Origin of the sequence: Streptomyces araujoniae (assembly GCF_050871195.1) — a bacterium.
In the GTDB taxonomy this organism is placed as follows: Bacteria; Actinomycetota; Actinomycetes; order Streptomycetales; family Streptomycetaceae; genus Streptomyces; species Streptomyces bacillaris.
Genome location: NZ_CP194070.1, coordinates 623149 through 680819, shown reverse-complemented (window position 1 = coordinate 680819; position 57671 = coordinate 623149). Strand labels below are relative to the sequence as shown.

38 protein-coding genes (2 of these 38 only partly in view) are annotated in these 57671 nt (G+C 68.9%); 17 read left to right on the top strand and 21 right to left on the bottom strand.

What is annotated here, in order from left to right; translation table 11 throughout:
• The 6 genes from ACQ9ZG_RS02765 to ACQ9ZG_RS02740 form a co-directional block, all read right to left on the bottom strand.
• A protein-coding gene (locus ACQ9ZG_RS02765; protein WP_258312117.1) for an MGMT family protein crosses the window boundary here: on the bottom strand, positions 1–996 show its 5' portion. The gene continues 819 nt to the left of window position 1, outside the view; the window shows 996 of its 1815 coding nt (coding positions 1–996); its start codon is at positions 994–996; the stop codon falls past the left edge of the window.
• A gap of 255 nt (positions 997–1251) precedes the next feature.
• Positions 1252–3126 (bottom strand): hypothetical protein, encoded by a 1875-nt coding sequence (locus ACQ9ZG_RS02760; protein WP_146225665.1) that lies wholly within the window; start codon positions 3124–3126, stop codon positions 1252–1254.
• Positions 3127–3358: 232 nt separating this feature from the next.
• Complete coding sequence (locus ACQ9ZG_RS02755) at positions 3359–4639, bottom strand: TIGR02679 family protein (RefSeq protein ID WP_109915090.1); 1281 nt, start codon at positions 4637–4639, stop codon at positions 3359–3361.
• On the bottom strand, positions 4636–8892 hold the full coding sequence (locus ACQ9ZG_RS02750; RefSeq protein ID WP_109915089.1) for a TIGR02680 family protein: 4257 nt from the start codon (positions 8890–8892) through the stop codon (positions 4636–4638). The genes ACQ9ZG_RS02755 and ACQ9ZG_RS02750 overlap by 4 nt, the downstream gene beginning before the upstream one ends.
• On the bottom strand, positions 8889–10214 hold the full coding sequence (locus tag ACQ9ZG_RS02745) for a TIGR02678 family protein (RefSeq protein ID WP_109915088.1): 1326 nt from the start codon (positions 10212–10214) through the stop codon (positions 8889–8891). Before ACQ9ZG_RS02745 ends, ACQ9ZG_RS02750 begins: the two co-directional genes overlap by 4 nt.
• The gene (locus ACQ9ZG_RS02740; RefSeq protein ID WP_109915087.1) at positions 10211–11839 is read right to left on the bottom strand and encodes a TIGR02677 family protein; all 1629 of its coding nucleotides are present in this window, start codon (positions 11837–11839) and stop codon (positions 10211–10213) included. The genes ACQ9ZG_RS02745 and ACQ9ZG_RS02740 overlap by 4 nt, the downstream gene beginning before the upstream one ends.
• A gap of 702 nt (positions 11840–12541) precedes the next feature.
• Between ACQ9ZG_RS02740 and ACQ9ZG_RS02735 the strand changes: the two genes are divergently transcribed.
• Positions 12542–13537, top strand: a complete 996-nt coding sequence (locus ACQ9ZG_RS02735) for a hypothetical protein (RefSeq protein WP_109915085.1) — start codon at positions 12542–12544, stop codon at positions 13535–13537.
• Positions 13538–13831: 294 nt separating this feature from the next.
• On the opposite strand, the gene ACQ9ZG_RS02730 is transcribed toward ACQ9ZG_RS02735, so the two are convergent.
• From ACQ9ZG_RS02730 to ACQ9ZG_RS02695, 8 genes are all read right to left on the bottom strand, one after another.
• On the bottom strand, positions 13832–14848 hold the full coding sequence (locus ACQ9ZG_RS02730; RefSeq protein WP_499279806.1) for a hypothetical protein: 1017 nt from the start codon (positions 14846–14848) through the stop codon (positions 13832–13834).
• 496 nt (positions 14849–15344) lie between these two features.
• Complete coding sequence (locus tag ACQ9ZG_RS02725; RefSeq protein WP_109915083.1) at positions 15345–17276, bottom strand: DUF2357 domain-containing protein; 1932 nt, start codon at positions 17274–17276, stop codon at positions 15345–15347.
• Positions 17273–19639, bottom strand: coding sequence for a hypothetical protein (locus ACQ9ZG_RS02720; RefSeq protein ID WP_146225663.1), 2367 nt, complete (start codon positions 19637–19639; stop codon positions 17273–17275). The genes ACQ9ZG_RS02725 and ACQ9ZG_RS02720 overlap by 4 nt, the downstream gene beginning before the upstream one ends.
• 9 nt (positions 19640–19648) lie before the next feature.
• A complete protein-coding gene (locus tag ACQ9ZG_RS02715; protein WP_109915081.1) occupies positions 19649–21091 on the bottom strand; it encodes a hypothetical protein in 1443 nt (480 codons plus the stop codon).
• Positions 21075–24488 (bottom strand): DEAD/DEAH box helicase, encoded by a 3414-nt coding sequence (locus tag ACQ9ZG_RS02710; protein ID WP_109915080.1) that lies wholly within the window; start codon positions 24486–24488, stop codon positions 21075–21077. The genes ACQ9ZG_RS02715 and ACQ9ZG_RS02710 overlap by 17 nt, the downstream gene beginning before the upstream one ends.
• Positions 24485–25882, bottom strand: coding sequence for a protein kinase domain-containing protein (locus ACQ9ZG_RS02705; protein WP_109915079.1), 1398 nt, complete (start codon positions 25880–25882; stop codon positions 24485–24487). Before ACQ9ZG_RS02705 ends, ACQ9ZG_RS02710 begins: the two co-directional genes overlap by 4 nt.
• Positions 25883–25914: 32 nt before the next feature.
• Entirely contained in the window at positions 25915–26568 is a 654-nt protein-coding gene (locus ACQ9ZG_RS02700; protein ID WP_109915078.1) for a vWA domain-containing protein, read from the bottom strand.
• A gap of 549 nt (positions 26569–27117) precedes the next feature.
• Positions 27118–27477 (bottom strand): hypothetical protein, encoded by a 360-nt coding sequence (locus tag ACQ9ZG_RS02695; RefSeq protein ID WP_109915077.1) that lies wholly within the window; start codon positions 27475–27477, stop codon positions 27118–27120.
• Between the two features lie 85 nt (positions 27478–27562).
• Here ACQ9ZG_RS02695 and ACQ9ZG_RS02690 point away from each other — a divergent pair, with 85 nt between their 5' ends.
• Complete coding sequence (locus ACQ9ZG_RS02690) at positions 27563–27730, top strand: hypothetical protein (protein ID WP_181398200.1); 168 nt, start codon at positions 27563–27565, stop codon at positions 27728–27730.
• A gap of 549 nt (positions 27731–28279) precedes the next feature.
• Here ACQ9ZG_RS02690 and ACQ9ZG_RS02685 read toward each other — a convergent pair.
• Positions 28280–28636, bottom strand: coding sequence for a hypothetical protein (locus tag ACQ9ZG_RS02685; protein WP_258312116.1), 357 nt, complete (start codon positions 28634–28636; stop codon positions 28280–28282).
• A 48-nt stretch (positions 28637–28684) separates the two neighbouring features.
• Here ACQ9ZG_RS02685 and ACQ9ZG_RS02680 point away from each other — a divergent pair, with 48 nt between their 5' ends.
• From ACQ9ZG_RS02680 to ACQ9ZG_RS02655, 6 genes are all read left to right on the top strand, one after another.
• Positions 28685–28939, top strand: coding sequence for an SDR family NAD(P)-dependent oxidoreductase (locus tag ACQ9ZG_RS02680; RefSeq protein ID WP_258312115.1), 255 nt, complete (start codon positions 28685–28687; stop codon positions 28937–28939).
• Between the two features lie 11 nt (positions 28940–28950).
• The gene (locus ACQ9ZG_RS02675) at positions 28951–29091 is read left to right on the top strand and encodes a hypothetical protein (protein WP_499279801.1); all 141 of its coding nucleotides are present in this window, start codon (positions 28951–28953) and stop codon (positions 29089–29091) included.
• A gap of 35 nt (positions 29092–29126) precedes the next feature.
• Entirely contained in the window at positions 29127–29588 is a 462-nt protein-coding gene (locus tag ACQ9ZG_RS02670) for an SDR family oxidoreductase (RefSeq protein ID WP_258312119.1), read from the top strand.
• Positions 29589–29755: 167 nt separating this feature from the next.
• A complete protein-coding gene (locus ACQ9ZG_RS02665) occupies positions 29756–30112 on the top strand; it encodes an iron chaperone (protein ID WP_181398196.1) in 357 nt (118 codons plus the stop codon).
• A 1016-nt stretch (positions 30113–31128) separates the two neighbouring features.
• Complete coding sequence (locus tag ACQ9ZG_RS02660; protein ID WP_181398195.1) at positions 31129–33348, top strand: pectate lyase-like domain-containing protein; 2220 nt, start codon at positions 31129–31131, stop codon at positions 33346–33348.
• Between the two features lie 153 nt (positions 33349–33501).
• The gene (locus ACQ9ZG_RS02655) at positions 33502–35685 is read left to right on the top strand and encodes a discoidin domain-containing protein (protein WP_181398194.1); all 2184 of its coding nucleotides are present in this window, start codon (positions 33502–33504) and stop codon (positions 35683–35685) included.
• Positions 35686–36121: 436 nt separating this feature from the next.
• On the opposite strand, the gene ACQ9ZG_RS02650 is transcribed toward ACQ9ZG_RS02655, so the two are convergent.
• Entirely contained in the window at positions 36122–38047 is a 1926-nt protein-coding gene (locus tag ACQ9ZG_RS02650) for a GmrSD restriction endonuclease domain-containing protein (RefSeq protein WP_109915075.1), read from the bottom strand.
• A gap of 205 nt (positions 38048–38252) precedes the next feature.
• Here ACQ9ZG_RS02650 and ACQ9ZG_RS02645 point away from each other — a divergent pair, with 205 nt between their 5' ends.
• Entirely contained in the window at positions 38253–38558 is a 306-nt protein-coding gene (locus ACQ9ZG_RS02645; RefSeq protein WP_109915074.1) for a hypothetical protein, read from the top strand.
• Positions 38559–39389: 831 nt separating this feature from the next.
• Here the strand turns inward: ACQ9ZG_RS02645 and ACQ9ZG_RS02640 are convergent.
• Positions 39390–40364: a hypothetical protein gene (locus ACQ9ZG_RS02640; protein ID WP_258312113.1), complete on the bottom strand. Its 975-nt coding sequence runs from the start codon at positions 40362–40364 to the stop codon at positions 39390–39392.
• Positions 40365–40684: 320 nt separating this feature from the next.
• Between ACQ9ZG_RS02640 and ACQ9ZG_RS02635 the strand changes: the two genes are divergently transcribed.
• A complete protein-coding gene (locus ACQ9ZG_RS02635; protein WP_109915073.1) occupies positions 40685–41200 on the top strand; it encodes an RICIN domain-containing protein in 516 nt (171 codons plus the stop codon).
• A 362-nt stretch (positions 41201–41562) separates the two neighbouring features.
• Here the strand turns inward: ACQ9ZG_RS02635 and ACQ9ZG_RS02630 are convergent, their stop codons facing one another.
• Positions 41563–41820, bottom strand: coding sequence for a hypothetical protein (locus tag ACQ9ZG_RS02630; RefSeq protein ID WP_499279797.1), 258 nt, complete (start codon positions 41818–41820; stop codon positions 41563–41565).
• 258 nt (positions 41821–42078) lie between these two features.
• Here ACQ9ZG_RS02630 and ACQ9ZG_RS02625 point away from each other — a divergent pair, with 258 nt between their 5' ends.
• The 5 genes from ACQ9ZG_RS02625 (at position 42079) to ACQ9ZG_RS02605 (ending at position 51400) form a co-directional block, all read left to right on the top strand.
• A complete protein-coding gene (locus tag ACQ9ZG_RS02625; RefSeq protein ID WP_109915071.1) occupies positions 42079–43083 on the top strand; it encodes a hypothetical protein in 1005 nt (334 codons plus the stop codon).
• A gap of 23 nt (positions 43084–43106) precedes the next feature.
• Positions 43107–45131 (top strand): vWA-MoxR associated conflict system protein, encoded by a 2025-nt coding sequence (locus ACQ9ZG_RS02620; RefSeq protein ID WP_258312112.1) that lies wholly within the window; start codon positions 43107–43109, stop codon positions 45129–45131.
• Positions 45128–46108, top strand: a complete 981-nt coding sequence (locus ACQ9ZG_RS02615; RefSeq protein WP_109915069.1) for an AAA family ATPase — start codon at positions 45128–45130, stop codon at positions 46106–46108. Before ACQ9ZG_RS02620 ends, ACQ9ZG_RS02615 begins: the two co-directional genes overlap by 4 nt.
• Positions 46101–50618: a TIR-like protein FxsC gene (locus ACQ9ZG_RS02610; protein WP_258312111.1), complete on the top strand. Its 4518-nt coding sequence runs from the start codon at positions 46101–46103 to the stop codon at positions 50616–50618. Before ACQ9ZG_RS02615 ends, ACQ9ZG_RS02610 begins: the two co-directional genes overlap by 8 nt.
• A gap of 377 nt (positions 50619–50995) precedes the next feature.
• Positions 50996–51400, top strand: a complete 405-nt coding sequence (locus tag ACQ9ZG_RS02605) for an FKBP-type peptidyl-prolyl cis-trans isomerase (RefSeq protein WP_109915068.1) — start codon at positions 50996–50998, stop codon at positions 51398–51400.
• Positions 51401–51698: 298 nt separating this feature from the next.
• Here the strand turns inward: ACQ9ZG_RS02605 and katG are convergent, their stop codons facing one another.
• Positions 51699–53954: a catalase/peroxidase HPI gene (gene katG, locus ACQ9ZG_RS02600; protein ID WP_109917014.1), complete on the bottom strand. Its 2256-nt coding sequence runs from the start codon at positions 53952–53954 to the stop codon at positions 51699–51701.
• Between the two features lie 397 nt (positions 53955–54351).
• Between katG and ACQ9ZG_RS02595 the strand changes: the two genes are divergently transcribed.
• Entirely contained in the window at positions 54352–54762 is a 411-nt protein-coding gene (locus tag ACQ9ZG_RS02595; protein WP_028418877.1) for a Fur family transcriptional regulator, read from the top strand.
• Between the two features lie 62 nt (positions 54763–54824).
• Here ACQ9ZG_RS02595 and ACQ9ZG_RS02590 read toward each other — a convergent pair whose 3' ends face one another.
• Both ACQ9ZG_RS02590 and ACQ9ZG_RS02585 read right to left on the bottom strand, forming a co-directional pair.
• Entirely contained in the window at positions 54825–56015 is a 1191-nt protein-coding gene (locus ACQ9ZG_RS02590; protein WP_415738134.1) for an amino acid deaminase/aldolase, read from the bottom strand.
• Positions 56012–57358, bottom strand: coding sequence for a D-arabinono-1,4-lactone oxidase (locus ACQ9ZG_RS02585; RefSeq protein WP_109917379.1), 1347 nt, complete (start codon positions 57356–57358; stop codon positions 56012–56014). Before ACQ9ZG_RS02585 ends, ACQ9ZG_RS02590 begins: the two co-directional genes overlap by 4 nt.
• A 279-nt stretch (positions 57359–57637) precedes the next feature.
• Here ACQ9ZG_RS02585 and ACQ9ZG_RS02580 point away from each other — a divergent pair, with 279 nt between their 5' ends.
• Positions 57638–57671, top strand: the start of a protein-coding gene (locus tag ACQ9ZG_RS02580; protein WP_499279794.1) for a LysR family transcriptional regulator. The gene runs 881 nt beyond the window's last position; 34 of the gene's 915 nt are visible here — the first part of the coding sequence; it begins with the start codon at positions 57638–57640; its stop codon lies off the right edge, out of view.

The window sequence follows — 57671 nt, the reverse complement described above, 5'->3', positions numbered from 1 at the left end:
GACGACGTGACCCTCCACCTTCCACAGCCCCACCTGAATGAGGTCGATGTCGAGGCTCATTTCCGACAGCCAGACCACGGAGTGGGTGACCTGCTTGGGGAAGTCAGCGGCGATGATCACCTGTCGGGGGCGCTGGAGCAGCTCCGGGCTCCACTCCCCGTCCACATGATCGAGCAGGCGCTGCCTGCATGCATCGAGGTCGAGGTTCTGTCCCCTGCGCGACAGGAAGTCGCGGTGCGCTTGGGCCAGGGTGCTGAGGTCGAACCGGGACACCAGGGCGGCGTAGGTGATCGCCTGGAGGTGCACGTCCCGATCAGCCGTTCCGCGCTTCAGCTCGACCACGACGAGGCGCCCTGTTGCGTCCAGTCCCAGGACGTCCAGCCGGTCGCGCGCCAGCACGCCGTCTGTGTCGGCCCACCGGTCGTACTCCGCGGTAACGACGAGCACCGACTCCCCGAGCACCTGCGGGTGGGCGATCACCCACTCCTGCAAGTGCTGCCTCTCAAGGAGGCCTTCCGCAGCCAACCCGGTGCGCGCGATCGGTGTGGCCGCCTCGCCCATGACGGTGAAGAGGTGATCCACGATGGCCTCCTGGTGCAACCGGCAGCGCGACGCTCGACGTTCAGAGCTTACGTGGGCCGAAACCGGCGGGCCGGCCTTGACGGTCTTCCCGCGGCCCCGGTGCTTGCGGAACGTGCTCCACCAGCGGTTGTCGCGGCTGATCTTCCAGGCGGTTCGCTCGGTCATCGGCTCACCGGCCGCGCGGGCCTCGTCGGCCAGGAAACGGTGGCCGAACTCCGGGTCGTCGCGATGCGCGTCGAACAGGGCGTTCGCCCTGTACGCCGCGGCGAGTTCGGTGTCGGTGACCGGTGCGGCCAGCCACCGGTAGTAGGGCTGGCGGGCCATCTTGAGTACCCAGCACGTCACCGCCGCTGGCACCCTGTGAGGGGCAGCGGCCAGTTCGCGGACGAGCGAGTACTCATTTTGCTTGGGCACTGCAACATCCTTCCGGGTCGCCGCTTAGCAAGCCAGGTCAAGGTGTCACCCGATCATGCAACAGTCGCTTCTTCCTGTTCAGAGCGTCGGGTTGTCGCGGGCGCGGGTGGTTTCGAAGGGGCCTGGGAAGCGGGTTGGCTCCCCGATGGCTCCCAGGGATCGAACCGCCCGCACCCTGCCATTGACGCCTCTCCGTACGTGGCGCGGCGATCGGGTGTAGGTCCACGAGGCTGAGGCTGATCGACACGGAGGCCGTCAGCGTCCTGGCGGAGGTGCCGGCCACGCTACTCCGTCGACCGCCGCGCCGAGGAGGTCGCCCAGCCGATGCCAGGCGCCCGGGCCGGCGTGCGACATGGGGCTTGCTGCGAACCGCTGCCAAGCCGCATCACTGTCGCCGAGCACCTCGGAGACGTAGGCCGCGACTGCAGGATGAGTGGTGTCGTAGCGCGGGCCGCGTGCTTTGACTGCTGACCAGGCAGGCAGGAGGCGGAGCAGCTCTGGAGGGCACTCGGGCCGGGCCAGCATGATCTCGGCCCAGCTTCCGCGCAGTTCGGGTCCGCCGCCCAGGCGCCTGCGCAGGTGCAGGGTGAGGTCGAGCAGAGTCTGCTCCGGGGCGGAGTGGCGGGCCAGTACGTCGTCGAAGGTGAGGGACTTTCGGTAGGGGCGGGCGGCGAAGGAGAGGAGGGCCTCCTCGACGAGCGCGTCGTTCCCCGCGTGTCGGTCCAGGTACGCGACGAGAACAGCCTCGTCGGCGTCGGCGAGCTGTCTGAACCGGATGCTTTGAGGGTCGCCGAGGGAGGCCGTGCGTCGGCCCGGCAGGGCAGGGACGGGATCCGTGACGAGCGGCAGGATGGTGGCCATCAGCTTCTCGGCCCGTTGGTTCTCTTCCCACGCGGAATGGCTGGAGGGGTGGCCGTATGTGCTGGATCGGGTAGCCAGGGACCGCTTGGTGTCCTCAACTACAAGACGCGCCCTCTGCCGCGTCTCCTCCGTGACTTCGGGGAGATGGACGAGGAGGGCGTGCAACCAGCCGAGGTCGCGCACGACCCGATAGCGCGAGGCGGGTTCCGGTTCCCAGAGGGTCAGAGCGGAAAGGCAGATCGATGCGAACCGCGTGGCGAGGGCGGCGACGAGCTCCTGGGACGCCAGCCATTCTCGGGGTCGGCCGTAACGCCGGGCCTCGCCGGGGTTGAGGAGGAACCGCCAGGTCTGGCTTCCTGCCCGCTCCACCCAGCCGACGGCGAGGCGGCAGAGAACGGTCTGGATGGACTCGGACTGCATCTCCTCGTCGAGGAATCGTTCCACGTAGTCGCGCTCCTCCTGGGACGCGGCCGCCAACGCGTCGGCGTAGCGCTCCCGAGCCTGCGTGGGCGTCAGCCCGTCCCTGCAGGACCGGGAAACCCGGGTGACGAGAACCGCACGCTCGAAGGACTCCAGGTCGTGTGCCGCGACTTCCTCCAACAAGGCTGGTTCTACGTGCCAAGGTATGGATCCGAGCAGGTGCTCACGCACCACGCGATCGGCGGCGGGGTGCGTTGCGGACCATTCCAGCAGGCGGCGGTGATGCTCGGTCTGGGCCCGGAGGACGCCGTCCCACATGCTTTCCCATGCGTCGGTTGCAGCACGGTGGCGATCCATCCACGTATCGACGTCTTCTTCGCCGTCATGCCTGTCCGGCCCGATCGGGAGGCAGTCGAGGGCTGCGACGAACACGTCCTCGTGCAGGCCGTGTTCACCAAGAACGACCTGGGCGGGCGTCGGATCCTTTAGCAGCTCGGGGGCGATGGGCAGGCGCGATGTCGACCGTCGGCGGAGCTCAGTGACGACGGCGTGGATGAGCGCTGCGCCACCCTCTCTCCGGCCAAGGGCACCGAGTCGCGCCTCAGGGCACTTCTGCAGGACCTGCGCCCTGTATGCCTCCGGGCAGGCTTGGTGCGACAGAGCGACGCGGGACAGGTCCATGCGCTCGGTCGTCACGTGCGGGCGCGGTTCGCGACTGAGATCGCTCTCCACTGCCATGGCCAACAGCCACTCGGGCGCGGACTTTGCGAGCGGTCCTGTAAGCAGGGACATGGCCAGGCCGTCCCGATCCGTGCCCGGGGGCGCCGCGCGAATCGCCTCGACAGCCATGCGGGTAGGCGGGGAATCGTCGGACGCCCGCGCGATGACCGTACGCAGGAAGTCGTGAGGAAGAGACAGGTGTGGTTCCGCCGCGGCCATCGGACTCCAATCGTCGGCACCGCCCCGCGACGTGATCCTCTGGTCAGCGCCACCCGGGCACGGTGTCGTATCAGGTGTGAGCGTCATTGATGCCGAAAGGGACTGACAATCCAGTTGAGTTCGGCATGATGCTGACGTCGCTCTACACCTGGCATGACAGGTCTGCCACCAACAGATCGAGGGTGGCCTCCTCGTGGAGTGCGACTCCGAGGGCGGTCATGGCGGGGGCGAGGTCTGGGTCCCAGTCTGCGTCGACCGGCCCACCGTCGAGAGCCAGTTGAGGGATGGCCTCGGATTGACTGCGAGCGGCCAGGCGCTCGTAGTCCGCAGTGTCCATGCGCCACGGCAGGGCTTCGTAGCGGCGGATCACCCGGTTGGCCAGCGCGATCCCCGGCCAGTCGAAGTCGCCGTGGTACGCGAAGCGGCAACCCGTGGCGGCGAGGGCGTCGAGAAGCGTGAAGACCACGGTGGCGGCACTGCCGGAGGTGCACACGATGGGCCGGACGCAGGCGGCGTCCGCCGCGGCTTCCACAACACGCGGATTCTCACAGATGTGGATGAGCGTTGCGGCGGGGAGCTGCAGCCGGAAGTCACGGAGGTCGCGTGGTGTGACATGAACTTCGCAGTGATGGTCGGCACGCTCCCGCAGAGCACGCTCCCGCCAGCCCTCACCGACGGGGCGCAGCCCGTAGGTGAGGACCGTGCTGGAGACCTCGTCCGGCGTGACGGACACCAGCCGCCACAGAGCGCGTCGGCCGGCGGCGTCGTCGGGGAACTCGGTGCCATGGGCGAGGGCGACGCCGCGTTGGACGACGCGTGCGAGCCAGGTGCCGTCGTCAAGGCCGTGGGCGGAGCCGGTCGTCATGGCTGCGAGTTCTCCTCGGCCGCGTGTGCCGTTGCGTTCAGCCCCTTCGGGGCCGAGGAGAGCGGTGAGGACTTGGACCGCCTGCTGGAGTGTCCATATCGCCGCTTCAGGTGTCACTCCTTTCGGAACACCGGTACGGCGCAGCAGGTCGTACCACTGCTGAGGCCATTCCTGGTCAGCGAGCGGGGAGGCGTCCAGTGACGAAGAAAGGGACGACCACACCCGCTCCCGCCGCGCCGCCACGTCCGCGCGGGCGGCACGGCGGTCGGTGAGCGGCGGTCCGAGTTCTTCCAGAGTCCGTCTGAGTCCGAGTCCGGCGGCTGAAGCGCGTAGCCGTGCGTCGAGCACGTCGAGCCGTATGGTCGCAGCGGCACCTGTGAGGGGTTTGCCCAGTAGGAGGGACAGATCGTTGCGTTCCTGGGCGTTCATTGCGGTCAGCCGGAGCGAACCCGTGGCCTGTACGCCGTTGCTCTCCAGGCGTTTACGTGCCCCCTGCCAGAGCCGGGCGAGTCCGGGTCCCTTCAGCCAGTCGCGCGTTGCGGCGGGCAGCCCGCTCATACGGACACCAGACGCCGGTGCCGACCGTTCCAGGTGTAGTGCAGGGTGGCCACCCCGCGTACGTGGGGATCACGAAGGCACTCGTAGATGTGCAGGGACGGAACCTCGGGCCAGTTGCCCATGAGCCGCTCGCTGGTGAGGACGAAGTCGAGATCGAGGTCGACGAGGATACGGCCCAGTCGGCCGTGGGTGGGTTCATCGACCTTGGCGAAGGCGTCGTCCAGGAGGATCAGGCGTGGTACGTGAGGTGCCGATTCGGCGAGGCTGCTGAAGTGGGCGGCTGCTGCGGCGAAGAGCACGAGGTAGGAAAGCACGCGTTGTTCGCCCTGGCTGAGCCCCGTCCGGCCGGTCAGTTTCCTACGGCGGCCCGGGGCCGCGTCCTCGACCACGAAAGTGTGGAAGCGGAACCAGTCGCGGTAGTCCAGCGCGGTCCGCAGATGGGCGGCGTAACCGGCCGATGGGTCGGCACGGCGGGCGTCCTCGATCCGGCGTTGCAGCACCTCGCGCAGCTGCTCGGTCTGCTCGCGCGTCCTGAGGCTCGACGGACTGCGCAGCAGCTCGACGGCCGCGCGTACATCCGCGTCCACATCCTCGTCCAGCTTCCACAGCAGCTCGACGCCGAGGCCGTGGGAGGTGCGCACGGTCCGCAAGGTGTCGTTGAGAGCCGCGACCAGGTTCGCAGCGGTGATGACCTGCGCCGAGAGGTGGTCGCCTAGCTCGCCGGTCAGGAACCGCTGGAAGACCTCACGTTCGCGCTCGGTGAGCCGCCCTCGGGCCTCCGTGGCCTGAACCGCGATCCGCTCGCCCACAGCCGCGACGTCATGAGACCCGTGGTCGTCGACCAGCCGGCACACTTTGATCCCGTCGCGCTCCTCCAGCTGCGCGTCGAACCCACCGGCCAGTTGATCGCGAAGATCGGTGTGACGGTTGAGCAGGGTGCTGTCCGACACCTCGCCCTTCGGGCGGCCGAGGGCTTGCTCCACGGCGTCGGCGAGGGCCCGCAGCGCTCGCAGACGGCTGCGTACGTCCGCGCCGGGATCGTCCGACACGTACTCGGGCAGCGAGGACCGGTCGAGGCCGGCGCCGAGCACCACCTCCGGTCGGCCGAGAGCAGTGCGAAGAGCGCTGCCGGCGTCGATGACCGTCGTTTCCTGGTCCGCCAGGGTTCCGCGCAGGCGCTTCTCGTCCTCTTCCGCGCGCACGCGCTGGTCGTGGAGGTCGTCGCGGGCCTTCTGCGCCCCGGGCAGGGCGCGGTCGGCGTTCGCGATGCGCTGTTTGGCCTCCTGCTCGCGGGTGAGGATCTCCTCCTCGGACGATCCGATGGCCTCTTCGCGGGTACGCAGGTCCTGCTCAGCGGTGCGCAGTCCGGCGAGGTGGAGCCGGTAGCTCTCGTCCGCGGCCTGGCGATCCCCTTGGGCTCGTCCGTACCGGTCGGCATCGGCCTGGTTGGTACCGAGCCGCCCACCAGTGCCGCTGACGGCCCTGCGCAGATGCCCGATACCGCCGAGCAGGCCGGTGAGTGCGGTGCGCACCCTGTCTAGGGCGGCCGGGTCGCGGGGCAGGTCGTGGGCGGTCGCAGTGGAATCCGCCTCGGTCCGCGCCGATACCGCGAGAGCGCGTGTCTCCTCGGCCAGCCGCGCCGCGCGGGTCGCCTTGGCGGTCAGGCCGCGCAGGGTCCGTTCTGCTGACTCGGTTCTGCTCCATGCGTCCGCGAGGTTCCGTGCCCTGGGGAAATCCCGTTCTGCGAGCGTGAGAGCCCGACGCGTGGCATCGGCTACGGCGAGCGCTCCGCGAACGTCGGCCAGCCGCTGTTCCGTCTGCGTGGTTCGCTCCTCCAACTCGGCGAGGATGCGACGCCGAGTCTCGGCCCGTACGGCGGCCCCCACGTACTCGGTGTCGCCCTTGTCGTAGCGACCGTTGAGTACGCCCAGACGCCAACTGCCGTCGAAAAAAACCGCATTGTGTGCGGAAGTCTCTTGTGCCGATGCGAGTGCAATGCTGGCCAGCAGACCCTCAACCTGCTCGGTTGTGATGCCGCAATCCGGTTCAGGGGCTGGGCGCAAGGCCGAGGCGAGAGTCGGTCCGTCGGACAGCACGGGGCCCTGCTGGAGAAGGGTGTCCCGGATGCGTGAATCGAGCAGGACGCCGTCCGTACTCACCCACGCGTCCAGGATGCCACTCGCCTCCAGCGCCCCTTCCAGACCAGCTCGGTCGGCAGGCGCCAGCTCGTCCACGAAGTCCACGAGCCGGTAGAAAGGAGCTCCACTGCCCGGCTTCCTCGCGGCGGCACGATGGTGTGGGGCCGGCGGCTCGGGGTCGGTACGTCGTTCCCAGTCCCGCTTCTGCTCCGCCAGACGGTCGAGTTCCTCGCCGAGTCGGCCGACGTCGAGCGCCAATGTGTCCCGGCGTCCGGTGAGTTCCTCGCCGTACGGCTCCAACGCGGCCTGAGCGGTCCGCCACGCCTGGCTGTCGATGTCGGGCGGCAGTGTGCGGTCTACGAACGGCGCGTCAGTAGAGGTCTCGTGGCCGACAGTGGCGTGGACGGCGTCCAGCGACGGCAGGTCGGGACCCAGTGCAGTCCGAGTGCGCACCGCCCACTCGGCGACTTGACGGGAGTAGGCCCCGCTCTCCTCGGCGACCTTCTGACGGCTGCCGTCGAGGTGGCCGGCGGCCTCTTCCGCCTCGTCCTCCAGCCGTTCCCGCTCGGCATCGGCCTGAGCTGCCGCGCCCCGGGCCTCGTCCGCCCGTGCGATGAGGCGGGTCACCTCCTGAACCATCCGGGCCCGATTTCTCGCGACCGTCTCGGCGGCCTGCAACTGGTTCTGCCAGGACCGCAGCCCTTCCTGAGCCGTGACCGTGTCCACGCGCGCCGCCGACCGGTGCCGCACGGCGCGCGTCTCCCCGTCCGGAGTCGTCAACGCGGTTTCGGTGGCCTGGGCGAGAACCGTTCGCGGCAGGGCCACCGCCTCGCCGAGATGGCCGGTGGGAAGCCCGGCCTTTTCCGCCTGCGCCAGCAGCTCCCGATGTTCGCTTCCCAGCTCGGCCAGCCGGCTTCCGAGGTGTTCGACGCCTTCGGCCAGTCGCTCGGCCGAGCCCTCCTCCGTATCGTGCGCGTTGCTCAAGGTCGTGAACGCAGCCGCGGCGGCGGTGTGCAGCGCCTCCACCGTGCTGCGGCGCTCCGATAGTTCGCGCAGGCTGCGGTAGGCGTGACTGGCGTGCAGGGCGGCCAGGTCGGTCCGGGCGTTCTGCTCTTCGTCGCGCAGGGTCTCCAGTCGGCCCTCCGACTCCTCCTCCTGCATCCTCAGGTCGCTCGTCCGCTGAGCGGCGTCTCCGGCCGCCCGGCGCCGCTGTGCGAGGACGCCCAGCTCATGGCTCACTTTCTGGGCGGAAGTGCGCAGGACCCCGGCCAGGTAGCCACGGTAACTGGTGAGAAATGTGCGCAAGGCCGCGTCGGTGCGTTCCAGGCGGCCGAGTTCGTCCCGTACGGCGTCGAGGTCGTGGAGGTTGCGCGCTACCTTCTCGACCACGTCCTCGTCGAGCCCTGGCAGGGTCTCGCTCAGCAGGGAGACCAGGCCCCCGTGTTCGATCCGGTCGCCGACCGTCGGGCGCCGCAGCCGATGGAGGAGCTGTGTGAGGTTGCGGTAGCGCGTCGCGTCGGTGATGCCGAACAGTTCCCGGGCCACTCGTGAGCGGTGCTGGACCGCACGGTCGGTCGCGTTGTCGGAGCCGACGATCTCCTTGAGCCTGTCGACCGGTAGCGGTTTGCCCGCCTCGACCAGATGCAGGTCCTCACCGATCCGCAGCGGGGTGACGAAGAATGTCGGCAGCGCCTTCTGCGTCGACTTCGAGGCGCGGATGGCGGCGCCGAGCGTCAGGTGGTGGTGACCGCCGTCCTCGGCTGTGCCCCGGAACTCCACCCACAGATACCCGAGACGGTTGGTCTGCTCGAACCCGTCCAGCATCAGCCACGCGAGCGTGGTGCGACCGGTGCCTGTCGCGTCCAGTGCCCGGGAGTCGCCGTCCAGAAGGTACGGAAGCAGCATCTCCAGGGCCTTGGACTTGCCCGCACCGTTCTTGCCACGCAGCAGCAGCCGTCCGTCGCCGAAGGAGAACTCCTGCTCGTCGTACTGCCAGACGTTCTGGATGCCCGCCCGGTGCAGCCGGAAGCGGGTGCCGCCGTCTCTTGTGGGGCCGACGGTTGTCGCAGCTCCGGAACGCGGCAGCGGAACGAGGCCACGCGCGTCGGTGGTCATAACGGCAACTCCTCCTGAACGGCTGTGTCCTTGCCGACTGAGGTGGCCGGGCGCACGGTGATTTGGGTGGCGTAGCGGGCTGCTGCTGCCAGCAGCACCCAGCCTTCGCCGCTGGGCCGCGCGCCACGGACATCGGTCACCGTGCGTCCTTCGAGAGCCTCGTCGACGTATCCCTCCGGCAGCCCTTCGCCCTCGGCGCGCAGCCGGCCCGCGCGGGCCATCAGCCGCATGCGGACCAACAGGTCCAGTACGGCCTCTCGCAAGGAGGGGAGGTCCTCCAGGTAGCCGCGCTGCCAGTTGCTGCGCTGCCCGTACTCGGCGACCAGCCCGGCGAGCACCTCGTCCACCAAGCCGTCCGGGGCAGCCACTCCGATGACGAGCGTCCCGCCGGTAGCCGGATGCCCCGGTTCCTGCGGCCGAAGCCGCTCCACGAGCCGTTCCGCCAGCAGCAGCGCGGCCTGTGCGATGGTCCCGGTGCCCGGCAGGTGCAGATCAGTGAGCTCTTCCTCGGGGTCTGCCAGCGCCACGCCCTCCGCACGGATCTCCATCTCCAGGCCCAGGAGTTCGGAGAAAGCCTGGGCTTCTCGGCGCTGCCGGGTGCGCAGCCAGTCACGCTCGGAGTCGGTCAGCTCGTCGAGGTGAACGACAGGCGTCTCGACGAGCATCCGGCGCACGTAGGTGCGTGGTCCGCCGAAGCCCGGGTCCGCTGCCCGCCGGACCAGGTCGGCGCCGTCCCGTGCCTGGGAGAGCGGGCCGGCGACGACCACGCGCGCCAGCTCCCGGTCTATCGTGATCAGGGCTTCTCCGCTCGTCTCCTGCGCGAGTGCGGCCACCTGGCCCTCGGTCTCGATGAGCACGCCCCAGTCGACGAGCTGGCGCAGTGCCGCGACCAGGGTCCGCTTCCCAGCCGCCCGGCCCGTTCCCTCCAGCTCGATCCCGGCGTCGGCCGAGGCGGCCCTGATGTCGGCGACCAAGTGGGACAGCAGCATCTGCTCGGGCGCGGTCACCAGCACGGACAGGGCCAGCGCGAGGCAGGCGTACGTGTGTGGGGTGAACGGGGTGCCGGTGGAGCGCTCCAGCCGATGACCCGAACCCGCCCCCAGCCCCGCCTTGAACAGCCGGGCGTAGGAGCTGTCGACCAGCAGGCGGTAGCCAAGCACCTGCTGGAACCGTTTGCCCAGCCAGTCGGCGTGCCGGCGGATCAGCGGGAAGAGGTCGGCGTGGGGGCCGTCCGACGCGACCAGCGGGTGAGCGAGCAGCAAGCGGGCGGCGGTGCGGCGCTCGGCTGCCAGGGCTACGTCGTGAGTCGAGGGGAGGGTCATGACACGCTCGCCTCCGCTTCGCCGTCGACCGCGGCGGAGGTGCGGCCGATGTCCAGCTCCAGGTCGTCGAGCAGCAGGTCGCCGTCGGCCGAGTACAGCATCGTTCGCGTGCCTGCCGTCCGGCGCACGGTGAGGCGGATACGCAGTTCGGCGTCTTCACTGCTGGCCGAGTCGAGGTCGAACCCCGCCGTCCTCTCCCCGCCCGTGCTGACGGACCTGCTCAGCTGTGCGTTTCCGAGCGCTGTGGCCAGCAGCTCCAGGAGCAGCCCGAGCGCCGCCGAGGTGAGTCGTACGTCGGCGAACCGGCCGGACGCACTGCGCAGTTCGTCGGCTGCCGCTGCTCTGGCCGCTGCCCGCTGACGGGCTGCCTCCCTAAGCAGCCGCTTCTGCGCGGAGTGGTCCTCTACCGCTGAGGCCCGGCCCCGTGGGGCGCGGCTGCCTCTTTCACGCAGGGCCACCGGTACCTCGACCACGGGACCGGTCCACCAGCTTGTGTAGGCGGGCACCACCTCGTCGGTGGCCGGAGGTATGCCCAGATGGCGGGCGCCATACAGCCCGAAGGCGGCGACGGCGATGTCGTGTGCGTCCTGCGGCGCCGCTTCGTCGAACCAGCGGGCCAGCCGCAGCAGATCCTTGCGCCGGGACATCCCCCCGGTGGCCGACCGCAGCATTCGCTTGGCGTTGGCGAGCAGCGACTGCAACGCGCGCAGAGTGGCATCGCGTAGCTGGTCGACCTGGCTGCCCTGGCCGTCGGTGTTGCTGAACCAGCCGCGCAGGCCCTCCCAGTCCGCGAATTCGCGGCCCCGGCTGCGCTGGATCCGGACGTCCGGTCGGCTTTCGCCCTGCGCCTGCGTCGAGAGCCCGGTGAGCCCCTGGGCGTGGGAGTCCAGCCGGCCCAGCAGAGCCGGGATGTGCGGCCACAGGGTGTCCAACGCCGCCGAGATCCGAGGCGCTCGGAACGCCACGTCCTCCGTGATCGCCTCGACGTAGTCCAGGAGCAGCTCCTTGAAGCCCTGGTACTCGGCGCTGTCCAGGTCGTAGCGGGACAGCACCTGGCCGAGGTAGGCGTAGAAGTCGCGTATGGAGTCCGCGAATTCGCTGAACTGCACGAACAGCGTGCTGATCCGCTCAAGTCCGTCCTGCGGCTCGACGCCGCCCGGCGCGGTCACGAGGTCGGCCAGCTCCCGTAGTCCGCGCTCGACCAGGGCCAGCAGTTCGTTGCTCACCTCGCGGGCGGCGTCGGCCTCGGCCAGGACCCCGTCGGCGTCCCGCTGGATACGTTCGCCCAGTTTCGACAGCTGGTAGCGCGAGCGGGAACGCTGGTACTCGCTGATGCTGGACGCGTTCACCGTGTGGCTGCTGCGCAGCAGGTTTCCCCAGGCGACCAGCTGTTCCAGCCGGACTGTGAGGGTGTCGGCGTCGAGCCCCGCGGCGAAAGTTCCGACCTGGCGCAGTTTCACCATGATGTCCGGGACGGCGAGATCCGCCAGCAGCGTTCCACAGAAGACCCGCATGATCGCGACGTGCTCCAGCCGCTCGGGCGCGCTGAGGTACGTGTACGCGTTCAGCCGCCGCCGTGCCTCGTCGTCGGAGTCCTGGCCCGGACCGGATTCTGATGCCCCCATGCCGGTGAGGTTACGCGGAGCAGCCGGAGGCCGTCGTTGAGTGGCCGAAAATGCCGCGGACGTGTGCCAGGCTCGATTGTTGCGGAGTCCGGCTGTATCAACTGGATGTGACGGGCAACCCGCCCCCAGCCAGCTCTCTCACGAGCTGGTAGATCCATTTCCGGCAGATGCGCTTGCGATAGATAGGCCGCAGTCCCCCGCAGGATCTCGTTCTCCTGCTCCTGCAGTTTGATCCGCCGCCGTGCTTCCTGAAGTTCCGCATTCTCCTGACTGGCCGTTCCGGGCTTGGTCCCGTCGTCGATGTCCATCCGACGCATCCACTTCCAAAGCGTCATCGGGTGGACTCCAAAGGCGGTGGACACCCGTTCGACCGTCAGGCCCGCGCCGCGGTTCCTTGCGACCCGCACGACGTCTTGGCGGAACTCCTCCGGATGAGGCTTGGGCACAGCGAAATCCGCCCCACAAGGCAAACCAGTTCGGATGTCACCCGATTCGTGTGGCAGACCCGCTGAATATCTGCTTGCGAAGCGCGGGGTATGCGCTACCCTTCGGGCAGGAATGGAGCCTGGGACGGTACCTGGGCCACCTCCGATCGTCTTGAGGTACGGAGCGTCGGAAAGCGCCCTCGCCACCACCTCCTAACCGTTTCCTGCCCATCTGTTCTGTCCGGCCGTCGTGTGCCGGACGGCCGAAAGGCGTTCCGTGACCATCTACTCTCAGCACGCCACCCGTGGAAAGACGCAGATCCTGGCGACCTACGAGGGTCCGGACGGCGTTGTATCCAAGGCTGTGACGAGTCTTGCCGAGCCTCGCCTCGGGGGCCTGGTTGTTGACGCCCTCAATCGAATTTCCGCCTTCGCTACCGTCCCTGTCAGCATCCACGACTGCCGGGAACGGCGTGTGGGCTATTACCCGCGTACGCAGCTTGCCGCGCTCACAGACCCTGCCACCCGCACCGCTCTTCTCGATGGTTCCCACAGTCTGTGGTTCGAGTACGTCTGCCTACGGCTCCATCAGGCGCTCGTCGACCTGGAAAGTGCCATGGCGGCTCTCCCCGACACGGTCAGCAGAGCGATCCGGGCCGAACTGGAGGCAGAGAAGCACGGATTGCAGGCAGGACTCGCGGACTTCTCGGGAACTTCCTCGGAGGAGGATCCGGGGACCGAGCGCTGCTGGGAATTCGGCCACCCCCTCGTGAAGTACGACGACGGGCTGGACACGCTGAGCGACAAGACGCGCGAGCAGCTCGACCGACGCGAGTCGGTATACACCTCGGAGGAACGGGATAAGGCCATCGCCGCCCTCCGGGTGCTGGTCACCGCGCACGCCCAGGGCGGCGACGTGGGGGCTTCACTCGACGACCCCAGCTGTCGCCTCTTCGTGGAGCCGTTCGACTCCGACGGCTTCTACCTCACGATCGAAGCGCCGGAGCCAGACGACGACGAGACTTCGTGGGAGATCGAGGTCGGCCGATGGGTGCCGGACGATCCCGAGGAGGAGCCCGGGAACCACACCAGCGCGACAGGCCACGACATGGTCGGCTGTGCCCTTCCGGTCGCGCCGACCGCCGAGGAGATCGCTCATCTGCTGAAGTCCGTGGACGAGAAGCCGCTGCTACTCGCCGAGTGGGCTGAGACGCCCGTGGGAGCGGTCCTCGCAGGGACGGCGATGGTGGTGACCGAACGGTACGACTCGTAATCCGGGTCGGCAAGGAAGCCGTGACGCCGGCGTGATGGGCTGGGAACGGTCCGCCACCGCATGCCGAGCGGATGCTTCAGCCGTGGTGGTCGCCCCGCGAGGTGACGGCCGCGGCTGGCCCGGCGTGCGTTGCCATCCGGATGGGCTGGGGTTGTCCTGGCGGAGTTTGGTGGAGTCGAGGGCTAGCAACTTGGACAACTGCGGAGTGCCTATAGCTGGAAAGCGGGCCCCTCCTCAGAGTCCGACCCCGGCCCAGGAGGGGGGCTGAAATGCCGCTGTGCTGTCCAGTCTGCGTCAGGGGCAGCAGGAAAATCGGGGTATGGGCAGCGGGTTCGGTAGCGGGTAGCGCGTCCAGCCGGTGTCGTGGTCCCAGTGCAGGACGTGGGTCTGGTCCAGCAGGCAGCCGACCCAGAGGCCGGTGATGCCGGCCGGTACGTTCGGAGACCGCGAGGGCAGCAGGCCCGGGGCGGCGAGGCGGTGCCATGCGGAGGAACGCATCCAGGTGAGCCAGAAGAACACCTCGCGGCGCGGTCGGTCGGAAGCCGCGTTGAGCTTCAGGGCCAGGTCCTCGTGCAGCCCGAACTCGACTTCCAGCAAGTCCACCAGTTCCGTTCCGCCGTCGGCGTCAGCGATGGGCGGCGGGTTCGCCGGGAGCGCGATCCGCCAGCTCAGGGATCGTGCGAGGGTGATCCGTTCGCTCACGTCCTGGCGGGCCAGTTCGGCGAGTTCAGCATCGGTGTGGCGACCGGGGAAAAGGGCTCGCGTCGTCTCGGCCGACTTCCGTTCGTCCTCGGTCCGGCGCTTCTCCAGTGAAGCGAGGAAGTCCGGATCGAACGACCACAGCACCGGGCCCATCCGGAGTGGTTCCGGGAGGGGAGAGGGCGGTGGGGGCTTTCCCTGGCGGCGGTTCTTCTCGGCCTTCCCGGCCCAGTGGTCCGGGTTGAAAGCCGGCATCTGGTCGTACCCCGTCAGCAGGCCTGCGCTGATGTAGCCGGTACTCGTCTCGCTGGGCACGGAACAACCGAAGGCCACCCCAGTACCGCTCAGCACGCCGTACGGGCACGACTCCTCATGGAATGGCCGCTCGATACAGGCCGTGCCGGGGCCGAAGCGGTTCACGCCACGCCGTTCCAGCTCAGCCAGGGCCGGGCTGATGACGGTCAGGGGATCCCTGAAACGAGGGTGCCCCTTGCGGCCCCCGTAGGTTGCCTTCGGCGTGCTCTCGAACACCACGTGCCAGCCCAGATTCAACTCGGGCACCGCACGCTTCTTGAGGTACGGCTCCCAGGAGCGCCGGTTCTGCTCAGCCACACTGCTGGTCACCTGTGTGACCTCGACTACCCGATCGTCGCCGCACATAAGGTAGAAGCGCCCGTCGGGGGCAGCGCGCACCTCGTGGGAATCACCGCATCGAGGGCAGCGATCGTACGGTTCGACGGTCTCACCCGTGCAGTACCGCAGGACGCCTGCCGCCCTCAGCTCCACCGGATCACTTGCTCGGGGCATGAGCCCCGTCCGTCCCCGCAGGCGCTTCGTCCGCACGAGTCGTCTCCTGTACCGGCACGTCGTCCGGTCGGTGCATCCGCCTTCGAGGGGATAGCTTCGCACTTCGGGGAGGCACGTCGCGATATGCTGCGCGGCGGCCAGCCGACGAGGGGGCGGAAGGCGTGGCGTCACGTCGGCCTGGGAGACAGAAGATGTCAGGACGAGACGATCCTCTGCCGCTGGATCCCCCCCACCGGCCAACTCAGCGGCCTTTTCAGTTCCGAGCCAACTGACTGGAACAAACGTAGGACCAAACGCCCAGTTAGTCTGGGGTCCGAGTTGAACATCCGCGTGGACAGGAAACGGCTCGAGTCGCCTGGCCGCAGGTGCTGCACGCCGGGCAAATGAACTGACCGGTGCCCTCCGATGCCCAGCACGGGACAGCCAGAAAGGCGCCACCGAGACGGCCGTCGAGGTCGGACTCGGGGGCTCCGGTAGCGGCGGAGCCATCCGGTTCCAGTAGTGGGAAGGTCCGTCTACAGGCCAGGCAGCGGCGGAGCTCCCAGCGGGTGCGGCACGCGGAACAGAGTGCTGCGAACAGGCCGCCTTCGCGGGGCTCGAACATGGTCTGACGCTGAGAGCCGGTTTTGGCACACACCGGGCACACTTCGAGCAGTTCGGCCTGGACGGCTGCGTCCTTCAACGTCTCGGAAACAGTCCGCAGTCGCTGGACTTCGTGCTTCGCTGCTCGATTACTGGCGTGCCGCCCTTGGGCCGTCTTGAGCAGGACGGAGAGCTGCTCAAGCTCCCCCGAGCCTGGGGCGCGCACGACCGCCACACCGTCGGGACGGGGCTCGAGCCAGTCACAGCTCGCCACAGTGGAACGCGTGCCGGCGGGCACGGGGACGGTGAGAGGGTAGCGGCGCGCGTCGGCGCCCAAGGTGGCCCATTGGACGGCCCGCACCAGACGGCTGACGCTGAAGATGTCCAGTGGGGACAACGGGGCAACGCTGACATGCTGCCCGGACGCATAGCCGTCGCCGTGCCCGATCCGATACGCCGCCCCGGTGACGTGGGGCTCTGCGTCCTGGCGTTCCTGGAGCAGTCCCGGATGGACGATGAGATCGTCGCACTCGGTGGCCGGCCGGTCACGACAGACGCCTGAGATCGAAGTGGCGATGGAGGCTGCGTCGGGAGCCGTGCACAGGTCGATCGTGAACGGAATGACGCGCAGCGCCTGGCGGTCACGCCAGTGAAGGGTGAAGTCGCCTGTCCGGGACCAGGTGACCGTCAACTGCTGACCGCGCATGCGGAAGCGGGTGGTCCGGCCGGGGGCAGGAGCCGGCTGATGGGCGTCCGGGGTGGCCTGAAGCAGTGTGCAGGCGAGGAGCAGCAGGAGGCCGGTGAACCGTTCGAAGGCGACGCGGATCTCCTGGCGGCGCTGGGCGGTCTCGGCCTCCCCGGGGCGTACGGTGGCGACGGTGACGCAGGCCTGCCAGAGTGAGGCCACCCTGCGGTAGTGCGGGTCGCTGCTGAGCAGATTCGTGGGATGCAGTTCGCGCGGTGGTGCGGAGCGGTGGTCGACCGCGCGCGCCAACGGTGAACTCAGCATGACCTCCACTACCGCAAGCAGCGATTCCAGGGTCCGCAGACGCGTTCCCGCGGCCGCCCGTTGCCGACCGGAGTCCTCGATGTTTCTCAGCAGCCTGGCCAGGTCCCGCCGGGCCCGCCAGGAGGTCTCCTCAGAAGTCATGAGCAGACCGTGTACATCGTCCGTCATCCTGCTGAGGTCCCTGAGCTGTGTGACCCGTTGCTGCAGGTGCGACCGCATGACATCAAGGACAGCCACAGCGACTCGGTTCTCGTAGATGTCGGCGTCCTCCTCACTGCGCCGGGCCAGTAGACGGCTGGGGCGCACGCCGGCGAGCGTGTGCGAGGCCCAGTCCTCGGGCCGGGAAGCCAGGCGCGCCGCAGCGCCGGAAGCGATCGAGCGGACCCGGGACGTCGGCACCACCTCCTCCACCGTGCGCAGACGCGTGTACGGACGGTGGCAGACCGCGCGCAGCGCACCGGACTCGCGCTCGAAGACGTCCTCCACCGGCAAGGCCTCGGCCTCCTCGGCGACATCGAGGATGATCGGAGGCATGGTCAGCCAGTCGTCGAGCGTGGCGGCTTCGCTGAGACGGGCTGACAGAGCCAGAAGATGACGGACGAGGAGGGAGTCCAGTTCCGGCTCGGCTGCTTCCCGCTTCATTGCCGACCACGTGAGCGGAGCTCGTCGTCCAGCAGCCGTCGCGTCGTCGTTGGTTCGTGAGCGCCGTCGAACCGCCTCAGACTTTCGACGAGGTCGGTGCGCAATGTGTCGAGGGTGTCGCTATGGATGTCGTACCGTCCCCGGACCGAGCGCAGGATGCGTGTGGCCAGAAGATGGTCCAACGCCTCACCCGGGCTGCCTCCTGCGGCGACCACGACGGGTGCGAACTGCTTGATTTGCCTCTCGAGCCGGTTACCCCACCCGATGCGCAGTTCCTCCGCGAGACGATTGCGCCAGTGGGTGTTGAGGAATTCGATGATGCCGTCGGCCTGCACGCCGTAGGTGGCCTGTGCCCTGTCGAAGGACTGGGTGAGACCTTGATGGCCGAGCGGTTCCGGGAACGCGGGTGCCGTCTCCGGTACGTCCGGGTGCTGCCAGGGCAGCTCCAGGACGAAGGCCCGGTCGTAGGTCTTGTCGGCGAAGCCGACGGTTGTCTCGTCGTGATTGGCGGTGCCGATGAACCAGACGTTGTCCGGGACGGCTATGTGCGTTCCGTCGATGATCAGGTCGGCAGGGTTTCTGACCGGTGCCGTGGTCAGTGCCAGACTGGGCCGGTCCTTAATGGCCAGTGCCGACAACACTCCGCTGAAATATTGTTCCGGATGGGAGAGGTTCATCTCGTCGAGGACGATGAAGAAGGGCCGGTCCTTGAAAGCCGGGCACTGGGCACGGTACAGAGCCTTGGTGAACTCGGATTCGTAGAAGATCCGGTCGAAGCTGTTGTAGTAGCCCATGAGGTCCTGCGGGTCGCGCCAGCCGGCCTGGACGGGCACCACGGCGGCGCTGCTGTCACTGCCGAAGGCGATGGCAAGCGCGCGGGCCAGACCGGTCTTCCCGATACCGCTGATGCCCTGGAAAAGATGGAGACGGCTCATCGCCATGCCCGCCAGGACCAGGCGCAGGTCGGACTGACGGTAGGAGAGACCGGCCTGCTGGCGGATGACCGCCTGCAGCTGGGGTACCAGCTCTGGCATAGCCGGCGTACGTGTGTCGAAGGGCCGGGGCGTGCCGAACTCCCGGTCCATGTACGAGCAGGCCGGAAATGCCTGGCCTTCCTTGCCGACCTGGGCCGTGGCCCGGAGCTTGGCCGCTTCCTCGTTGAGCAGGTGCTGCAGTTGGTCGTTGGCAGCGCGCAACCAGTTGTTCTGTTCGAGGTAATTCTGACGCTCGTTGACCGCGATGCGATCACGTTGGAGCGCTGACTCCAGTTCCCCGCGCTCCCGAACCAGCTCTTCGTTGTCGGCGGCGAGGCGCTTGACCTGCTGCCGCAGCTGCTCGAGCAGGAGGGCGTCGGCTTGTGGCGCGGCGGCGTTCTCCTCCAGGAGACGCGCGTTCTCGGCGCGAAGCTCGGTCAGGCGCTCGACGACCTGCTCCAGGGTCATGCCCCCCAGCGACGCCAATGCGCCGTCGTACTCGTTGAGTCGGACGCTCAGACGTCCGTGCCCCTCGGTGAGGACGGTAATCCTGTGCCGGCTCTCCTCCATCTGCTGAAGCAACTGGCCGGTACGGCTCGTCACCTCATGTTCGAACCGTTCCGCACGGGTGACCTGCTGCTCCTTGAGGGCGGCCTTGACGTGGGCGACGTCCTCATGTTCGTTCTCCAGCTGGAGCCGGGCGGATCGCAGATCTCTCTCGCGTTGGGCGAGTTCGCTCTCCCGCTCGTCCAGCGCCGCCTGAGTGTCGGCCAGGCGACGCTGTTCCTCGCTCCACCGTGCCTGTCGGTCCTGGCGTTCGGTGTCCAGCGCGGCCACGGCCGTCCGGCGCTGCTCCGTCAGCCAGGCCTCAAGCTCTCGGCCTGCCTCCAGGTGGCGTTCGGTGAATGCCGCTTCGGCCGCCTGCTCGCGGTCGGACAGATCGCGGTCCCTGCGGTCGAGAAGTTCCGTGCGGGAGTCCAGCGCGGCGCTCCTCTCCTGCAGGGCTGCGGCTTCCTCGGCCCGTTGCGCGGCCGCGGCAGTGAGTTCCTCCTGCTCGGCACGGAGCGCCTCCGCCTGCACCGACAACGAGGTCGCTGCGGCTGCCTGGCGCTCGGCGAGTGCACGGTACCGCTGCCAGGCCGACGCGAGGTTGGAGCTCGAGTCGTCGGACCCGGCCCCCGCCGCGACCACCACCTGGGCCTCGTCCGCTACCTGCCGTATCTCCTCCACCAGCGCCGTGGTGTTGTCGGCGCTCTTCGGGCCGGTGGGGGAAACCATCGGGGCCGGCTGACGGGCACGGGCGGCCTCGGTGTGCGGAGGAGCGGGCGGCCGTCCCGGCCAGACCGTCCCCTTGCCCTTCTGACGCGTGCGTGTCTGCCTCTTGCCCATGTCGTCAGTTCACCTCTTGCTGATTGTGGTTCGGCCGCTGCTCAGACCGAGCAAGTGGCGGGCCGCGTCGTAGGCGAGAGTCCGGATCTGGTCCAGCTCATCAGGGGCCGGTGCGCCGGTCGGTCCGTGCGTCGCGTTGTTGCGCAGGATGCGTGACCGGTCGAGATCCTCCAGGAGGGTGGGGCGCTCGCGGATGAACGCGGCGAGCGGATGCTGCGCGTTCTCCCCGGCCGCCCAGACGGCTCTGATGACGTCTCCGGCCAGCCCGCCGGCCGGTCTGGAGCAGTACTTGCGCATCTCCGGCGGCACGGATGTGGCACCCAGGCGCTGGGCGGTCAGTACGAACGTGCGCTCCCGCACCCCCGGCTCCCTGGATGGTGGGATCCGGGCAGGGAACCGTTCGTTGAGCTCGGGGAGTATGCACTCGAAGACGCGAATGGCGTTGCGTGCGGCGTTCTCCCGTTCCCGCGCGGTGTCCTTCAGCAGCGCCAGCTCGATGTCCGCAAGGTGGGTCAACACCTCGGAGTTGTTCCGGATTTCCTCGCCGAGCATACGTACCACGTCGGCGCGGGCATCCTCGGCGAGCTCCCGGTCGACCTTGCGCGCGGCGGTGGTCCGGTCGTGGCGGCTCTTTCCGAGCATGTCGTCGATCAGGCGGGCCAACTGCTCGTCGGTCTCTGCACGGGTGGCCAGAAGATCTGCGAAAGGCCGCCCGTCGCCCACCGCGAACGGGTCCTCCACGGTCCACATGCGTCCGGACCCGTCGTTGCCCTCGACGACGTAGCACACGACATGGGCCGGGTTCGCCGTACCATGGAACCCGATCCGTCGGGCCACCCCCACAGAGCTGTCCGGATCACGGGAAGCACCGCGCAGGCCCCGCGCCGCCAGGTCGTGACTCTTGCAGGCTTCGAGGACATCACGTTCCGACGGGCGCATCCAGGAACCGCCGGCCCGGAGCGTCAGCGCGCTAACCTCCCGGGAGGCGCCAGCGGTACCGAACTGGATGGTGACCCAGCGGCCGCGATGTGCTCGCAGGTCGGCGCGTACGGGATCGGCGACCAGGATACGAGGCAACAGCATTCCGGTGGCCGGGTCCTGGAAGACACGGACGAGCCGGGGCTCCGTCTCGGCGACTTCGCCTTCGGCCACGGTGCGCCGCCCCGCCTCGGTCAGCTGCAGCCCGTGTGCCATCAGCTGCCCCTCCACGAGCCGGGCGATCACCGTGCGGCACAGGGCAGTGTCCAGCCCGATCAACCGGGACAGGTCACCGACATCGCGGACCCCGGCGGCACACAGGCGCAGCACCACGGTCTGGAAGACATCCAGTGTCCGGGAGTAGCCGGTCGGTGCCGTTGCCTGGTGAACCCACACGGGCAGGAGAACGGGCCGGTACCGTTGGCGGGGTGGGACGGCCAGCTGGAAGACAGGGGTCTCACGGTCGAACGACACGGCCGTCCACTCCCTTCCGGCACAGCTTCAGGAACCCGGCAAGAGGCTTGACCGCCTCCGGACTGCCGGGGCCGAACATGTCGTCGTCGCCCACCACGGCCAGCACCCGCTGCTGGCGGCTCATCGCCACGCACAGCCGGTTGGCGACGGTCAGGTGCCCGTAGGCGCGCTTGGCGTCGTTCCGCGCGACTGGTGTGCAGCTGCGCACAGTGGACAGATAGGTGACCGAGAACTCCATGCCCTGGAAGGCATCGACGGTGCCGACCCGCAATCGGTCGAGCGGCGCGCCGTCCTCGTCACGGCTGAGCCGGGTCACGGGGCGCCACCCGCCCGCATCGGTGAACTCGGCGAGTCCGGCCTTCTTCAGCTCCTTCCACACCTCGGTGACCTGCGCGGCGTAGAACGAGATGACACCGAAGGTCATCCTCGGGTACCGCTCGATCAGCGCGGCTATCTCCGCGGCGATGACGATGGCCTCGGCGTGGCGGGCGCGGCTCGTTCCCCGTTGGGTCTCACCGCCGGCGGACTGCGGCACGGGAAGCCATACCGCGGGAACTTCGCCGTATCGTTCGATCCCGTGGGTGAAGTCACTCGCCTCACGGCCGTTGCGTAATTGCCCCTGGTAGAAGTTGTCGCTGACGAAGCTGCCGAGTACCGGATGCATGCGGAACTGGGTGTCGAGACGGACGAACCGGGAGTGCCCGTCGGAGGAGCTGTGCTCCCACTGCCGGGCCAGTCGTTGGAACAAACTCTCCTGCAGCCGCTCACGGACGTCGTCGCCGAGCGAACTCAGCTCGCGCTCCACGTCGGGTTCCAGCATGTGGGGAAGCTGGGCGTGGTCACCGACCAGCACGATCCGGCGGCGGGCCTGGGCGAGAGGGATGAGGAGATCCAGAGGGTTGGCCCGCGCTGCCTCGTCGACGACGACCGACTCGAACGCTCCGTCCCGACGGCCGACATCGACCATGGCTTTGGAAACGGCCTGCTGGCAGGTCGAGGCCAGCGAGACGGTGTAGGCGCGGAGTGTGTCGTCGACACCTTCTGGGTCGCTGCGCAGATCATCCCGGTAATCCAGCAGCGCCGCGGCTATGGCGTCGGGTGACCGGGTCACCGCTTCCGCGAGCTGTGCTGCGAGCCGGTCGAGGAGGTCGACGATTGCGGGATCGGCCACGGTGACCTCTGGAAGCCGGATGCGCGCGGTGAGACGGTCGAGCAGGGCATTGCGCAACGCAGTGAGCGCGTTGAGCAGTTCGGTGTGTGGTGCGGTGGCGCTGATTGCCGCACGCAGAGGTTCCTGGTAAGAGATGCCGTCGAACAGCGGACTGTCGGCGAGTGCCAGCCGTGTCAACAGCGCCCGGGCTGTGCGGGGCCCGTCATCGTGGAATCCGGTTGCGGTGCAGCGCAGCGACCGGATGTAGGGCAGCAGATCCGCGCGCACGTCGGGGTCGGCCATGGCGGCGGCTCGCATGCGCTGCTGTTCGGCCCGGTCCCTGTGACTGCGGAGTTCCCCGACCAGTGACGGTTCGGCGATGTCCCCGACCTGGGTGAGTACCTGGTCCAGGAAGCGCGACAGGCTCTCGGGTGGGACCGGCGCCGCCCGATAGGTGGCGGCCAGCTCGGCGGCGGCTCGCCGGGCAGCCAGATGAGGCCCGGCCGGGCGCTCACGCAACCGCAGGTCGGCAGCACGGGCTGCCTCGATACGCCAGGTGTCCAGTGCCACTTTGCTGCCCCGACCGCGCGAATCCACCTTGAGCGGTGGAAGCCCGAAGACCCAGCCACGAGTGACGAGGTGGTCCACCGCCGCATGCTGGAAACTCGTCAACAGGGTGCTCCCGGCCACATCTCCCCCCTGAGCGAGATCGCCCAACTGGTTGACCAGAGCAGCGATCACCTGGGTTTTGCCGGTGCCCGGTGGCCCTTGGATGATCGCGACGTCAGGAGTGTTGAGGGCGGTGAGCACCGCCTCCCGCTGGGCCGGCGTCGGTCCGTGAGGAGCGAAGCAGCTGAGCGCGGAGGGGGAGAGCTTCGTGATTCGCTGCCGTGCCGCCTGCGGCCAGGTTCCTCCCTCCAGGAGAGTCGGCAGCGCAGGAATGTGCGTTCCGTCGGTGCGCAGCTGCTGCATGGCCTTTTCGCGCCGGTCGAGCCGACGTTGGTCGCCGCGGTGCGCCAGGTAGAGCCACCCTTGAGGGGGCGGGTCCTGCTGGTTGTTGAGGGTCGCAGTGAGCCTCAGGACCTCGGTGACACTGTCGTATCCGAGCGGTTCTCCGACCCAGGCCTTCACCTTCTGCGCGCGGGATGCGACGAGCCATTCCCGGTCGGTCATCGCGGTGTCCGTCACGGAGGCCGGAAGCCTCTCGGCAGCCTCGAGCTCGACGCGTTCGGCCGCAGCTGTGTTCTCCAACGCGGCTCGGGTACGTGGCAGGGCCCGGCCGAGGTCCACAGTGAACGCGCAGCGGCCGTCGGACTCGACCTTGACGTCGGTGTAGCGGATGCTTCCGAAGTCGCGGAGGCGTCTCCTGATGTGGCGCGCCTCCAGCTCCTGGTACCTGTCCCACATGGCCAGGTAGCCGTTCTGGCTGGCCACCAGGTCGAGGCCCTGCTGTATCCTCTCGCGGTCCCGCTGTCTGGCGGTCATGTCGCGGAACTCGATGGATCCGACGGCGAGTGCCTTCTGAACGGCGCCGCCTCGGTCATGGACCGAGCTGAGCAAGCGGACGATGCGGTAGCCGGCACTGTGTTTCTCGACATCGGCCATGAGCCCTGGCCCGTGCACCCGGAAGCCGGCTGCGAAGCTTCCGGCCGGTCCGGCCGAGACCACCATGCGCCTTGCGTCCGCTGGAGCCCCGGGACGGGGCTCCAGAAGGAGTTCGCGTGCCATGAACTCCATAAGCGAACCGACGTTGATGGTGTCCGTGCGGTCCGCGTACTTGGTGGCGTCCTCCAGGACGGCGTCGTCGACATCGAGGAGCAGTCCGGTGCTGAGCGGTACCGCGAGTCCTGTGGCAGGCGCGTAGATGTGAACCCGCACGGTGAAAGGAGTGCCGGCCGCCGACGAGGACTGATGCGGGTTTCCAGTACGGCGCCGAGGCGGCGGGACGGGCGTGGGCGGTCGCGGGCGGACAGGATGTGCGGTCACTGCCACACAAGTGGTCCCGGCCGCCTGGACCCGATCGAGCTTCCGCTCGTCCTTCGGAGTGGCCGGCCTGATCCCGAACGTGGCGGTATCGGTGACCAGGTCTAATTGGCCTGTAGGCCGGTGATGGAGCCGGACCTCGACGCCGTCGGGGATGGCCTGGTCGGTGAACTCCTGTGGCACTCGATGCCAGAGGAAGGACAGGAGCACGGGTTCGCCCGGCATACGGGCCGGCATCGCCGGCTCTTTGGGGCGCACGCTCACCCGCTCGCCTCCAGCGTCATCAGACGTACCCAGCGATGGATGACACCCTGCCTGCCGAAGTGAAGCGTCCAGGAACGGCCGTCGACCGGCACGGTTGCCTGGCTTCCCTGACCGATCTCACGCCACGGCCGACCGTCCTGGTGGTCGAGCCAGAGACTGTCGCGCGAGAGGTTTGACACAGTCACATCCTGGCCATGGCACCGCAAATGCGCGACCACCGCATCGAGCTGGTCCGGGGCGGGTGAGGTATGACGGGCCGTCAGTGTCGTCAGGCTGTCGGGGCGCAGCACGGTGAAGTCGGGCAGAGGCACCTCCGACAGCTCTACAAGGGGAGTGTCGTCTTCGGTCCCGACCGGGCCGGTCAGTCCGTGGCGCAGCAGCCAGACCCGTCCTCGGGGCTTGCCGCAGGCCAGACATGAGGAGGCCGCGGCTCGGTAGCTCCAGTGACACTCCGGGCACTCGACCGTCTGTCCCGCTGCTGAGTGCAGCGCTGCGGCCCACCGGGCAGCCGACGGCCGGACCAAAGGATCGGTCACGGCGTCCACGAAGCACCGGGTGGCCAGGCCCCACAGTTGACCGGACAGCATCTCTTCCCGTGGTGTGATGCCCAAGGTGCACTCGTTGGTGCGGTCAGTGGGATGATCGATCCAGGGAAGGCGGAAACAGTCTGCGTACTCCTGTTGGTAGACGGGATCGGAGTCCAGAACCTCGTCACCACGGAACGGGTGACTTGCCGTGAGGGTCTCGAAGATCAGGACGGCGAGTGCGTGCGCGTCGGCCAGCGTCGTGGCACCACTGCGCCCGGACACGATTTCCGGTGCCCCGTATCCCGGGGTGTGCACCGGCGCAGATGCGACAGTCGAGACAAGACCGAGATTGTCCACGTCAATGAGGCGGATCTCCTGCTGCTCGGGAGCTGCGGAGACGAGCACGTTCGAGGGTGACAGGTCCTGGTACACGATGGCGCGTGAGTGAAGCCGGGCGACGGCACCCGCGAGTTTGGCGAGCAGCCGCAGTCGGCGTTCCAGGCCGCCGGTGCGCAGGTACCAGGCAGCGAGGTCTTCCTCGTCGGGCACGCACAACGTGTCCAGTGGCACCATCTCGTCGGCGAGTTCCATCACATAACCGAGCTTCGGCGGAGCGAGCAAGGCGAGGACGCCGGCCAACGGAACGCCGTCCAGCGGCAAGCGCTGGATGCGGCGCAGCCGAGTGTGAACGGCTTCTGCTGCTTCCTGAGTTGGAGCAGTGATCATCTTGATGGCGGTACGTCCGCCACGGGCCAGCCATACCTCGCCCTGGCCGCCGGCACCTATCGAGTGGGACAGCGGCCATAACTGGTGGTACTCGTCCTCGACGGGCCGCAACAGACCGCCGAGATCCCAGCGCGATGCCACGGATGTTCCTCTCGCTGCGTTCTCCGACAGGGTCAGGCGCCGAATTCGGACAGATCGTCGGGGCGCAATACCGGTGCCCGGTCCGGACGAGTGCTTCGGGCCTGCTGAGTAACGGTGACCGTGACCCAGCGGAAGTACTGCTGAATACGTCCGATGTCATGTGCCTCGAACACGCCGTTGGCCTCGTCGCTGACGAAACGGCGCAGTACGGCCTTCGCCTGTTCGGTCATGTCCGGACCGATGGCGACAGCCAGCCGGTTGGCTCGAGAACCCTTGGGGGAGTCAAGCAATCGGTCGAGGGCCTCTTCCCACTCGTCAGTGGGCATGCCGTCGGAGACGAGAACGAGAGTGGGAGAGAAGGAGCGGGCCGGTACGGCTGACTCATCGCGCAGCACCTCGTCGGCGAGTCCGAGGGCCGCGCCGAGCGGAGTGCCTCCCTGGGCTTCCATGTCGGTCCAGGAAGCCTCGGCCGCGGGCACCACATCTTGATGCAATTCGGCCCGGTTCTGACTGAAAGCGATCACGCCGACGTGGATGGCGCCTCGCCCGACATCGGCGGTAGCGAAATCGTCGAGCATGTGGCGGATGCACTCATTGAGTACATCGATCTTCTCCCGAGGTTCCCCCATGCTTCCGCTCACGTCCGCCAGTACAAGCACCGGCAACGGACGAGCCTTCGCAGCCATGAAACGCGGCGCGGCACCCACGATGTTCCCCCCATCGCTCTCACCGCACCATGGCTGCACGTCATAAGCCTAGTTGCGGCAAGGCCATTCCTAACGCTGAAGCAGACAAGGTACTACGAATCATGCTTGGGCGTGATCAGATGTAGCAACAGATTCGCTGGGGAGGGTGCCCGTCCGATATGAGGCAGATCTTGCAAAAAGTCGCATGTCGAGCAGCTGGCCGCCGACGTCGGGGGCCACGCGATGACGCTGTGGAAGTGGATGCGCCGCGCGGACATCGATGACGGCACGAAGTCCGGGACGACCAGCCAGGAGAGCGTGGAACTGCGGTAAGCGCGCCGGAGGATCAAGCTGCTGGAGCAGGAGAACGAGGTCCTGCGGCGGGCGGCGGCCTGTCTGTCGCAGGTGAACCTGCCGGGAAAAGGATCTACCCGCTCGTGAAAGAGCTGACCGGCGACGGGGTGCCCGTCACGGTCGCGTGCCGGGTGCTGAAGCTCGCCAGACAGCCTTACTGATCGTTTCAGAATGAGAGGAGTGGGCTGAGCGGGGTCAGTCCTCGAGGCGTTGCAGGATCTGCGTGAACTCGCCGTTCTCGACCAGGCCGGTGAGGACCTGGATCATGTTGCTGATGCCGGCATCGCGGACGATGAGCCCGTCCGCGCACCAGAAGTAGAGTCCTCCCAGAGCTTCGCCGCTCGCCGCCCACCGCTCCATCAGCGTTTCAACGTGACCAACCGTGCACATGATTGCACTCCACCGAGATCCATCCCGCAGCCGCACCTCGACGTCAATGTCGTTCACCGCATCGAGGTCCTCGTCGGCGTCCGGCATGAAAGCTGCTTCAAAGTGCTCGGTGTGGACGCGGTACCAGGGTTCATCCCAGCTGCCAGATGGTGTGCCGTGGCTCATCGGGCGAGTGTGCGCCGGGCCGAACTTCCCTCCTCAACTGCTTTGTTCTGGCTCGCTTCCGACGTGATCTTGTACCCGATGACCTGTGGGAGCGGATAGCCCCGCTCATCCCGCCCCGGCCACTGAGGAGATCGCTCACCTGCTGAAGTCCGTGGGCGAGAAGCCGCTGCTGCTTGTCGAGTGGGCCGAGGCGCCCGCGGGAGCGGCGCTCGCAGGAACGGCGATGGTGGTGACCGAACGCTGCGACTCGTGATCCGGGTCGACAAGGAAGTAGTAAAGCCGGCGTGATGGGCTGGGAACGGCCCGCCACCTCATGCCGAGCGGATGCTTCAGCCATGGTGGTCACCCCGCGGAGTGACGGCCACGGCTGGACCGGCGGCGTTGCCATCCGGATAGGCTGGGGTTGCCTTAACGGAGTTTGGTGGACACAAACAAGGACAACCCGGAGCGGCAGGTGCGGTTGAGCTTCCTGGGGTGATCGCACGGCTCCGCAGGCCATGCCGCCGGTCCTGCGTGGCATGCGCACCCGACGGAGACGCCTTGCGCAGTACGGACCTGAACGTGATCGAGCGGTCCCGGAGTGCATCACACACAGGCGTGCCTCGTCCGCCCACCTGGCGTACTCGTCGACGGTTTGCGCCAGTGGGGCGGACCGGGCGTGGTCACCGTGGTCGGATGCGGTCGCCGGTCGACTCACGCGAGCCGGCTCCCGCGCCGCTGCGCTACTGGTGGAAGGGCGACTGCTCAGCGGTCCCCGGTTGGGCTTGCCCGGCGGTTGGGCCGGAGCCGCGCTCATCCACCGTTACCGTCCCGTGGCGGAGGCGTGCGCCTCGATCGCCGCGTCGGCGGCGGCCAGGTGGCGGGTGACCGGGCCGAAGGAGACCAGGCCGCTGCCCGCGCCCGCGTACTCGGCTGCGGCTCGGGCGAGTACGCACGACAGGGCTTCCTGGAGCAGGTCGTGCGGCGGCCGGGGGACGGTACCGAGGGCCTGCCAGGCTCCCTCGGAGTCACCGGAGGCTGCCAGCAGCAGCGGGTCGAGCCAGAGCTGATACGGGCCCGCGTCCAGGCCGTCGAAGTCGCCGGGGCGGGGCGAGGTGTCGCCCTGCATGACGGGAACCCGCGCCGCCAGGGCGGCGGCTCCCCGGGTGAGGCCGGGCATGCCGCAGTCGGCGGTTCACTCGACTCGCCAATGGGAAAGGGCCCCTTCATGAGACGCTTCGACCACCGCAGCGTGCTCGTCACCGGAGGCGCCGGCGGCGGGGGAGCCAGTCACGTCCGTGCCTACCGGGTCGAAGGCGCCAACGTCGTCATCGTCGGCATCGACGAGAGCAGGGGCCGCGCGATCGCCGCCGAAGTCGGCGCCCGCGCGCTGTACGTCCGCCTCGACGTCACCGACGAGAGCTCTTGGAGCGCCGCCGTCCAGGTCACCGAGGAGCACTTCGGCCCGCTGCCGTCCTCGTGAACAACGCCGACGTGCAGAATCCCGACGCCTCGATCGAGGCCATCGAACGCCGGGTCTGGGACCGCGTCCTCGGTGTCAACCTCACCGGGGCCCTCCTCGGTATCAAGGCGGCTGCCCCCTCGCTGCGCAGAACGGCGGCGGCGTCATCGTGAACATCGCCTCCACCTCCGGCGTGGGTGGCACCGCGATGTACGCCCCCTACGCGGCGAGCAAGTGGGCACTCCGGGGCCTCACCAAGACGGCCGCCCTGGAACGGGGCCGCGACCGCATCCGCGTCAACGCCATCCACCCCGGCGTGATCGCCACCCGTTCATCATCGAGCCCGCAGCCGGTGGCGACGCCCCCGTCTCCGACTTCTACTCGGCCGAGCTGTTCGCCATCCCCTGCCTGGGAGAGCCCGCGGACATCGCCCGGGCTCTGCTCTTCCTTACCTCCGACTAGGCTTCCTTCGCCACCGGCTCGGAGTTCGTCATCGACGGCGGACTCCTTCTCGGCCCCGCGCTCAAATCCGAAGGTGCCTGACCCGCCCGTACCACCCGGCCCTCGCGAACGGAGCGCCTCAGGACCCGGAGGTGCTCGCGGCAATCGGGGCCCCGGCGGCCGACATCCGCGACGGGATCATCGCTATCACCGCGACCTGCCGCCATGAACATGGATCCGGGGCGTCGGGCCGGGGCGAGCGGGGTGGTGGCGGCCGTCTGGTGAGTGTCTGCTGTCGATCAGCGGTGCTGGAGTGCCCGCGGGGAAGGAGAGCACCTGCAAGAACGGGCGGACGGGACACGGCTAGAGTTCTCCTCCCCAGAGGAAGGCATAGCCATGGCCGCGATCTCCGATCACGACTCCTACATCGCTGCCGCGCCGGAGGCTTTCCGCCCGGTTCTGCACCACCTCCGGGGCCTCCTGCGCGAGGCCCTCCCGGATGCGGAGGAGATGGTGGCGTACGGCATGCCGGGGTTCAGGCTCCGGGGCACGGTCGTCGCGAGCTACGCGGCGTTCAGCAAGCAGATCGGGCTGTACTTTCTCGCCCCTGCCATCTCGGATCATGCCGAAGCGATTGCCGAAGCGGGCCGCACGGCGAGCAAGACGGGCATCACCTTCCCGCCGCACAAGCCGGTCCCGGACCAACTCGTGACACGGCTCGCCAACGCGTCGGGCAAGCACGTTGACGACTGAGGCCGACCACCCGGGCAGACGTGGGGAAGGGGACCAGGGGGCGGTCCTCGCAGACCGAGGCTGATGACGCCGGTCGGCGTCGCCGTACGAATCGGCCCCGACGAGGACCGGCGCATGACCCGCCTGCTCGTGAAGCCGGCGCACATGACGCACTGGCGGCTGTGGGCGCCGACCGGTCGGCCACCCGCGACACCGGCACCCCGGCAGGCTGTCCCAGCAGTCCCGACGTGTGGCTGGATCCGCGTATGCGGGAACCCGGTTGCCGGGACGGCAAATACCTGGCCCCCCGAATCGCCGGACCTGCATGGCCTGTCCGGTCGTCAGGCCGGACACCAACGACAACGTGTGCCCGGCCTCCCACCCCGGTCGCCCGGCCGATGATCGAGTTCACGATGGCGTGGCCGGACAACGGCGACACGAGCCGGGTGCGACTCGCGGGCGGTCGCGGCTGCTTCCTCCCGCTGCGACCGCTTCGACGCGTGGGCGGGGCGCACTCTCAAGGCCCTGGTTGACCATCGCATCGTCGGCGGCCTGCAGTGCGACACCCGTGGCTTCGACCTCTGCCGGCCCGTACGGGGTGCCGCACGGAACACCGCCCACCGTCTGCGGTGAACCCGGCAGACGGCTCCGCCCCGCGGCCCGGCCGCTTCCCGCCTGCTTGGGGATGTCGCCGGGCTGTTCCACCAGCCCGTCCCGCGGTGCGACGGTCTCACCCCAACTCCCCGGCGTCGGTGGGGGAGTGGGTGCCGAGCATCGGTGGCAGCCCGAGCCGCTGGACCGCCGAGCCGGGCGAACCACATGTCCGCATATGAGGACGGTCGCCGTTCGGTCGGGTGACGGGGACTCCACGTGCACGTGGCGCCCGGCCGGGCGCCATCGCCATCCCGGCGCGAATGTAGCAGCTTAATAAAAGATGAAAGAGAAGTGCTGTCGGGATCCTTGACCGCTACTGGCAGGGCGGGCAAGGTTCCGGGAGAGCGCTCTCCCGTCGTAGTTCCCTTTCGAGGAGCCCCCGCATGCCCGCAGTCGGCATATCCCCAGCGGTCCCGGTGTCCCACGGCACCGGCCGCCGTACCCCCAGACCCAGACCGGTGACCCGCGGCATCGTTGCTGCGATGGCCACCGCTCTGGCCGCCACCCTTCTCGCCTTCGTCCCCGCCACGAAGGCCGAGGCCGCACCCGTACTGCTCTCGCAGGGCAAGCCGGTCACCGCCTCCAGCGAGGAGAACTACGGCACCCCGGCCACCGCGGCCGTCGACGGCAACGCCAACACCCTTTGGTCCAGCGCCGCTTCCGACCCGCAGTGGATCCGCGTCGACCTCGGTGCGACCACGCAGCTCAGCCAGGTGGTCCTGGACTGGGAGACGGCGTACGGCAAGGGGTACCGCATCGAGCTCTCGACCAACGGCTCCACCTGGTCGACCGCTTACCAGACCACCACCGGCGACGGCGGCACGGACACCCTGAACATCAGCGGTGAGGCCCGCTACGTCCGGGTGTACGGCACCGTCCGCGGCACCGGATACGGCTTCTCCCTCTGGGAGTTCAAGGTCTACGGCGAGTCCGGCGGCACCGGTGGCCCGCAGCTGCCCGGCGGCGGTGACCTGGGCCCGAACGTGCACGTCTTCGACCCCTCCACGCCCAACATCCAGGCCAAGCTGGACGAGGTGTTCGACCAGCAGGAGGCCTCGCACTTCGGCAACGGGCGCCACCAGTTCCTCTTCAAGCCCGGCACGTACAACAACCTCAACGCCGAGATCGGCTTCTACACCTCGATCTCCGGCCTCGGCCTCAAGCCCGACGACACCACCATCAACGGTGACGTGACCGTCGACGCCGGCTGGTTCAACGGCAACGCGACCCAGAACTTCTGGCGTTCGGCCGAGAACCTGGCCATCAACCCGGTCAGCGGCACCAACCGCTGGGCCGTCTCGCAGGCCGCCTCCTTCCGTCGCATGCACGTCAAGGGCGGCCTCAACCTCGCGCCGAACGGCTACGGTTGGGCCAGCGGCGGCTACATCGCCGACTCCAAGATCGACGGCCAGGTCGGCAACTACTCGCAGCAGCAGTGGTACACCCGCGAGAGCTCGATCGGCGGCTGGTCCAACTCCGTCTGGAACCAGACGTTCTCGGGCGTGGAGGGCGCACCCGCCACCTCGTTCCCCGAGCCCCGCTACACCACGCTCCAGACCACCCCGATCTCGCGCGAGAAGCCGTTCCTCCACCTCGACGGCGACACGTACAAGGTCTTCGTCCCCGCCAAGCGCACCAACGCGCGCGGTGTCTCCTGGAACGGAACCCCGCAGGGCACCTCGATCGGCTTGGACCAGTTCTACGTGGTCAAGCCCGGCGCCACCGCCGCCACGATCAACCAGGCGCTCGCCCAGGGCCTCAATCTGCTCTTCACGCCCGGTATCTACCACGTCGACCAGACCATCGACGTGAACCGCGCGAACACCGTCGTGCTCGGCCTCGGCCTCGCGACGATCATCCCGGACAACGGGGTGACCGCGATGAAGGTCGCCGACGTCGACGGAGTCAAGCTGGCCGGTTTCCTGATCGACGCCGGTACGGTCAACTCTCCGACCCTGCTGGAGCTCGGCCCGCAGAACTCCTCCGCCGACCACTCCGCCAACCCGACCTCCATCCAGGACGTCTACGTCCGCATCGGCGGCGCGGGCGCGGGCAAGGCCACCACCTCCATCGTCGTCAACAGCGACGACGTGATCATCGACCACACCTGGGTGTGGCGCGCCGACCACGGTGAAGGCGTCGGCTGGGAGACCAACCGCGCCGACTACGGGGTCCGGGTCCACGGCGACGACGTGCTGGCCACGGGCCTGTTCGTGGAGCACTTCAACAAGTACGACGTCGAGTGGTACGGCGAACGCGGCCGCACGATCTTCTATCAGAACGAGAAGGCGTACGACGCCCCTGACCAGGCCGCCATCCAGAACGGCGACACGAAGGGCTTCGCCGCCTACCGGGTCGACGACTCGGTCGACGTCCACGAGGGCTGGGGGATGGGAAGTTACTGCAACTACAACGTCGATCCCACGATCCGCCAGGACCACGGCTTCAAGGCCCCGGTGAAGCCGGGCGTGAAGTTCCACAGCCTGCTCGTGGTGTCACTCGGCGGAATGGGCCATTACAACCACGTCATCAACAGCACCGGAGCCTCCACGGTCCCGGCCGGCACCTCGACCGTGCCGTCCATGGTGGTCTCGTTCCCCTGATCCGTCCCCTGCGGTGAACCACTGCCCCGAGGACGACGACTCCCCGCTCGACCTGCCTGGCCCTCTCCCCGCGGACGGTCGCCGTCCTCCCCGACGGCGGCCGTCCGCGTCCTCTGTTCCTCCTCATCTCCCTCACCCCCTTCAGGAGCCGCAATGCCTGCCACGCCCCACCTCCGCAGACCCGCCCCGCCCTCCCTGCGCGGACCCGCGCTCACCCTGACCCTCGCCGCCCTGCTGGCCTCCTCCCTCACCGTCATTGCCGTGCCCACCGAGGCACGCGCCGCCGACCCCCTGATCTCCCAGGGCAAGCCCGCCACCGCCTCCTCGCAGGAGGGCGACGGCTTCTCCGCCGCCCAGGCCGTCGACGGCAACCTCACCGGCACCCGCTGGGCCAGCCAGTGGTCCGACCCGCAGTGGATCCGGATCGACCTCGGCAAGCGGTCCGACCTGAGCCGGGCGGTGCTGACCTGGGAGGGCGCCTACGGCAAGGCCTACGAGATCCAGGCCAGCGACAACGGCACCGACTGGACCACCCTGAGGAAGGTCACCGACGGCGACGGCGGCACCGACGACCTCGCCCTCACCGGATCCGGCCGCTACGTCCGGATGCTCGGCACCGCCCGCCCCGGCGGCTACGGCTACTCCCTCTGGGAGTTCCAGGTCTACGGAACCCAGGGAGACACCCCGCCCCCGGCCGGCGGCGCCGTCAAGGTCACCGGCCGCCAGGGCGCTTGGCAGCTCACTGTCGGCGGCCAGCCGTACACGGTCAAGGGCCTGACCTGGGGCCCGTCCATGGCGGACGCCCCGCGCTACATGCCCGACCTGAAGTCGATGGGCGTCAACACCGTCCGCACCTGGGGTACGGACGCGAGCACCAAACCGCTCCTCGACGCGGCCGCCGCGAACGGCCTGCGCGTCATGAACGGCTTCTGGCTCCAGCCCGGCGGCGGCCCCGGCAGCGGCGGCTGCGCCAACTACGTCACCGACACCGCGTACAAGACGACCATGCTCACCGAGATCGCCAAGTGGGTCGAGACCTACAAGAGCCACCCCGCGACCCTCATGTGGAACGTCGGCAACGAGTCCGTCCTCGGCCTCCAGAACTGCTACAGCGGAGCCGAGTTGGAGGCCCAGCGCAACGCGTACACGACCTTCGTCAACGACGCGGCCAAGAGGATCCACTCCATCGACGCCGACCACCCGGTGACCTCCACCGACGCATGGACAGGCGCCTGGCCGTACTACAAGCGCAACGCCCCCGACCTCGACCTGTACTCGATGAACGCCTACGGGGACATCTGCGGTGTCCGGCAGGACTGGGTGGAGGGCGGCTACACCAAGCCCTACATCATCACCGAGACCGGCCCCGAGGGTGAGTGGGAGGTGCCGGACGACGCCAACGGTGTGCCCGACGAGCCCACCGACGTACAGAAGCGCGACGGCTACACGAAGGCCTGGGACTGCACCACGGGCCACCAAGGCGTGGCTCTGGGCGCGACCCTCTTCCACTACGGCCTGGAGCACGACTTCGGCGGCGTGTGGTTCAACCTGATCCCCGACGGCCTGAAGCGGCTGTCGTACTACTCGGTGAAAAGGGCGTTCACGGGCTCCAACGCCGGCGACAACCTGCCGCCGGTCATCAGCGGCATGACAGTGACACCGGCCGGGTCCGCGCCGGCGGGCGGGGAGTTCACCGTACGGGCAGACATCCGCGACCCCGAGAACGACCCGGTGACGAACAGGATCTTCCTCAGCGGCAACTACGCCAACGGCGACAAGCGGCTCGTACCGGCGCAGTTCCGGTCCACGGGCAACGGCACGTTCGCGGTCACCGCGCCCGAGAAGCTCGGCGTGTGGAAGGTCTACATCCAGTCGGAGGACGGGAAGGGCAACGCGGGCATCGAGACGAAGTCGGTCAAGGTCGTCGCGCCGCCGATGACCGGCACCAACGTGGCCCTCGGCAAGCCCACCACCGCGTCCAGCTCGCAGGCCTCGTACGGTGATTGCCCCTGCCCGCCGGAGCGCGCCACGGACGGCCGGCTCGACACCCGCTGGGCCAGCGACTGGAGCGACCCGCAGTGGATAGCGGTCGACCTCGGCGCACGGACGCCCGTCCGGACACTGCAATTGGTATGGGACCCGGCCTACGCCAAGTCCTACCAGGTCCAGGTCTCGGACGACGGCGAGGCCTGGCGTACGGTCCACACGACGACGACCGGCAACGGTGACGTCGACACGGTCTCCCTGACCGAAACGGCCCGCCACGTACGACTGCAGCTGACGGCCCGCGGCACGGGCTGGGGCTACTCGCTGCACGAGTTCGGCGTCTACAGCTGATCGGCGCGCCTCCTCGGAGCAGGGCATCGAGGAGGCGGAGGTGGCTGATCGACGTGAGTGCAGGCAGGTGCAGGCCTGAGATGGGTGGTCATCACCTTCCGAGGTGATGACCACCGCCGGGCAGGCGTGCGTTGCCCGCCCTCCGGATGGGCTGGGGTTGCCCTGACGGAGTTCGGTCGAGTCGAGGGTTACCGACTTGGACGACTGCGGCGCATGCGCCGAGCGCTTACCGGCACGTCCGTTCGGCACCGTGCCGTACGCGCGGTGCCTCCCGGAGGCGGTCGGTTCCCAGGTGTCGAGCAGTTGACGAGCGCGGCCTGGTCGAGACGGCTGTCCGCATCGGCGACAGTCCCGTCGTAGCGGACTCCCTCGGTTCCGAGGATCTCTGCGCCGGTGGCCAGGCGGCAGACCAGGTGCACTGCCGCCGCTGCCCTCCTTACCGGATGCTCTGCAGGAGCGCCCCCGTGGTCGTGACGGTCCAGAACGACCACCCGTTGCGGTTCGGATTGACCTGCGGGTTGAGGGCCCGCACCATGGCCACTGCCGCCCCGCTGGGGGATTCGTACACACCGCGACCCGGACCGGAGGGGATCGTCACGGTGCGGGACGGCGGATCGTAGTAGGCGGTGATACGCCGGCCTTCGTAGACGGCGTGCAACTCGACGCCCTGCTCCGTGCGCAATGCCTGCACGTCTGCCTTGACCAGCGCGGGCGCGGAGGTGTCCTCCGCGATCACGGTCTCGTCGGCGGGCATCTCGTCGGCGTCCTGACGGATGGCCCTCCCGTCGTAGGCGGGCAGTCCAAGGAGCTTGTTGAGGACGTTGGCCAGCAGGCTCCTGCGCGCAGCCAGGAAGTCGGGGAACCGGTCCAGGGACCGCAGCTCCGGGTCGCCGGGGATCCACTGTTCCGCCAGGCGCTCCGGCGCGATGCCCGCCATGTACTCGGCGGGCAGCCTGGAGGAGATCATCTTGTTGGTCTGGCCGGTGACGAAGGCCAGGTTGGCGAGGCTGTTCCACTCCTCCTTCGCGTACGTCCCCTGGACCCGGGCGCGAGGGAACACGTGGTGGAACTCGATTCTGGAACTGCTGTTCATCGGCTGATCGTTGATGGCGATGTTGGTTGCCCAGTCCCGCGCCCCGTCCCTCAGCGCGGCAATGTAGAGCAGTTTGAAGAAGGCGTGCGTGGAGTACTTCTGCTCCAGGTCCCTCGGGTGCAGTGCGCTGTCCAGGGACCGGGGGCCGGAGGCCCTGCGGATGAGCTCGGCGAACAGGTCCTCCCCGGCACGGGACCTGATCAGCCGGGCCTCCGCGTCGAGCTTGCCCTCGACCTGCAGAGAGTAGTGGCTGAAGGCCATCGCCGTGTACACCCAACGACGCAGCAGCTGGGCCTCTCCCGGACGCAGCTTGCCGCTCCGGTGATGGAGCAGCAGGGCAGGAACGATCGTGACGTTCGGGGAGGAGAGGATCTCGGACCGGGGGATCGAGCACTCGCCTTTCAGGAAGTCGATGGCGAAGCGAAGGGCCCTCTCGGTGGCGTGCCATGCCTCCTTCAGCGCGGTCTCGTCCACTTCCGCGCCGATGAGCTTGATGTGATGGGCGCCGGTGCCCGCGAGGAGGCTCATGAGGCGCAGAACGGCTTCCCTGTTCAGGTCGAAGTCGCTGTCCCGCAGCTCCTGGTGAAAGGCGTCCATGGTGTCCAGGCCGGTGGACCAGCGGGCCGCGATGGCGCTGTACACGAGATCGCCCTTGGACAGCCGTCGGCCGCCCTTGTTCAGCCGGGCGAACAGCTCGGCGACCTCCTCGTAGTCGTCGGACTCGTAGGTGATGACGGCGATCTGGTGAGACCGGATGTTGTTCACCTTCTGCAGCCGCTGCATCCAGGTGCCGAAGTCCGGGTTGTCGGGGGACACCCCGGCCTTGTTGAGGACCGGATAGAACTGCACGTTCTCCTGCAGGAGCGACGACACAGGGATCAGGAGCGGATCCTTGCGCTGCACGGCGCTCGGGGTCACGAACTCCTCGGTACGCACGTCGAAGCGCAGGTCTATGTGCCGACCGTCGGCCTTCGACTGCGGTCGGTAGACCCAGGCGAGGGAGGTCAGCCGCTGCTGCCCGTCCAGCAGATAGAGGGGTTGGTCTGTCGCTCTGTCGGTCTGGACGACGGCCGCAGTCTTGAACGGGACGTTCAGGCCGGTCTTCCACAGCAGTAGGGCGCCGACCGGATAGCCCCGGTAGAGGGAATCGAAGAGATCACGTACGTCAGGCCGCATCCAGACGAAGTCGCGCTGGATGGAGGGAATGACGACCATGCCCCGCAGCAGGTTCTCCACCTGGGAGATGATCTTTTCGTTCGCCAGTCCCATGCCGCCCCCAGCTTTCGGGTGATCCGTCACATCCACGGTATCCGCCATCCGGGTACGGCCGGCCGGTTTCGGATCTTCGCGCTCCTCCGAGCACGGCCACCACTGCATGGTCCGATCGGCCGTCAGCCCCTCACCTGTGGCTCCGACCCGTCTGTAGTGTCAACGCGCGACTGAGGGTTTCCCGTTCGATCCGAAGGACTGAGCCGTGCGCGACCGACCTGAGATCGTCTGCATCTGCGGCTCTACCCGGTTCGTGGACGAGATGCGTGCGGCGAACCGTGATCTGACCTTTGCGGGTGTCATTGTCGTCGCGCCGGGCGACGCGGACGAGTTGATCACCTGCGAGCAGAAGATCGCGCTGGACGCCCTCCATCTGCGCAAGATCGACCTGGCTGACCGGGTTCTGGTCGTCAACCCGGGCGGGTACATCGGCGAGTCCACGAGCAGGGAGATCGCATACGCCCAGGCCACCGGCAAGACGATCTCGTACACCGATCCCTCCGGCCGGTAGACGCTGCGTGGTGCGCGCGGGCAACGAGTCCCGGTCGTCCTCGGAGCGGGCCGAGCGCGGTCTGTGGGGTTGGCGTGCGGCAGGCGATGCAGTCGAACGAGGCCCGCTCGCGTATGCGGTCCACCGTGTGGCGTTGCCGATGCTCGTGCTGGTGAGGCTGGTGAGGCCGGTGAGGTCAGATGCTGGCCGGTCGGAGGCCAGAGGAACACAGGCGCTGTCGTGCCTGGCGAGGCTTTTGTAGCCGTGACGTCGGAGCAGCGGGCCGAGGTATTCGGACCGAATGGGGCGGGGGATTCTGGCCGGGGAAGAGCCGGGGTGCTGTGCTGGCTGTCTGCAGGCCGTCAGCGCCGCGTTGCGCCGGGCCGTCGCCGAGCCGGACTGGGAGTTCGCGCACGCCCGGGACAACGTGAACGGTCAGGGGCCGTCAGCCGTCCTCCCGCCGCCGCACCTCTGCGGAACCGATCCGGATGGGGTCCGCTCCGGGAGGGCCTGCACGTGTTCCGGCCTCGGGGAAAGTCGGTACAGCTGGGTCTCCGCAGCCGAGGTGGGATGCCGGGCCCGTACCCTCCGCCACAGGCCTGTGGTGGCTGCGCCGCAGCGTGCGTCGGCTCCGGAGGACGGTGCGCGGCGGGGGTGTCCTACTCGGCTGGCAGACGGAGCATCGGTTCGAAGGCCGCGTCCTCCTCGCCCTCGACCGAAGGGAGGAAGCCGTCCGGGACGGTGCGGGCGGCCGTGGTGAGGAGGCGGGCCAGAACCTCGGACTCGGCGGCCGGAGGGAGGCGGAGGGCGGTGAGGAGGCGGTCGCGGACCTCGGCGTGGCCCGGGTTGTCCTCAAGGTAGTCGGCGTTGAGCGTGGGGGGACGGAAGCCGGCCAGGGCGTCGTGCCAGGAGGAGGACGATGGCCAGAGTCAGGGCCTCGGCGAGGGACTCCGCGATGAGGGAGGCCTGGCCCTCGGAGTCGGTGTAGAGGACGGGGCGGACGTCGTCGGAGCCGGCCGGGCCGCAGAGGTAGTGGGTGCCTCCCGCGTTGCAGCCGGCCACGGGCTCCACCGGGAGACCGGCCGGAAGGGCGATCGACTCGACGGGGTCGGTCCGCGTGAGGTCGAACTCGCCGTCACCAGCGAGGTACGCCTCGACTTCGGGGGCGTCGGCGATCCGGCGGAGCAGTGCCTCGTCGGAGAGGGCGGCCGGGTTGAGGCCGCGGGCGGTTTCAGGGGTCAGGGGGTGGCCTGCGAGGACGTGGCGGACGGTATCGAGGGAGACAGGCCGCCCGTAGTCCTCCTCGAAGTGCGCCTGGACGGCCTCGGGGGAGCGGTCGGTGAGGAGGCGGAAGAGGTGCCCGGAGCCGTCCGGGTCCGGGCTGCCCGGAGGGAACTCGATGTCCGAACCGGTGCGCCAGGTGCTGCCGCCGGTCTCCCACCACAGGCAGGCGGTCACCCGCGGGGCGCCGAGGCCCTCGTCGACGAAGGCCGGGTCGTCCAGGAGCGGGCGCAGCGCCGCGGGGACCTCGTCGATGACACCGGGCCAGACCTGTTCGTCGTCCGTGCCGTACGGGCTCATCTCCGACTCGTGGTCGAAACCGCGGACGAGCACACCGGCCGGGGCGAAGAGGACGGAGAAGTCGTCACCCGAGCCGTTGTCCATCAGAGCCGCTTCCGTCCCGGGCCCCCAGGTGGTGGAGAAGGAGTAGCGGGAGAACCGCGGGTCACGGCAGATCGCCTGGTCCAGCACGGTCAGCGCACGCAGGTACGCGCGGAGCTCGGCGGGGTTTGGGAGGAGGGCGGCGGTCGTGTGCACGGTGTCCATGGGCTCATGTAAGCAGCCGGCACTGACATCCGTGGCGGCGGATCGGAGGGGGGATGTGACCACTCCGGCGTCGAGCAGACCGCGGGTGTCGCGGCAGAGCGGACCGCGGCCTGCGCGAGCGCCGACTGGACGCCTGAGGAGTGTCAGGCTGCCTGGACGTGTGAGCAGCCCCCGACCGTGGCCCGTGAGCGAGGCGCCGCACGGGAGGGCACGCCAGCTGCTGTCGGCCTCGCTGGGAGCCAAAGAACAGCATCTTTAGGGTTAATTGCCAACCAACGGCTGGAACCCCCCAGAGAGGTTGGCTATCAAGTACGAGTCGGATGCATGAGCAGAAGGGAGCCCTGGTGCGCTTCAGGGATAGTGGGGCGGTAGTCGGTGCGGCCCTGGTGGGCCTGGCGATGGTCGGCGCGCCGGCGAGCCAGGCCCGGGAGCAGGCGGCCGAGGACCTTGTCTGGCTGGAGAACGTCGAGACGGGCCGATGCCTCGATGACAGTCATGGTGGGGGACTGCGTGCGCTGGAGTGCAATCAGCTCAGCTTCCAGAAGTGGCGCAATCTGTCCTCCGACCACGGCATCGTGCTGCAGAACAAGGCGACGGGCCGGTGCTTGGACGACAGCGCTGCGTTCAAGTTGCGTACCTACGAGTGCAACGGCGGCACGACCTTCCAGTCCTGGAGGCCCCGAATCTGGGACCAGGGCAACGAGTATCTGAACGCGGCGACGGGCCTGTGTCTGGACGACAGCTTGGGCGGGGGGCTTCGTACCCTCCACTGCGGTGGCGGTAACACGCACCAACAGTGGCGGAGCTTTTCCGAAGCCTCAGGAGCTGCCGTATAGACGCCGGCCACCACCGTAGGTATCCGGCTGGGCAGCGGGCGCGAAGCCGCATGACTCGATCAGCCATGCCCGGCACCCGTGTGCGACCAAGGCGGCCGCGTTCTCCCGCCACCGGGCACAAGATGCGGCCCGGCTGAGATGCCCGACCGGCCCGAAACGGCGGGTCATCGAGGTGACGGCACGGCTCTGCGCCTGCAGGCCCCAGCGGAGGCGACGAGCTTCACGGCGGCCGGCACGCGCCTGCAGACGCGTGCCGGCCGTCTTCTGGTGGTCCGTCAGCATAGAGAGGCAGTCGATGAGTTGATCGCGGTAGAGGCCGGGGTCCGATGCCGCGGGTCGCCGGTCGGCCTCCACCGCGCGCTTCAGTGCTTCGACGGCCTCCAGGCGGCGGTCCGCCCGCCCATGTGCCAGAGAGCGATCTCCACGTAGGCATCGCTCAGCAGGTACTGGTGCGCGCCACCGCAAAGGGCCATCCGGCGGTGCGGATCGGCGATCTCGAGCAGCAGGGGCGACTCCGCCGCGTCCTGGCGCCCAGGGACGGCATGGAGACGAGGCAGGAGATGATCAGCGTACCCGCGTACGTCGTGACGGACGATGTACCTGAACACCGCCAGTTCCACGGCGTCCACGGCGTTTGCCGGCCCGCGGCGGCCAGCCGGTACAGGGCGGTGGCCAGCCCTCCAGGGCCCCGGGTGTCGGCCAGGATCCACCCGGTGCTCCCCACGTGTGCGGGATGGTCCCTCGGCGCGTCCACCGGACGGCTCCGAACGCAGCCCGACGGTTCAACGAGGCGTCGGCCGCGGCAGGTTGATTGATGCGGAAATCGATAGGTCGGGTCTTCGAGGCGTGCCGGCTACGTAGAATGTCCTCCCTGAGTAGTGCGGCTGATCATTGGGGGCGGGACATTGGCCGGAAAACCGCAGTTGCTCTTCGTGCATGGCATCGGCTCAGTACGGACCACGGACGGGGAATTGCGAGAGTGGTCCACCTCGCTCGCCAACGGGGCCCGAGCGGCGGGTCACGCGGATCTGGTGTCGGCGCTCACCCGGTCGTGGGCTGCGGACACCCGCTTCGCCAACTACAGCGAGCTCTTCTGCAAGAAGGACGCCCAAGGCGTTGCCGACGGAGTGGCCACGGAGGACCTGCCCCTGCTGCTGGGTCTCCTGGAGGAAATGACCCGGGAGCTCGAACATCAGGCCGGGTCGGTCAACGATCGACGGTCCGTGGAGATCACTGCGAAGGCCCGAGCCGAGATCCAGGCGGCCATCGATCCGGACGTGCTACAGGCTCAGGGACCGTTAGAAGTGGTTCGGCGGGCAGTCAACGGGGTGACGACCCTTCTGCAGCTTCCTGGCTTGCGGCGGGCGTCGCAGTGGACCAGCGGAGTCCAGTTACTTCCGGTCCTCTCCCAGGTCGGCCGGTACTTGTCCCGGAAGGAGCCGGACGATGCGGGGCTCAGTCTCGACGCGCGAATCCGTGAGCGCGTCCTGTCCGGTCTCGATCCGTCGCGGCCGCTCATCGTGATCTCGCACTCCCTCGGAACGGTCGTCGCCTACGAGGCACTGCACGTGTACTCGGGCCCCGTACCGCTCTGGATCACTCTGGGGTCACCTCTGGCCATGGGAGCTCTGGTGCTTCAGCGACTGGCACCTCAACCGCCGCACACGCCGGCCGGGGTGGAGCGCTGGCTCAATTTCTGGGACCGCGACGACATCGTGGTGGCACGCCCGCGCCTGGAACGCTGGATGAACCCGAACGCCTCGGGTGTGGTGCCGGTGACCGAACGCACAGACACGAGAGGGATCTGGACCCACACGGCGACGAAGTACCTCGCGCACAAAGAGGTCGCGGGGCCTGTCGCCGAGACTCTCAAGAGCCTCTGACAGGCGCCGCAGTGGTCCGTCACGTGATCGTGGTCGCCTCCCAGTGCTCCGCGATGCCCCGCCTCGAAAAGCTGGAGTCAGCCGCCAGAGGCCTCCACTCCGTCCTGACCGATCCGGATCTGGGCGGGGCCGAGCCGACCGAGGACTCGCTGCTGCTGGACCCGCAGTCGCCGGAGGACGTGAGGCGGGCCGTCCACGCGGCAGCCACCCGCGCACAGCAGGACGGCGGAGTGCTGATCGTGGCGTTGCTCGGCCACGGATTCACCGCCCCCGCGCTGCGCTTCATGGTCCGCGGTTCTCTGTTGGCCTCCTCGGCTTCCGCCCTGGATGTTCCAGGGCTCCTAGGGGAGGTGGCCAACGAGGCCGAGGGAGTGATCGCGCTCGTCGACACCTGTCACGCCGGGGCGGCTCCTCCTCCCCCTGACACCGTGGCCAACGGGGTCAGGGCCGGGCAGGTCCGGCTCGCCGTCGTCATGGCTGCGGCAAGCACTCAGGATGCCTACGGCATGAACCTCTCCCTCGCTCTGACCGCCGTGATCCGGCGCGGGCTGGAGAACCATGGCCCGCATCTGCTGGTGGACGATGCATTGATGAGTGGCGTCCGTGCGGAGGTGTTGAAGCAAGGCAGCGGCCAGTCCATCGGCCGCTCCGTCTTCGATCAGTACGACTTCGCCGAAAGCCCGCTCTGGCTGGCCCGCAACGCGCGCGCCTCGTACGGCACCGGCTCCGAGATCGGACCCGTAGCGGTCCAGTTGCTCGACGAGTCCACCGAGGGTTGGCCGAACAGACCGACCCGCTGGACTCACGCCTCCCTGACCGCCTTCCTCTCCTCCGGCGGTCCCGATCAGTCTCCGGCCCAAAAGATCCGGGTCGAGGAGATCCAGGCCGGGTTGCAGGAGTGCAGGAAGACCGTCCAAGTCCTGAAGGAGCACCTCCCGGAGGCCATGTGCACGCCTGTGCTGCGCAAGGCCACCAGGCGGGCGGGCTTCCCCGCATTTCTCGTGAGCGATCCGCAACCGCGTGACCTGGTCGAGTACGCGGTCCTCGAAGGCAGTCCCTATCTAGGGTCCGGATGCTCCTCGCTCGGGCGGCTGGTCGCCGCGCTCCTGGTCGAGGCAGACACCACGGCCCCGGCAGAATTGGACGACTGGATCGGCGACCACAGGGATCTCGTGTCGTTCAAGGACGCGTACAAGGAGTTCCAGCAGGCTGACCGGTCCGCCCGGACCCGTCTCGTGCTGGGCATACCCTCCATGGTGGGGAGACCCCGCAGCGGCGGCGAAGGCGCGCCGGAATGGCCAAGGCGGCTGCACGCATGGGTGCTCCAAGGGGGCGAGACCCTCGGCTCCAACGACTTCGAGGCCCCCACCCGCGACGAAGCCGGGCTGACTGCTGTCATCAAAGAGGCGATCAGGTGGGCCCGCAGCCGCCTGCCCGCAGGCGAGAGACTTCAGCACATAGACATCGCGGCCTGCGGGCGGGCTTTGGCACAGTGGCACCCGGAAGAAGCCCGGACCGGGCTGCAGAGACTCGGCATCGCGCATCGAGTCACGCTGCGGTGGAACAGCTCGATCGTGCGGGACGAGTACGCGGAGTGGGACGCCTTCGAGCTGAACGACCTCGCGGAGGAAGTGCTTGACGCGCTCGAGGCAGGCAACGCCGAACTCTCCTGGCTCGGGCCGGCAGACATGGCAGATCTGGATATTCTCGCGGACAGGCTGGCTTCCGAACCAGGCCGCCCGTGGGCCCTGGAGGAACGCCCCGCAGGATGCGACACGACGCTGAGCGCCCTTGCCGCCTACACCCCGATCCTGATCTGGCCCGAGGGCGCCACCGCTGCTCCCGGCCAGTTCCGGGCCACCGTGGACGGAATGTGGAACAAGATCCAGAACGAGCAGGAATGGCAAGCCAGCCGTGTGATCAAGCCTGCCGATGGCAGGCCGGACGGCCTGCGGCAGGTGCGAAGGGTGTGGCACGACCGCCAATGGCTCGCGTTCTGCCGATTGTTCGAGACTCCCCTGAGCAGCCCAGAAGAGGAGACCGCATGACCTGGAGTCCTTACTACCGGGGCGACGGCGTCGCGCGCAGGCCGGAGCTTCCACCGCCTCCCCCCTGGCGCATGCCGGGGCAGGACGCACCCGAAGCTGTGCCCTACCGGCCCGACCCCGGCCTCATCGACGCCATCAACGCAGCGCTCCTGTTGCACCGCCCGCTTCTTCTCACCGGGCCAGCAGGTTCCGGAAAGTCCACGCTGATCAAGCACGTGGCCCACGAGGTAGGTCTCGGGCGCGAGCTTCACTGGCACATCACTTCGCGCAGCACCCTGACCGAGGCGCTGTACCGCTACGACGCTCTCGGCCGTATCCACGCGCAGAACCTGCGCAGCGCAGCCGGCCCGGCACGCTCTCGGCTGGTGAGGCGAGGCCAGCAACAACGCGGTGACGACATCGCGCCCTTCCTGCGGCTCGGTCCCCTGGGCACCGCTTTCGCCGCCGTCGAGCGGCCGCGTGCCCTGCTGATCGATGAGATCGACAAGAGCGACCTTGACCTGCCGAGCGACCTCCTGGACATCCTGGAGCGTGGGCAGTTCGAGATTCCGGAACTGTCCCGCCACCACCGGAAGCGCGTGCCGGTGCGGTTGCACGACGACATCGCGACCGTGGACGTCGTGGGCGGTGTCGTCCCGTGCACCCTTTTCCCTCTGATCGTCATGACCAGCAACGGTGAACGCGACTTTCCGCCGCCCTTCCGTCGACGGTGCATCCGATACTCGATGCCCGTGTTGACGGAGGAGAGTCTCACCGGGATCGTCACCGCCCACCTGACCACCCCCGGCGAAGAGGAAGCAGAGCTGACGACAGGCATTCAGGAGCTGATCACGGGATTCGCCGGACGGCTGGCCAACGGCGAGCACTTGGCCGTCGACCAGCTCCTCAATGCTGTCCACCTCATCAAGCAGCCCATTCACGAACAGCAGAAGAAGGAGCTGACCGAGCTCCTGCTCCAGGGCCTGGGCCGTGACTGAACTGCCGGAGCTGCTCGGTCGGCTCGGCGCGCTCGCCGGCCAGCTCGGAATGACGGCGGAGGAGCTGGCAGACGCCGTACTGCTTGCTGCGGCTGGCTACGAGGGAGATGCCGCAGCATCCGGATCGCCGGTGGACGACACCTGCACCGAGAGCGCGCTTCCGGGTGCCCAGCAAGAAGGCGTTCCGCAGACAGCGGTCCATTCACGCGAACAGTCGGCAGGAGGCGGGCACAAGGTCTCCGCCTACGGCTCGGCCGATGGAGACACCCAGCCGGGCGTGCGCCTGACACTGGGACAGGCCGCAGCACTTCCCCAAGCCCTTGCCATCGGGCGGGCGCTGCGCCCGCTTCGGCGGCGCTGGCAGCACGGGCACCGGACGGAATTGCACATCGACGCGACTGTCGAGGATTACGCACGCACCGGTCTGCTCGTGCCACACCTCGTGCCGATGCCGGAAAGGTGGCTGGACGTCACCGTCGTGCTGGACCGCAGCAGCAGCATGAGCGTCTGGGACCCGGCACTGGACGGACTGAACAGAATTCTGCGTTCCCTCGGAGCGCTCCGCACGCTGAATACCTGGCATCTCACCTGGAGCGGCGCTGACCCGGTTCTGCGCGACCAGCGTGGCGCGCTCGTCCCCCTCGGCCAAGCAGGATGCCGCGAAGGCCAGCCAGGACGACGGCTCATGCTCGTCCTCAGCGACTGCGCTGCACCGGGATGGCGCGGCGGGGCGCTCTGGAAACACCTCCACGTCTGGAGCCGGACGACGAGTCTCGCCCTCTTCAACCCCCTCCCGCCCCGTCTCTGGCACCGGACAGCACTCGACCTGCCGCTCACCATCACCACCGCGCCGGAGCCAGTGGCTCCCAGCGGAAGCTGGGGCTACCAACCGAAGCAACCACGCCGCTGGCGCCGGGAAAGCAGCATCCACTCCTGGAACGCCGTCCCCGTCATCGGTACAGAACCGGAAGACCTCCGACGGTGGGCTCAGGCGCTGATGCGCAGCGATCCGGAGGGTTGCACTGCCGTCCTGATCCCCGACACCGGCCGTCCACCGCAACGAGCCCCTCGCCGTCCCTCTGCCGCACGCGCTGTCACTCCTGCTCCCAAGCCGGCAGCGAGGGCCGAGGCATTTCTTCAGACCGCCCGGACGCCGGCCACCCAGCTCGCCATCCACGCCGCAGCGCTCGACACCTTCACGCTCCCGATCCTTCATGCGCTACGGGAACAGGCGGTACCCGAGGCTCGCTTGGACGACCTTGCCGAACTCCTCACCGCCGACCTCTGCACCGTTCGGCGATACCCGGAAGCAGACGACCTGTACACCTTCCGCCCCGAGGCCTTGGCTCACCTCCGGCAGAAGCTGACACGACAGACCGCGTGGCGTACCCACCAGGCCCTCACCCGGCATATCGCGAGCCGCCCATGGACTCCGGACGGACTCGCCGCCGTCCTGCACACTGCCACGGGTGCCCGTCTGCCGACGGCCTTGGTCCCCTTCGCCGACGCGGCCGACTCGGTGCTCCGGCAGCTCGGTGTCACTGTCCCGACTACCCTTGCCACTGGGCCTGACGCGGTCCCTGGACCTGGTTCGTCGCCCTGCCCGTCGGCGCATCCTGTGCCGCCGGAACCGGAGTCGGGCCTCGTTGACCCCCTGCAGGAACGCCTCAGTCAGGCGTTGCAGTCGGCCCCGCAGGACTGGCTCGCCAAAATCGGACTCCTGGAGTCACTCACGACCGAATACGTCCAGCTCCTCGGAGACAGCCATCCGGCCACCCTCACCGTGTGCGCCCACCTCGCCGCTTCCTATTACGAAGCGGGTCGCCTCGACGAGGCCATCGCGATCGAGCTCCGGGTGCTTGCCGACCGGGAGGAGGTCCTGGGTGAGCGTCATCCCGATACGCTCTTCGCGCGTGCCAGCCTCGCTACCTCCTACCACCAAGCGGGTCGCACGGCCGACGCCACTGTTCTCCGCGAGCGGGTGCTTGCCGAGAGCGAGGAGGTCCTGGGTGAGCGTCATCCCGATACGCTCTTCGCGCGTGCCGACCTCGCTGCGTCCTTCTATGAAGCGGGTCGCACGGCCGACGCCACTGTTCTCCGTGAGCGGGTGCTTGCCGACCGGGAGGAGGTCCTGGGTGAGCGTCATCCCGATACGCTCACTGCGCGTGCCAGCCTCGCTGCCTCCTACCACGAGGCGGGTCGCACGGCCGACGCCACTGTTCTCCGCGAGCGGGTGCTTGCCGAGAGCGAGGAGGTCCTGGGTGAGCGTCATCCCGATACGCTCACTGCGCGTGCCAACCTCGCTGCCTCCTACCACGAGGCGGGTCGCACGGCCGACGCCACTGTTCTCCGCGAGCGGGTGCTTGCCGAGAGCGAGGAGGTCCTGGGTGAGCGTCATCCCGATACGCTCACTGCGCGTGCCAACCTCGCTGCCTCTTTCTACGAAGCGGGTCGCCTCGACGAGGCCATCGCGATCGCGACACAAGTGCTTGCCGACCGGGAGGAGGTCCTGGGTGAGCATCATCCCGATACGCTCACTGCGCGTGCCAACCTCGCTGCCTCTTTCTACGAAGCGGGTCGCCTCGACGAGGCCATCGCGATCGAGCTCCGGGTGCTGGCCGACCGGGAGGAGATCCTGGGCGAGCGTCATCCTGCCACTCTCCTCGCGCGTGCCAACCTCGCTGCCTCTTTCTACGAAGCGGGTCGCCTCGACGAGGCCATCGCGATCGAGCTCCGGGTGCTGGCCGACCGGGAGGAGGTCCTGGGTGAGCATCATCCCGATACGCTCGCCGCGCGTGCCGACCTCGCCGCCTCCTACCATCGAGTCGGTCGCGCGGTGGAGGCGACAGCGATGCGTGAGCGGGTGCTGGCCGACCGGGAGGAGATCCTGGGCGAGCGTCATCCTGCCACTCTCCTCGCGCGTGCCAACCTCGCTCACTCGTATGGCGAAGCAGGGCGGACGGACGAGGCCATCGCGATCCAGCTCCGGGTGCTGGCCGACCGGGAGGAGGTCCTGGGTGAGCATCATCCCGATACGCTCGCCGCGCGTGCCGACCTCGCCGCCTCCTACCATCAAGCGGGTCGCACGGCGGAGGCCGCAGCGATCCGTGAGCACGTTCTGGCAGACCGGGAGGAAATCCACGCAGTTCGCGATGCCGATACCGTCCTACCCATGGGCGCGATCTCGGCCGGTGCCCAGCCCACTGCGAGCACCAGCGAGAATCCGGCTGAACCAGCGGCCGATCATGGCGCTGAGGGCGCGAGCGATTCAGAGGTCTTCATTTCTGCTGCCCCGGATCAGCGCAGAAGCAGGACCCGCGGCAGGGTGCCCCCGTATTTCTTCCTGAGTTACGCGCGCACGCCGGCATATGGCGGCGAAACGGCCCCGGACATGTGGGTCGAACGACTTTTCCAGGATCTGTGTGGCCACGTGATGGCCATGACGAATCTGCCCGCCGGTTCCGTCGCCGGGTTCATGGACCGGGAGATACTGCCCGGCGACAACTGGTCGAATCGGCTGAGCGAGATGCTGGCCGAATGCAGGGTCTTCGTCCCGCTGTTCTCCCCGCGCTACTTCTCCAGCGAGATGTGCGGCAAGGAATGGCATGCCTTCGAACAGCGAGCCATTGATCACGGAGCACGGTCTGGTCGGCCTGCGGAGGCCATCGTTCCGGCGCTCTGGGTGCCGGTGCCGCCAAGCAAGCTTCCGCCCGCAGCACAGCGCTTGCAGTCCAATCATCGATACTTCGGAGAACGGTACGTCAGCGACGGGCTCTACGGGCTGATCAAGCTCCGGCGCTATGCCCAGGAGTACGAACGTGCGGTGTACGAGCTGGCGAAGCGCATCGTCACGGTCGCTGAGAGTGTGCGGCTGGGCCCCGGTAGATCGCACGACCTCCACCTCGTTCGCAGTGCCTTCGAACCGTCGAACAGTGTGCCGGATGACTGCAAGTCGATCCAGATCACCGTCGTGGCGCCCACACGTCGCCAACTGCCCGAGGGGCGCACCCTGGAGTACTACGGTGGCAGTGCGCAGGACTGGAATCCCTACTACCCCGCCTCTACGCGTTCTCTGGCCCATGTCACCGAAGATCTGGTGCGGTCTCTCAACTACCAGGCCGTCATCACGTCGTTCGACGTGGAGTCGGGGCGTCCAGGGGGAAGAAAGCAACCAGATACCCCGGAGATTCTGCTGATCGATCCGTGGGCCCTTCAGAACGAGGAGCGTCGCCACAAGCTCGCCGCCTCCGACGCGATCAACCAGCCCTGGACGACGGTGATCGTGCCCGGGAACCGAGACGATCGCCAGAGCCAGGCAGCCAAGGCGGAACTCACCGAACAGCTCGAACAGACAATGGCTGTCACGATGAGCCGGGGGAGATCCTCTGCCTATGCGGTGCCCAGGGGTGTACCTACCCTCGAGGCGTTCGGGCAAATTCTTCCTCAGGCGGTCGAGGCCGCTGTCCGTGAGTACCGACGACACACGATGGCTCAGCCGCCGGTGGATTGACAGAGCACATCCGCCGGTGACGGATGGTGGCACGGCATGATGAACACTCATGTCCGGTCACGCCCATGCGCTTCCCTGTTCGGCCCGGACGGAGTGTGGTGCGTGGGCGGACGGTCCGACACAAGATCTCATGTACAGGGACCGGGCACGAAGCCGCGTGACGCTGATCAGGCAGTCGGGCACCAGCGGCTGCTCGTGCACTCTTCGGTAGGCAAGGACGCGGCGACCGGGCGGGCGAACGGCGTACTCCGGTCAGGGGGATACCGAACGGAACGGTGAACGGCATCTCCCGCGTACCGTGATCGCCTGCCGCATGGAAGGTCCATGTGCCCGGTCGGCCCGTGAGCGGGAAGCCGGTGGTGAGCGATGGGGCCGTGATGAGCCAACTGACGAAGCCCGTGGTCGAGGTTCCGGAAGGGGACGCGCCCGACGAGCTGACGGTCCGGGACCTGGTGGTCGGGGACGGGCCCGAGGCGCGGCCGGGACGGGTCGTCCAGGTGCACTACGTGGGGGTGACGTTCGCGTCCGGGAGGGAGTTCGACTCCTCCTGGGAGCGGGACCAGCCGTTCAAGTTCGCCGTGGGCGGTGGCAGGGCCGTCAAGGGCTGGGACCGGGGCGTGCGGGGCATGAGGGCCGGCGGGCGGCGCGAGATCATCGTTCCCCCGCGTCTCGGCTACGGCAAGCAGTCGCCCTCTCCGCTGATCCCGGCGGGCTCGACGCTGATCTTCGTCGTGGACCTGCTCACGGTGGTGGGGGGACCGCCGGAGCGGGGCTCGGCCTGAAGGGCCCGGCGTCGACGCGGCGGTGGGTGGGGTGGGGGGCGAAGCCGTACGCCGAGGGCCGGCGGGCACTGTCACACCGCGAGCGCGGCGGGCGCGAGGGTCGGTACGGCCGGGCGTCCGGCGGGCGCGAGGGCGATGGCCGGTGATCGGGGCGGCCCGTGAGAGGGGCGGCCCGCTGGAGGCGTTCCCTGCGGGTCCGGCGTGGTCGCGCGCGGAAGCGGCGGAGACCGGGCCGACCCCCGACGTGCCGTGGGGCCGGTGCGCGCACACGCACCGGCCCCACGGACGCGGGATCAGGTCAGACCAGGTCGAAGCGGTCCAGGTCCATGACCTTCGCCCAGGCGGCGACGAAGTCCGTCACGAACTTCTGCCGGGCGTCGTCGCTCGCGTAGACCTCGGCGAGGGCGCGGAGCTCGGAGTTGGAGCCGAAGACCAGGTCGGCGCGGGTGCCGGTCCACTTGACCTGGCCGCTCGCGTCACGGGCCTCGAACTCGTCCTGCGCCGAGGACGTCGACTTCCAGGTGATGCCCAGGTCGAGCAGGTTCACGAAGAAGTCGTTCGTCAGCGTGCCCGGGCGGTCGGTGAGGACGCCGTGGGTCGAGCCGCCGGAGTTGGCGCCCAGCACGCGCAGACCGCCGACCAGGACCGTGGCCTCCGGCGCGCTGAGCGTCAGGAGGTTGGCACGGTCCAGGAGGAGGTACTCGGCGGGGAGGCGGGTGCCCTTGCCGACGTAGTTGCGGAAGCCGTCGTACGCGGGCTCCAGGGCGGCGAAGGACTCGATGTCCGTCTGCTCCTGCGTGGCGTCGACCCGGCCCGGGGTGAACGGCACCTCGACCTCGACCCCGGCGTCCTTGGCCGCCTGCTCGACGGCCGCGTTGCCCGCGAGGACGATCAGGTCGGCCAGCGAGACCTTCTTGCCGCCCTTGGCGTCGAAGGACTGCTGGATGCCTTCCAGGGCGCGCAGGACCTGGGCCAGCTCGTCCGGGTCGTTCGCCTCCCAGCCGCGCTGCGGCTCCAGGCGGACCCGGGCGCCGTTGGCGCCACCGCGCTTGTCGCTGCCGCGGAAGGACGCGGCCGAGGCCCAGGCGGCCGAGACCAGCTGAGCAACCGTCAGGTCCGTGGCGAGCACCTGCTCCTTGAGCGCCGCGATCTCCGCGGCGTCCAGCGGCTCCTCGGTGCGCGCGGGCAGCGGGTCCTGCCACAGCAGCACCTCGGAGGGCACCTCCGGACCCAGGTAGCGCTGGATCGGGCCCATGTCACGGTGCGTCAGCTTGTACCAGGCGCGCGCGAAGGCGTCCGCGAACTCCTCCGGGTTCTCGTGGAAGCGGCGCGAGATCTGCTCGTACGCCGGGTCGAAGCGCAGCGACAGGTCGGTGGTGAGCATCTGCGGCTTGTGCTTCTTCGACGCGTCGTGCGCGTCCGGGATGGTCGCCTCCGCGTCCTTGGCGACCCACTGGTGCGCCCCGGCCGGGGACTTGGTCAGCTCGTACTCGTAGGCGAAGAGGTTGTGGAAGAACTCGTTGCCCCACTTGGTCGGGGTGCTGGTCCAGGTCACCTCCAGACCGCTGGTGATGGCGTCCCCGCCCTTGCCCGACTTGTACGAGCTGCGCCAGCCGAGGCCCTGCTCCTCCAGTGGGGCGCCCTCGGGGTCCGCGCCGACGCTCTCGGCCGGGCCCGCGCCGTGTGTCTTGCCGAAGGTGTGGCCACCGGCGATGAGGGCGACGGTCTCCTCGTCGTTCATCGCCATCCGGCGGAAGGTCTCGCGGATGTCGCGGGCGGCGGCGATCGGGTCCGGGTTGCCGTTGGGGCCCTCGGGGTTGACGTAGATCAGGCCCATCTGGACCGCGCCGAGCGGGTTCTCCAGCTCACGGTCGCCCGTGTAGCGCTCGTCGTCGAGCCAGGTGGTCTCCGGGCCCCAGTAGACGTCCTCCTCCGACTCCCAGACGTCCTCGCGGCCACCGGCGAAGCCGAAGGTCTCGAAGCCCATGTTCTCCAGGGCCACGTTGCCGGTGAGGATCAGCAGGTCGGCCCAGGAGAGCGACTGGCCGTACTTCTTCTTGACCGGCCAGAGCAGACGGCGCGCCTTGTCCAGGTTGCCGTTGTCCGGCCAGCTGTTGAGCGGGGCGAAGCGCTGCTGACCGGCGCCCGCGCCACCGCGGCCGTCGCTGATGCGGTACGTGCCAGCGCTGTGCCAGGCCATCCGGACCATCAGCGGCCCGTAGTTGCCGAAGTCGGCGGGCCACCAGTCCTGCGAGGTGGTGAGCACCTCGGCGATGTCCCGTTTCACGGCGGGCAGGTCGAGCGCCCGGAACGCGGCGGCGTAGTCGAACTCCTCGCCGAGCGGGTTCGCCACGGCGGGGTTCTTGGCGAGGATCTTCAGGTTGAGGCGGTCCGGCCACCACTGGCGGTTCCCGCCGCCCTGCGTGGGGTGCGGCGCGCGGCCGTGGGCCACCGGGCAGCCGCTCGCCTGCGCCTCGGGCACCTCGGGGACGGCCGTCTCGGGCGAATCCGGGGTGACGGGGTCGAAGACGTGAGACTCGTGGTTCTCGGTCATGGGAAATCCTTCCGGACCCGGCGGGTCGTGGGGCGCTGAACGGGGGAGGAGGATTCGGGCCGTGCAGGAGGGGCACGCTGGGGTGGGAAGGCTCGCCGTGAGCCGGACCGAGGTCTCGCGGACCGCCGCACCGGGTGGTCCCGGACGGTGGCGGCGAGGAGGGTGCTCGGCCGACGGGCGGCGCCGCGCGGTGTTCCGGCGGTGTTCCGTCGCATGTCTCTGTTGCCGTGCCGGAGTCTTCCTGTCTCTTGGATGTCGCCGGGATCGATCCTACAATGGACATCGTCTAAGTCAAGAAGCGCACTAAGTATAGCGATCGGGTGCGGCGCCGTGGGATCCTTCCGCGCATCGCATGTCCCGAAACGAAGCCCTCCGTGAAACGAAGCAGGTGAATCGAGTGAGCGACCTCCTTCAGCGGCTGCGGGGCCGTGGCTGGCGGCTGACCTCCCAGCGGCGTGTCGTCGCGGAGGTCCTCGACGGCGACCATGTGCACCTCACGGCGGACGAGGTGCATGTACGGGCCGCCACGAGGCTTCCCGAGATCTCCCGCGCCACCGTCTACAACACGCTGGGGGAACTGGTCGCGCTCGGAGAGGTGCTGGAGGTCTCCACCGTCGGCCGCGCCAAGCGCTACGACCCGAACGCGCGCCGCCCCCACCAGCACCTGGTCTGCTCCGGCTGCGGCACGGTCCGCGACGTCCACCCGGCGGGCGACGCCCTCGGTGATCTGCCCGAGTCCGAGCGGTTCGGCTTCACCGTCGGCTCGGTGGAGATGACGTACCGAGGCCTCTGCCCGGCCTGCGCCTGAGCGGGCCGACGTCCGGGCGGGCCACGTCTCTGCGGCACGGCCCGCCCGAAAGAATTCTCCCGCTACAGCAGTGCCCGGCCCTCGCCCCGATAGGTGGGCAGGACGTCGACGACGCGGTCGCCGTCCACCAGATGGAGCGCATTGACGCGCTCGCACAGCTCCCCGGCCTTGGTGTGCCGGAACCAGACCCGGTCACCGATGGCCAGCCCTGCCGCCCCCGGACCGGTCAGCGGCGTCTGGACCTCGCCCGCGCCCTCCAGCCGGGTCAGCCGCAGGCCCGGCGGCCAGACCGGGGTGGGGAGCCGGTCGTCCCCCGCCGCGCCCGAGGCGGGCCAGCCACCCCCGAGCACGGTCGCGCGGGCGGCGGACGGGCGCCGGACGACGGACTGGACGAAGAACGCCGCGGGCCGGGGCCGGAATCCCCGATAGGTGTCGAAGAGGGTCGGCGCGTACAGGCCCGACCCGGCGCCCAGTTCGGTGACGGCGGCCTCGGCGGCGGTGGACTCCAGGCTGCCGGTGCCGCCGCCGTTGACGAACTCCAGCGGCGCCACCTCCCGTACGGCCGCGACCACCGCCGCACGACGGAGCCGAAGTTCCCGCCGGGAGACCCCCTGCAGCGCCCGGATCGCCGCACGCCGCAGCGGTGCGCCGGGGGCGTTGTCACCGACTCCGGCGATCTGGGCCTCGTACGCCATCACCCCGACCAGCCGCAGGCCGGGGCGCGCGACCACCGCCCGCGCGAGATCCCGGGCCTGGGCGGGTGTGTGCAGCGGGGACCGGTGCGTGCCGAAGTGCAGCCTGCCGCCGAGGGCGGTGAGCGAGGCGTCGAGATCGAGACAGACCCGCAGGGGCTGCCCGCCCGCGTCGGCGGCCGCGGCTATCCGGTCCAGGTGTGCCGGGCAGTCGGCCATCACGGTGACCCGGGCCGCGAGCGCCGGCTCGGCCGCCAGCCGGCGCAGGGCGTCGTCGTCGGCGGTCGGGTAGCCCACCAGTACGTCGTCGAACTCCTCGGCGAGCCAGAGGGCTTCGGGCAGCGTGAAGGCGAGGACGCCCGCGAAGCCGGGCAGGGCGAGCACCGAGCGGAGGACGGGCCGGCACCGTACCGACTTGCTGGCGACCCGGATCGGCCGGCCCCCGGCCCGGCGGCGCATGGACTCCGCGTTGTGGTGGAGGGCCCGCAGGTCCAGCACCGCGAACGGTGGCCGGATCTCGCGGGTGGCCCGATCGAGGGCGGCGTAGTCGACGGTGTTCACGGGCGGTCGGCCCTTCCGGTACGGGGGCGGGCGGGCGACGCACCGACCGGGCCGAGGACGCGGGCCACGTAGTCGTTGGTGAACACGCCGTCCGGGTCGAGGCGGGCCCGTACGGCCTGGAACTCCTGCCAGCCGGGGTAGCGGGGGGCCAGCGTGCCGGAGGTCTGGAAGTGGCGCTTGCCCCAGTGCGGGCGGCCCCCGTACTCGTCCATGATGGCTTCGACGGCGCGGAAGAACGCCTCGTACGCGGCCCGTGCGACCTGGTGGACGGCGAGGTAGGCGGTGTCGCGGCCGTACGCGGTGGAGAGGAAGGCGTCGTCGGGTGCGGTGAACCGCAGCTCGATCGGGAACAGCACGGGCAGCCGCCGGTCGACGATCAGCGCCCGGACCCGCTCCAGCGCCTCGGCGGCGTGGACGCGCGGGATCGCGTACTCCATCTCCGTGAAGCGGACCCGCCGCCGGTGCGCGTAGACCCGGTGGCTGTCGTCGAGCTGCTCGTACCGGCCGACCGCACCGGTGACGGCCCGGGCGATCCGGGGCGTCGCACGGGGGAAGAGGCGGCCCAGGTGGCAGGCGGCGCCCAGGCCCGCGTTGCTGAGCACGTCGTCGTTCCACCACGCGGCGACCCGGCCGGGCGGAGCCGCGGGGCGGTCGGTGCGGCGCGAGGCGTAGGTCAGGACCTGGTCCGTGTGCGGCAGCGCCATCACCTCGAAGTGGTCGTACGCGGCCACGAGCGCGTCCAGACCGGCCAGCACCTCGCCCACCGGGCGCAGCTCGTCCACCCGGTGGATGCGGAACGCGGGGACGCAGCGCAGCGTGTACTCGGAGATCACACCGAGCGCCCCGAGCGAGACCCGCGCCGCCCGCCAGGCGTCCGGGTCGCCCGCCTCGTCGATCTCGACGACCTCACCGGTGGCGGTGACCAGCCGGCAGCCGACGACATTGGCCGACAGATTGGGGAAGCGCTCCCCGGTGCCGTGGGTGGCGGTGGCCATCGCCCCGGCGAGGGACTGGGTGTCGATGTCGCCCTGGTTCTCCAGCGCCAGCCCGTGCCGGTGGAGTTCGGCGGTCAGGCGGTGCAGCTTGATGCCGGCCTCGACCCGCACCAGGCCGGTCGCCCGGTCGACGTCGAGGACGCGCCCCATGCCGCTCTGGTCCACCATGACGCCGTCGGTGAGGCAGGTGTCGGTGAACGAGTGCCCGCTGCCCACGGGCCGGACCCGCAGACCGTCCCGGGCCGCGCGGACGAGCGCCTCGCTCAACTGCTCCTCGCTCTCGGGGCGTTCGACGCGGACGGGGGAACAGCTCTGCTGGCGAGCCCAGTTGCGCCACTTCTCCGCCACTACGGTCTCCTTCGTTCGCGGTGATCGAGGTGTTCCAGGTGCTTGAGGTGCTTGAGGTGCTTGAGGTGCCTGAGGTGCTTGACGTGTCTGAGGTGCTCGTTTCGAGGCCTTGGGCGGCTCGGCTCGCCCGGCGTGGACGAGGTGCCGAGGCGAACGCGGGGACCGGGCCCGGTGCGCTGTCGTCGAAGCCCGTCCGCGTCCTGGGGCGACCGTAGGGGCGCCCGCGTCCCGGAGGGAAACAACGAATCGGGTGTGCGTCTACCATCAGAAGTTGTGGATGTGGCCACGCAGAAACTCCGGAACTTCGTCGTCG

What these genes read in the sequence shown, in the direction of transcription:
- katG (WP_109917014.1), bottom strand. Translation starts at nt 53,954, where the DNA reads ATGACCGAGAACCACGAGTCTCACGTCTTCGACCCCGTCACCCCGGAT.
- ACQ9ZG_RS02615 (WP_109915069.1), top strand. Translation starts at nt 45,128, where the DNA reads ATGACCTGGAGTCCTTACTACCGGGGCGACGGCGTCGCGCGCAGGCCG.
- ACQ9ZG_RS02700 (WP_109915078.1), bottom strand. Translation starts at nt 26,568, where the DNA reads ATGGCTGCGAAGGCTCGTCCGTTGCCGGTGCTTGTACTGGCGGACGTG.
- ACQ9ZG_RS02725 (WP_109915083.1), bottom strand. Translation starts at nt 17,276, where the DNA reads ATGAAGCGGGAAGCAGCCGAGCCGGAACTGGACTCCCTCCTCGTCCGT.
- ACQ9ZG_RS02695 (WP_109915077.1), bottom strand. Translation starts at nt 27,477, where the DNA reads ATGAGCCACGGCACACCATCTGGCAGCTGGGATGAACCCTGGTACCGC.
- ACQ9ZG_RS02650 (WP_109915075.1), bottom strand. Translation starts at nt 38,047, where the DNA reads ATGGGACTGGCGAACGAAAAGATCATCTCCCAGGTGGAGAACCTGCTG.
- ACQ9ZG_RS02685 (WP_258312116.1), bottom strand. Translation starts at nt 28,636, where the DNA reads ATGCCCGGCCTCACCCGGGGAGCCGCCGCCCTGGCGGCGCGGGTTCCC.
- ACQ9ZG_RS02665 (WP_181398196.1), top strand. Translation starts at nt 29,756, where the DNA reads ATGGCCGCGATCTCCGATCACGACTCCTACATCGCTGCCGCGCCGGAG.
- ACQ9ZG_RS02740 (WP_109915087.1), bottom strand. Translation starts at nt 11,839, where the DNA reads ATGGGGGCATCAGAATCCGGTCCGGGCCAGGACTCCGACGACGAGGCA.
- ACQ9ZG_RS02670 (WP_258312119.1), top strand. Translation starts at nt 29,127, where the DNA reads ATGTACGCCCCCTACGCGGCGAGCAAGTGGGCACTCCGGGGCCTCACC.
- ACQ9ZG_RS02655 (WP_181398194.1), top strand. Translation starts at nt 33,502, where the DNA reads ATGCCTGCCACGCCCCACCTCCGCAGACCCGCCCCGCCCTCCCTGCGC.
- ACQ9ZG_RS02750 (WP_109915089.1), bottom strand. Translation starts at nt 8,892, where the DNA reads ATGACCACCGACGCGCGTGGCCTCGTTCCGCTGCCGCGTTCCGGAGCT.
- ACQ9ZG_RS02605 (WP_109915068.1), top strand. Translation starts at nt 50,996, where the DNA reads ATGAGCCAACTGACGAAGCCCGTGGTCGAGGTTCCGGAAGGGGACGCG.
- ACQ9ZG_RS02640 (WP_258312113.1), bottom strand. Translation starts at nt 40,364, where the DNA reads ATGGACACCGTGCACACGACCGCCGCCCTCCTCCCAAACCCCGCCGAG.
- ACQ9ZG_RS02760 (WP_146225665.1), bottom strand. Translation starts at nt 3,126, where the DNA reads ATGGCTGTCGAGGCGATTCGCGCGGCGCCCCCGGGCACGGATCGGGAC.
- ACQ9ZG_RS02720 (WP_146225663.1), bottom strand. Translation starts at nt 19,639, where the DNA reads ATGGGCAAGAGGCAGACACGCACGCGTCAGAAGGGCAAGGGGACGGTC.
- ACQ9ZG_RS02745 (WP_109915088.1), bottom strand. Translation starts at nt 10,214, where the DNA reads ATGACCCTCCCCTCGACTCACGACGTAGCCCTGGCAGCCGAGCGCCGC.
- ACQ9ZG_RS02755 (WP_109915090.1), bottom strand. Translation starts at nt 4,639, where the DNA reads ATGAGCGGGCTGCCCGCCGCAACGCGCGACTGGCTGAAGGGACCCGGA.
- ACQ9ZG_RS02680 (WP_258312115.1), top strand. Translation starts at nt 28,685, where the DNA reads ATGAGACGCTTCGACCACCGCAGCGTGCTCGTCACCGGAGGCGCCGGC.
- ACQ9ZG_RS02660 (WP_181398195.1), top strand. Translation starts at nt 31,129, where the DNA reads ATGCCCGCAGTCGGCATATCCCCAGCGGTCCCGGTGTCCCACGGCACC.
- ACQ9ZG_RS02635 (WP_109915073.1), top strand. Translation starts at nt 40,685, where the DNA reads ATGCATGAGCAGAAGGGAGCCCTGGTGCGCTTCAGGGATAGTGGGGCG.